The organism is Thioclava sp. F36-6, assembly GCF_002020305.1.
Taxonomy (GTDB): domain Bacteria; phylum Pseudomonadota; class Alphaproteobacteria; order Rhodobacterales; family Rhodobacteraceae; genus Thioclava; species Thioclava sediminum.
The window spans coordinates 1-54,022 of sequence record NZ_MPZX01000004.1 but is presented as its reverse complement, the minus strand read 5'-3'; the positions used below and the strand labels follow the sequence as shown (position 1 = coordinate 54,022).

At 63.6% G+C, this 54,022-nt stretch carries 58 protein-coding genes and 1 tRNA gene (1 of these 59 cut by a window edge); 26 read left to right on the top strand and 33 right to left on the bottom strand.

What is annotated here, in order from left to right; translation table 11 throughout:
- Positions 1-117: the final stretch of an LrgB family protein gene (locus tag BMI88_RS17420; RefSeq protein ID WP_078550829.1), read on the top strand. It extends 600 nt beyond the left edge of the window; only the last 117 of its 717 coding nucleotides appear in the window; the start codon falls outside the window, past its left edge; its stop codon occupies positions 115-117.
- Positions 118-127: 10 nt separating this feature from the next.
- Here BMI88_RS17420 and BMI88_RS17415 read toward each other — a convergent pair whose 3' ends face one another.
- The 7 genes from BMI88_RS17415 to BMI88_RS17385 all read right to left on the bottom strand — a co-directional run bounded on the left by BMI88_RS17415 (position 128) and on the right by BMI88_RS17385 (position 4,378).
- Positions 128-784, bottom strand: a complete 657-nt coding sequence (locus tag BMI88_RS17415) for a trimeric intracellular cation channel family protein (RefSeq protein ID WP_078522350.1) — start codon at positions 782-784, stop codon at positions 128-130.
- A complete protein-coding gene (gene rnhA, locus BMI88_RS17410) occupies positions 781-1,245 on the bottom strand; it encodes a ribonuclease HI (RefSeq protein WP_078551118.1) in 465 nt (154 codons plus the stop codon). The genes BMI88_RS17415 and rnhA overlap by 4 nt, the downstream gene beginning before the upstream one ends.
- Entirely contained in the window at positions 1,238-1,843 is a 606-nt protein-coding gene (locus BMI88_RS17405; protein ID WP_078550827.1) for a glutathione S-transferase family protein, read from the bottom strand. Before BMI88_RS17405 ends, rnhA begins: the two co-directional genes overlap by 8 nt.
- A gap of 4 nt (positions 1,844-1,847) precedes the next feature.
- Entirely contained in the window at positions 1,848-2,276 is a 429-nt protein-coding gene (locus tag BMI88_RS17400; protein WP_078541704.1) for a DUF3429 domain-containing protein, read from the bottom strand.
- A complete protein-coding gene (gene ispH, locus BMI88_RS17395) occupies positions 2,276-3,223 on the bottom strand; it encodes a 4-hydroxy-3-methylbut-2-enyl diphosphate reductase (RefSeq protein ID WP_078550825.1) in 948 nt (315 codons plus the stop codon). The genes BMI88_RS17400 and ispH overlap by 1 nt, the downstream gene beginning before the upstream one ends.
- A gap of 60 nt (positions 3,224-3,283) precedes the next feature.
- A complete protein-coding gene (locus BMI88_RS17390) occupies positions 3,284-3,730 on the bottom strand; it encodes a YqaA family protein (RefSeq protein WP_078550823.1) in 447 nt (148 codons plus the stop codon).
- Positions 3,731-3,814: 84 nt separating this feature from the next.
- Positions 3,815-4,378, bottom strand: a complete 564-nt coding sequence (locus BMI88_RS17385; RefSeq protein WP_078522355.1) for an NYN domain-containing protein — start codon at positions 4,376-4,378, stop codon at positions 3,815-3,817.
- A 150-nt stretch (positions 4,379-4,528) separates the two neighbouring features.
- Between BMI88_RS17385 and folK the strand changes: the two genes are divergently transcribed.
- From folK to BMI88_RS17365, 4 genes are all read left to right on the top strand, one after another.
- Entirely contained in the window at positions 4,529-5,089 is a 561-nt protein-coding gene (gene folK, locus BMI88_RS17380; RefSeq protein WP_078550821.1) for a 2-amino-4-hydroxy-6-hydroxymethyldihydropteridine diphosphokinase, read from the top strand.
- 98 nt (positions 5,090-5,187) lie between these two features.
- On the top strand, positions 5,188-5,544 hold the full coding sequence (gene rpoZ, locus BMI88_RS17375; protein ID WP_078522357.1) for a DNA-directed RNA polymerase subunit omega: 357 nt from the start codon (positions 5,188-5,190) through the stop codon (positions 5,542-5,544).
- A gap of 27 nt (positions 5,545-5,571) precedes the next feature.
- A complete protein-coding gene (locus BMI88_RS17370) occupies positions 5,572-7,704 on the top strand; it encodes a bifunctional (p)ppGpp synthetase/guanosine-3',5'-bis(diphosphate) 3'-pyrophosphohydrolase (RefSeq protein ID WP_078550819.1) in 2,133 nt (710 codons plus the stop codon).
- 34 nt (positions 7,705-7,738) lie between these two features.
- Positions 7,739-8,413, top strand: coding sequence for a DUF2062 domain-containing protein (locus BMI88_RS17365; RefSeq protein ID WP_078550817.1), 675 nt, complete (start codon positions 7,739-7,741; stop codon positions 8,411-8,413).
- A gap of 7 nt (positions 8,414-8,420) precedes the next feature.
- Here BMI88_RS17365 and BMI88_RS17360 read toward each other — a convergent pair whose 3' ends face one another.
- The 3 genes from BMI88_RS17360 to BMI88_RS17350 all read right to left on the bottom strand — a co-directional run bounded on the left by BMI88_RS17360 (position 8,421) and on the right by BMI88_RS17350 (position 11,382).
- Complete coding sequence (locus BMI88_RS17360; protein WP_078550816.1) at positions 8,421-8,666, bottom strand: WGR domain-containing protein; 246 nt, start codon at positions 8,664-8,666, stop codon at positions 8,421-8,423.
- A gap of 104 nt (positions 8,667-8,770) precedes the next feature.
- Entirely contained in the window at positions 8,771-9,481 is a 711-nt protein-coding gene (locus BMI88_RS17355) for a response regulator transcription factor (protein WP_078541712.1), read from the bottom strand.
- Positions 9,478-11,382: a PAS-domain containing protein gene (locus BMI88_RS17350; protein WP_078550814.1), complete on the bottom strand. Its 1,905-nt coding sequence runs from the start codon at positions 11,380-11,382 to the stop codon at positions 9,478-9,480. Before BMI88_RS17350 ends, BMI88_RS17355 begins: the two co-directional genes overlap by 4 nt.
- A 211-nt stretch (positions 11,383-11,593) precedes the next feature.
- Between BMI88_RS17350 and BMI88_RS17345 the strand changes: the two genes are divergently transcribed.
- The 9 genes from BMI88_RS17345 (at position 11,594) to BMI88_RS17305 (ending at position 22,119) form a co-directional block, all read left to right on the top strand.
- Positions 11,594-13,570, top strand: coding sequence for a long-chain fatty acid--CoA ligase (locus BMI88_RS17345; protein ID WP_078550812.1), 1,977 nt, complete (start codon positions 11,594-11,596; stop codon positions 13,568-13,570).
- Positions 13,567-14,388: an ABC transporter ATP-binding protein gene (locus BMI88_RS17340; RefSeq protein WP_078522363.1), complete on the top strand. Its 822-nt coding sequence runs from the start codon at positions 13,567-13,569 to the stop codon at positions 14,386-14,388. The genes BMI88_RS17345 and BMI88_RS17340 overlap by 4 nt, the downstream gene beginning before the upstream one ends.
- A gap of 38 nt (positions 14,389-14,426) precedes the next feature.
- On the top strand, positions 14,427-15,416 hold the full coding sequence (locus BMI88_RS17335; RefSeq protein WP_078550810.1) for a branched-chain amino acid ABC transporter permease: 990 nt from the start codon (positions 14,427-14,429) through the stop codon (positions 15,414-15,416).
- 148 nt (positions 15,417-15,564) lie between these two features.
- On the top strand, positions 15,565-15,747 hold the full coding sequence (locus BMI88_RS17330; RefSeq protein WP_078541717.1) for a hypothetical protein: 183 nt from the start codon (positions 15,565-15,567) through the stop codon (positions 15,745-15,747).
- 40 nt (positions 15,748-15,787) lie between these two features.
- Positions 15,788-16,864 (top strand): branched-chain amino acid ABC transporter permease, encoded by a 1,077-nt coding sequence (locus tag BMI88_RS17325; RefSeq protein ID WP_078550808.1) that lies wholly within the window; start codon positions 15,788-15,790, stop codon positions 16,862-16,864.
- 73 nt (positions 16,865-16,937) lie between these two features.
- A complete protein-coding gene (locus BMI88_RS17320) occupies positions 16,938-18,224 on the top strand; it encodes an ABC transporter substrate-binding protein (RefSeq protein ID WP_078522367.1) in 1,287 nt (428 codons plus the stop codon).
- 58 nt (positions 18,225-18,282) lie between these two features.
- A complete protein-coding gene (locus BMI88_RS17315) occupies positions 18,283-19,107 on the top strand; it encodes an ABC transporter ATP-binding protein (RefSeq protein WP_078550806.1) in 825 nt (274 codons plus the stop codon).
- 89 nt (positions 19,108-19,196) lie between these two features.
- Positions 19,197-20,417 (top strand): AMP-binding protein, encoded by a 1,221-nt coding sequence (locus tag BMI88_RS17310; protein WP_078550803.1) that lies wholly within the window; start codon positions 19,197-19,199, stop codon positions 20,415-20,417.
- 52 nt (positions 20,418-20,469) lie between these two features.
- On the top strand, positions 20,470-22,119 hold the full coding sequence (locus BMI88_RS17305) for a peptidoglycan-binding protein (RefSeq protein WP_168174015.1): 1,650 nt from the start codon (positions 20,470-20,472) through the stop codon (positions 22,117-22,119).
- 95 nt (positions 22,120-22,214) lie between these two features.
- On the opposite strand, the gene ykgO is transcribed toward BMI88_RS17305, so the two are convergent.
- Positions 22,215-22,340, bottom strand: a complete 126-nt coding sequence (gene ykgO / locus BMI88_RS17300; protein ID WP_038074920.1) for a type B 50S ribosomal protein L36 — start codon at positions 22,338-22,340, stop codon at positions 22,215-22,217.
- 81 nt (positions 22,341-22,421) lie between these two features.
- Positions 22,422-22,496, bottom strand: a tRNA-Val gene (locus tag BMI88_RS17295).
- A gap of 180 nt (positions 22,497-22,676) precedes the next feature.
- Between BMI88_RS17295 and BMI88_RS17290 the strand changes: the two genes are divergently transcribed.
- Complete coding sequence (locus tag BMI88_RS17290; RefSeq protein ID WP_078550798.1) at positions 22,677-23,543, top strand: N-formylglutamate amidohydrolase; 867 nt, start codon at positions 22,677-22,679, stop codon at positions 23,541-23,543.
- Position 23,544: 1 nt separating this feature from the next.
- Here BMI88_RS17290 and BMI88_RS17285 read toward each other — a convergent pair whose 3' ends face one another.
- The gene (locus tag BMI88_RS17285; RefSeq protein WP_078550796.1) at positions 23,545-24,807 is read right to left on the bottom strand and encodes a DNA polymerase IV; all 1,263 of its coding nucleotides are present in this window, start codon (positions 24,805-24,807) and stop codon (positions 23,545-23,547) included.
- Positions 24,808-24,963: 156 nt separating this feature from the next.
- Positions 24,964-27,585, bottom strand: a complete 2,622-nt coding sequence (gene clpB, locus BMI88_RS17280) for an ATP-dependent chaperone ClpB (RefSeq protein ID WP_078550794.1) — start codon at positions 27,583-27,585, stop codon at positions 24,964-24,966.
- Positions 27,586-27,782: 197 nt separating this feature from the next.
- Here clpB and BMI88_RS17275 point away from each other — a divergent pair, with 197 nt between their 5' ends.
- Together BMI88_RS17275 and pyrF are read left to right on the top strand one after the other, a co-directional pair.
- Positions 27,783-27,992 carry a hypothetical protein gene (locus BMI88_RS17275; RefSeq protein WP_078541724.1) on the top strand — a complete coding sequence of 70 codons (210 nt, stop codon included), beginning with the start codon at positions 27,783-27,785 and terminating at the stop codon, positions 27,990-27,992.
- An 81-nt stretch (positions 27,993-28,073) separates the two neighbouring features.
- Positions 28,074-28,775, top strand: coding sequence for an orotidine-5'-phosphate decarboxylase (gene pyrF / locus BMI88_RS17270; RefSeq protein ID WP_078541769.1), 702 nt, complete (start codon positions 28,074-28,076; stop codon positions 28,773-28,775).
- A gap of 10 nt (positions 28,776-28,785) precedes the next feature.
- Here the strand turns inward: pyrF and BMI88_RS17265 are convergent, their stop codons facing one another.
- From BMI88_RS17265 to def (BMI88_RS17235), 8 genes are all read right to left on the bottom strand, one after another.
- Positions 28,786-29,025 carry a hypothetical protein gene (locus BMI88_RS17265; protein ID WP_078550791.1) on the bottom strand — a complete coding sequence of 80 codons (240 nt, stop codon included), beginning with the start codon at positions 29,023-29,025 and terminating at the stop codon, positions 28,786-28,788.
- Between the two features lie 156 nt (positions 29,026-29,181).
- A complete protein-coding gene (locus BMI88_RS17260) occupies positions 29,182-29,490 on the bottom strand; it encodes a hypothetical protein (RefSeq protein WP_078522375.1) in 309 nt (102 codons plus the stop codon).
- Between the two features lie 112 nt (positions 29,491-29,602).
- Complete coding sequence (locus BMI88_RS17255; protein WP_078550788.1) at positions 29,603-29,878, bottom strand: hypothetical protein; 276 nt, start codon at positions 29,876-29,878, stop codon at positions 29,603-29,605.
- Positions 29,878-30,759, bottom strand: coding sequence for an SPFH domain-containing protein (locus BMI88_RS17250; protein ID WP_078550785.1), 882 nt, complete (start codon positions 30,757-30,759; stop codon positions 29,878-29,880). The genes BMI88_RS17255 and BMI88_RS17250 overlap by 1 nt, the downstream gene beginning before the upstream one ends.
- A 21-nt stretch (positions 30,760-30,780) precedes the next feature.
- The gene (locus BMI88_RS19800; protein ID WP_165756939.1) at positions 30,781-30,939 is read right to left on the bottom strand and encodes a hypothetical protein; all 159 of its coding nucleotides are present in this window, start codon (positions 30,937-30,939) and stop codon (positions 30,781-30,783) included.
- Positions 30,940-31,034: 95 nt separating this feature from the next.
- Complete coding sequence (fmt, locus tag BMI88_RS17245; protein ID WP_078550783.1) at positions 31,035-31,931, bottom strand: methionyl-tRNA formyltransferase; 897 nt, start codon at positions 31,929-31,931, stop codon at positions 31,035-31,037.
- Between the two features lie 3 nt (positions 31,932-31,934).
- Positions 31,935-32,435: a peptide deformylase gene (gene def, locus BMI88_RS17240; protein ID WP_078550780.1), complete on the bottom strand. Its 501-nt coding sequence runs from the start codon at positions 32,433-32,435 to the stop codon at positions 31,935-31,937.
- Positions 32,435-32,980: a peptide deformylase gene (def, locus tag BMI88_RS17235; RefSeq protein ID WP_075775430.1), complete on the bottom strand. Its 546-nt coding sequence runs from the start codon at positions 32,978-32,980 to the stop codon at positions 32,435-32,437. The genes def (BMI88_RS17240) and def (BMI88_RS17235) overlap by 1 nt, the downstream gene beginning before the upstream one ends.
- A 129-nt stretch (positions 32,981-33,109) precedes the next feature.
- Between def (BMI88_RS17235) and BMI88_RS17230 the strand changes: the two genes are divergently transcribed.
- Complete coding sequence (locus BMI88_RS17230) at positions 33,110-34,285, top strand: MalY/PatB family protein (protein ID WP_078550778.1); 1,176 nt, start codon at positions 33,110-33,112, stop codon at positions 34,283-34,285.
- A 46-nt stretch (positions 34,286-34,331) separates the two neighbouring features.
- Here BMI88_RS17230 and BMI88_RS17225 read toward each other — a convergent pair whose 3' ends face one another.
- The gene (locus BMI88_RS17225; protein ID WP_078550776.1) at positions 34,332-34,679 is read right to left on the bottom strand and encodes a hypothetical protein; all 348 of its coding nucleotides are present in this window, start codon (positions 34,677-34,679) and stop codon (positions 34,332-34,334) included.
- A 195-nt stretch (positions 34,680-34,874) separates the two neighbouring features.
- Here BMI88_RS17225 and BMI88_RS17220 point away from each other — a divergent pair, with 195 nt between their 5' ends.
- A complete protein-coding gene (locus BMI88_RS17220; RefSeq protein WP_078550774.1) occupies positions 34,875-36,053 on the top strand; it encodes a lytic murein transglycosylase in 1,179 nt (392 codons plus the stop codon).
- A gap of 18 nt (positions 36,054-36,071) precedes the next feature.
- On the opposite strand, the gene BMI88_RS17215 is transcribed toward BMI88_RS17220, so the two are convergent.
- Positions 36,072-37,406: an HlyD family type I secretion periplasmic adaptor subunit gene (locus tag BMI88_RS17215; protein WP_078550772.1), complete on the bottom strand. Its 1,335-nt coding sequence runs from the start codon at positions 37,404-37,406 to the stop codon at positions 36,072-36,074.
- A complete protein-coding gene (locus BMI88_RS17210; RefSeq protein WP_078550770.1) occupies positions 37,403-39,166 on the bottom strand; it encodes a type I secretion system permease/ATPase in 1,764 nt (587 codons plus the stop codon). The genes BMI88_RS17215 and BMI88_RS17210 overlap by 4 nt, the downstream gene beginning before the upstream one ends.
- Before the next feature lie 283 nt (positions 39,167-39,449).
- Between BMI88_RS17210 and BMI88_RS17205 the strand changes: the two genes are divergently transcribed.
- Together BMI88_RS17205 and BMI88_RS17200 are read left to right on the top strand one after the other, a co-directional pair.
- Positions 39,450-40,160 (top strand): VacJ family lipoprotein, encoded by a 711-nt coding sequence (locus BMI88_RS17205; protein WP_078551117.1) that lies wholly within the window; start codon positions 39,450-39,452, stop codon positions 40,158-40,160.
- Positions 40,123-40,746, top strand: coding sequence for an ABC transporter substrate-binding protein (locus tag BMI88_RS17200; RefSeq protein WP_078541733.1), 624 nt, complete (start codon positions 40,123-40,125; stop codon positions 40,744-40,746). Before BMI88_RS17205 ends, BMI88_RS17200 begins: the two co-directional genes overlap by 38 nt.
- A gap of 91 nt (positions 40,747-40,837) precedes the next feature.
- Here the strand turns inward: BMI88_RS17200 and BMI88_RS17195 are convergent, their stop codons facing one another.
- On the bottom strand, positions 40,838-43,057 hold the full coding sequence (locus tag BMI88_RS17195; protein WP_078550768.1) for a transglycosylase domain-containing protein: 2,220 nt from the start codon (positions 43,055-43,057) through the stop codon (positions 40,838-40,840).
- 270 nt (positions 43,058-43,327) lie between these two features.
- On the opposite strand from BMI88_RS17195, the gene BMI88_RS17190 reads away from it, so the two are divergent.
- Positions 43,328-43,666, top strand: a complete 339-nt coding sequence (locus BMI88_RS17190; protein ID WP_078522388.1) for a P-II family nitrogen regulator — start codon at positions 43,328-43,330, stop codon at positions 43,664-43,666.
- Positions 43,667-43,691: 25 nt separating this feature from the next.
- Positions 43,692-45,029 (top strand): ammonium transporter, encoded by a 1,338-nt coding sequence (locus tag BMI88_RS17185; RefSeq protein WP_088719786.1) that lies wholly within the window; start codon positions 43,692-43,694, stop codon positions 45,027-45,029.
- 72 nt (positions 45,030-45,101) lie between these two features.
- Here the strand turns inward: BMI88_RS17185 and BMI88_RS17180 are convergent, their stop codons facing one another.
- The 6 genes from BMI88_RS17180 to smpB all read right to left on the bottom strand — a co-directional run bounded on the left by BMI88_RS17180 (position 45,102) and on the right by smpB (position 50,980).
- Positions 45,102-46,664 carry a DHA2 family efflux MFS transporter permease subunit gene (locus tag BMI88_RS17180; RefSeq protein WP_078550764.1) on the bottom strand — a complete coding sequence of 521 codons (1,563 nt, stop codon included), beginning with the start codon at positions 46,662-46,664 and terminating at the stop codon, positions 45,102-45,104.
- 3 nt (positions 46,665-46,667) lie between these two features.
- Positions 46,668-47,798 carry an HlyD family secretion protein gene (locus BMI88_RS17175; protein WP_078550762.1) on the bottom strand — a complete coding sequence of 377 codons (1,131 nt, stop codon included), beginning with the start codon at positions 47,796-47,798 and terminating at the stop codon, positions 46,668-46,670.
- Positions 47,791-48,243 carry a MarR family transcriptional regulator gene (locus BMI88_RS17170; RefSeq protein ID WP_078550760.1) on the bottom strand — a complete coding sequence of 151 codons (453 nt, stop codon included), beginning with the start codon at positions 48,241-48,243 and terminating at the stop codon, positions 47,791-47,793. The genes BMI88_RS17175 and BMI88_RS17170 overlap by 8 nt, the downstream gene beginning before the upstream one ends.
- Before the next feature lie 141 nt (positions 48,244-48,384).
- Positions 48,385-49,566, bottom strand: a complete 1,182-nt coding sequence (locus BMI88_RS17165; protein WP_078550758.1) for an amino acid aminotransferase — start codon at positions 49,564-49,566, stop codon at positions 48,385-48,387.
- The gene (sseA, locus tag BMI88_RS17160) at positions 49,566-50,423 is read right to left on the bottom strand and encodes a 3-mercaptopyruvate sulfurtransferase (protein ID WP_146673620.1); all 858 of its coding nucleotides are present in this window, start codon (positions 50,421-50,423) and stop codon (positions 49,566-49,568) included. The genes BMI88_RS17165 and sseA overlap by 1 nt, the downstream gene beginning before the upstream one ends.
- Before the next feature lie 83 nt (positions 50,424-50,506).
- Entirely contained in the window at positions 50,507-50,980 is a 474-nt protein-coding gene (smpB, locus tag BMI88_RS17155; RefSeq protein ID WP_078550756.1) for an SsrA-binding protein SmpB, read from the bottom strand.
- A gap of 104 nt (positions 50,981-51,084) precedes the next feature.
- Here smpB and BMI88_RS17150 point away from each other — a divergent pair, with 104 nt between their 5' ends.
- Positions 51,085-51,534 carry an ion channel gene (locus BMI88_RS17150; protein WP_078541739.1) on the top strand — a complete coding sequence of 150 codons (450 nt, stop codon included), beginning with the start codon at positions 51,085-51,087 and terminating at the stop codon, positions 51,532-51,534.
- A gap of 48 nt (positions 51,535-51,582) precedes the next feature.
- Here BMI88_RS17150 and BMI88_RS17145 read toward each other — a convergent pair whose 3' ends face one another.
- Complete coding sequence (locus BMI88_RS17145) at positions 51,583-52,035, bottom strand: DUF302 domain-containing protein (protein WP_078550754.1); 453 nt, start codon at positions 52,033-52,035, stop codon at positions 51,583-51,585.
- Between the two features lie 166 nt (positions 52,036-52,201).
- On the opposite strand from BMI88_RS17145, the gene msrP reads away from it, so the two are divergent.
- Both msrP and msrQ read left to right on the top strand, forming a co-directional pair.
- On the top strand, positions 52,202-53,131 hold the full coding sequence (gene msrP / locus BMI88_RS17140) for a protein-methionine-sulfoxide reductase catalytic subunit MsrP (RefSeq protein ID WP_078550752.1): 930 nt from the start codon (positions 52,202-52,204) through the stop codon (positions 53,129-53,131).
- On the top strand, positions 53,131-53,736 hold the full coding sequence (gene msrQ / locus BMI88_RS17135) for a protein-methionine-sulfoxide reductase heme-binding subunit MsrQ (protein WP_078550750.1): 606 nt from the start codon (positions 53,131-53,133) through the stop codon (positions 53,734-53,736). Before msrP ends, msrQ begins: the two co-directional genes overlap by 1 nt.
- Positions 53,737-54,022 lie beyond the last annotated feature (286 nt).

Below are 54,022 nucleotides of genomic sequence, written 5' to 3'. Positions count from 1 at the left end.
ACGGCGCGCGCCTTTCAGGTGCATGAAACCGCGGGCGCCTTTGCGTCCATCGGGATGGGGCTGAACGCGGTGCTGACCGCCTTCCTCGCGCCGGTGGTGCTGAGCTACTTCGGTTAATCGACTTCCGTCAGTATTGGCGCGGCGGGCGCGCCTTGTAGACCGGAAGCTTCCAGCCGAAGCGCAGCGATCCGGCCCGCAGCGCAAAGGTCACGCCGCCGCAGATCAACAGCGCGATCAGCGTATCCGCCCCGAGGGCCGTCGCGATTACCGCGCTCATGGCCCCGGCAAACGCGCAGGACAGATACAGCTCGCCCTGTTTCAGAACCAGCGGCACCTCGTTGCAGACCACGTCACGCATAAGGCCGCCGAATGTGCCGGTGGCGATGCCCATGATCAGCACGATCACCGGCCCATGCTCCAGCCGCATCGTGATCGCGACGCCTGCAGGCACCGCGACCGCCAAGGCACAGGCATCGAGCCACAGCAGCGCGCGGTAGCGGCTTTCCAAGAGATGCGCGGTGAAGAACACGACCACCGCCGCCCCTGCCGCGATCAGCACATAGGTCGGATCGCCGACCCAGAAGACCGGGTCGCGCCCCAGAAGCAGATCACGCAGCGTGCCGCCGCCGATAGCGGTCAGCGCGGCAATGAAGATGAAGCCCACGAGATCGAGCTGCTGGCGCGAGGCGACCAGCGCCCCGGTCAGCGCGAAGACCAGCACCGAGGCATAATCCAGCGCCGCGCCCAAGGGAAACTCCCCCAGCCAGTCGGGCAGGGCGGTCATTTTTGCTTGGCCGGTTTGAACGGCTCCATCCCGGCGCGGGCCAGCTCGTCGGCGCGCTCGTTCTCGGGGTGGCCCGCATGGCCCTTGATCCATTCCCACGTCACACGATGGCGGCGCTGCGCCTCGTCCAGCCGCTGCCAGAGATCGACATTCTTCACCGGCTTCTTCGCCGCGGTCTTCCAGCCGTTGCGCTTCCAACCGTGGATCCAGCCGGTCACGCCGTTCTTCACGTAAGCGGAGTCGGTGGTGATCGTGATCGCGGTGTCGCGGGTCAGGGTCTCCAGCGCGTTGATCGCGGCCAGAAGCTCCATCCGGTTATTCGTGGTCTCGGCTTCGCCGCCCTTCAGCTCGCGCTCCTTGACGACGCTTTCACCGTCCATCGCGCGCATCAAGACGCCCCAGCCGCCGGGGCCGGGATTGCCGCTGCAGGCGCCATCCGTCCATGCGTAAAGCTCAGGCATCGAGACCCACATAGCCGTCGAGCGCTGCGATCCGGTCGAGCCAGCGGCGCAGCGCCGGGAAGGGCTCGAGATCATAGCCGCCGCGGGTCTCGGCGGTATGGGTGTAGGCGTAAAGGCAGATATCGGCGAGGCTCATCGTGTCGCCCGCGAGCCAATCCGCCTGCTCCAGCCGCTGCTCCATGATGCCCAAGAGGACGTGGCCGCGCACTTCCAGCGCGTCGAGCGTCTCCTGCGTGCGCTCATGCGCGCGATGCGGATAGCACAGGATCGCGGCGCGCACGGCGATGACGCCCTCGTGCTGGTTCTGCTCCCAGAACATCCAGGACAGCATTTGCGCGCGGGCGAACCGGTCCTCTGGGATGAAGCGCGAGCCCTCGCCGAGATAGGTCAGGATCGCGTTGGACTCCGCGAGTACCCGCCCGTCGTCGAGATGCAGCGCCGGCGCCCGACCGAAGGGCAGCGCGCCGCTTTCATGAGCTTCGGCCAAGGCGTCGGTGTCATACTCGACATCGATCTTGTCGTAGCTCTGGCCCAGCAGCGCCATCAGCAGACGCACCTTGTAGCTGTTGCCCGAGGAGGGCATCGAATAAAGCTTCATCTCGTTACGTCCTCACAAGCGCGATCAGGCAGGCGACGACGACGACGGTCAGGCCGATGCGCAGTTTGAGCCACCAGCGCGGTGTGTGGCCGAATTTCTGGAACAGCCAGTCGAGCGGCAAGAGCGCGAGGAAGCCCAGGATCAGCACGAAATTCACCGGCATCCCGAGCGCCACGAAGGCGATGAAGAAGATGACCGGAGCGACGGCGAGGAAATAGCCGGTCTCCCATTCCGCGCTCGCGGCGAAGCCCCAGAGGCTGCCCGCCATGAAGCAGAAGATCATCAGGCCATAGGCGAGCACCGCCACACGCGGGTCCGCGATGAAGGCGAATTGACCGGTCTGCACGACCAGCACGCCCCAGAGGAACGGGATCAGCCCGGCAAGGCCAAGAATCAGCGCGCCGCCGGGGATTTTCGGGCCGATTTCGCGCATCACGACGCCTCTCTCAGAACGCGGGGCACCTTGAATTCGATATCCTCGCGGGCGGTTTCGATCTGATCGACGGTCAGGTCATAGCGCTGGCGGAAGGCGTCGATCACCTCGTCGATCAGCACTTCCGGCGCGCTCGCGCCCGCGGTCACGCCGACCGTCTGAACACCGTCGAGCGCGCGCCAGTCGATATCCGCGGCGCGCTGCACCAGCTGCGAATAGGCGCAGCCCGAGGCTTTGCCGACCTCGACCAGACGGCGCGAGTTGGACGAGTTCGGCGCGCCGATCACGAGCAGCGCGTCGATCTGATCGGCCATCGCCTTCACCGATGCCTGACGGTTGGTGGTGGCGTAGCAGATGTCTTCTTTCGCGGGGCCGACGATCTTCGGAAAACGGTCCTGCAGCGCGGCCACGATCGCCGCCGTGTCATCGACCGACAGCGTCGTCTGGGTGATGAAGGCCAGCCGATCGGGATCGCGCGGCGTGATCTTGGCCACGTCCTCGACCGTCTCGACCAGCAGCACCTCGCCATCGGGCAGCTGCCCCATCGTGCCCAGCACTTCCGGGTGGCCCGCATGGCCGATCATGACCATCTGCAGCCCCTCGTTCGAGTGCCGCTCGGCTTCCTTGTGGACCTTGCTCACCAGCGGGCAGGTCGCGTCGACATAGATCATCTCGCGCCGCGACGCCTCGGCGGGCACCGATTTCGGCACGCCATGGGCCGAGAAGATCACCGGCCGGTCATCAGGGCATTCGTCGAGCTCTTCCACGAAGACCGCGCCTTGATCGCGCAGGCTGTCGACGACGTATTTGTTATGGACGATCTCGTGGCGCACATAGACCGGTGCGCCCCATTTCTCGATCGCCATCTCGACGATCTTGATCGCCCGGTCGACGCCCGCGCAAAAGCCGCGCGGGGCTGCCAGATAAAGGGTCAGGGAGGGTTTCATCGCGCGCTCCTTTGTTCGGGTTCAGACCTAAAGCCCCGTCCGCCTCGCGTCCAGAGGCGATCAGCTTGCGAGTTTGATCGCTTCCGCCGTCAGCCAGGCCAGCACCGCGTAGCGCCCTGCCTTGGCCACGAAGACCAGCGGAATGAAGAGCCAGAGCGACATGCGCAGGATGCCGGAGATCAGGCAGATCAGATCGCCGCCGGGCGCCCAGCTCAGCAACAGCAGCCCGATCCCCCAGCGCTCGAACCAGCGATGGCCGCGCGCGAGCTGCGCTTCGGAGGCGGGAAACCATTTGCGGTCTTTCCAGTGGGTGACGCCCAGTCCGATCACGTAGGTGACGAGCGAGCCGATCGTGTTTCCCACGGCGGCGATGAGGATCATCAGCCAGATATTTTGGGTGCCAAGCGTCTGCAGCGCGACGAATACGAGCTCCGACTGGAACGGGATCGGCGTCGCCGCCAGAAGCGCCGAGACGAAGAGGCCGAAGAGGGAGACGTTTTCGAGCATAAAGCTTTCCGCGAAAGACAAAGGGCGCGCAGGTGATCTGCACGCCCCTTCAATCACGAATTACGGGTCGCGTCAGGCCCCGGATCAGCTGTCGTCGCCGTTCTCGTCCTCGCGCGGCTCACGCGGCGGGCGACCGATCACTTCGCGCAGCGCGTCGAGTTCGATGAAATTGTCGGCCTGACGGCGCAGCTCGTCGGCGATCATCGGCGGCTGCGAGCGGATCGTCGAGACGACCGAGACGCGGCAGCCCTGACGCTGAAGGCTTTCGATCAGCGGACGGAAATCACCATCGCCGGAGAACAGCACGATATGATCGAGGCGCGGTGCGAGTTCCATCGCATCGACGGCTAGCTCGATATCCATGTTGCCCTTCACCTTCCGGCGACCCATGGAATCCGTGTATTCCTTGGCCGGTTTGGTGACCATCGCGAAGCCGTTGTAATTCAGCCAATCCACGAGCGGTCGGATCGGCGAATATTCTTCACTCTCCAGAAGAGCGGTGTAATAGAAGGCGCGGACGAGTTTGCCGCGACGTTCAAATTCTTGTCTCAACAGCTTGTAATCAATATCAAAGCCAAGCGCCTTGGCGGCCGCATAGAGATTAGATCCGTCAATGAACAGGGCGAGCCGTTCGTCCTTGTAGAACATACAGTCCTCTTGCACAGGTAGGGTGGACCAGTTCGCGCAGGTGCCGATACGGAAAGTATAGCCGCATCAATTGTGTTGCACAGGCGGGGAGGGCCGACCAGATTTATCTAGGACATATCGCATTTCGCGAGGGAAACGGAATCTGTCTTTATGGACACTAACTATTTGGTCGCTTTCGGGGCGAATCTACCAAGCCAATTCGGGTCTCCTCGCACTACGCTCTGCGCCGCGATCGAGCGGCTCGAGCAATTGGGGTTTTCCTTGGTTGCCGCCAGTCGGTTCTGGTCGACGCCTGCCGTTCCCGAAGGGTCCGGTCCCGATTTCGTGAACGCTTGTTGCAAAATGCGAAGCAGTTTGCAACCGCGCGATGCGCTCGCGCAACTTCATGGAGTCGAAGAAGAATTTGGCCGTGTGCGGGAAGGTCGTTGGAGCGCGCGTGTTGTCGATATCGACCTGATCGCCTCGGAGGATCGGGTTCTGCCAGATCGCGAGAGCTTTCTGCGCTGGAAAAACCTTCCGCCGGAGGCGCAGCAGCGCGAAGCTCCGACCGACCTGATCCTGCCGCATCCGCGCTTGCAGGACAGGGCTTTCGTGCTGATTCCCTTGGCCGAAATCGCACCGCTCTGGCGCCACCCGATCACGGGCGACAGCGTGATGGAAATGCTCGCCGCCCTTCCCGAGGCGGAAAAATCCCCGATTTCCCCTCTGTAACGTGGTCAAAACCCTGCGGACGGGCCGGATGGGCGCTTGTGTTTCTGCACTGCAAAGCCTAAGTAGGGCCCTCAATCCGAGTTCTTCTGGAGAGATTCATGGCCCGCGTGACGGTTGAAGATTGCGTTGACAAGGTTCCGAACCGCTTCGAGCTGGTAATGCTCGCTTCGCATCGTGCCCGCGAAATCGCTGCTGGCGCTCCCCTCACGGTCGAGCGTGACAACGATAAAAACCCCGTCGTCGCTCTGCGCGAAATCGCCGAGGAGACCCAATCGGCCGAGGATCTGCGTGAGCGTCTCATCGAGAGCAACCAGACCCAGATCGAGGTCGACGAGCCCGAAGAGGACTCGATGGCGATGCTCATGGGTGGCGAGAGCCCCGATCGTGCCGTCGAAGACGACATGAGCGAAGAGCGTATGCTGCGCGCGCTGATGGACGCGCAGGGGCGCGAATAATCCACTGATTGGCTGGAACGAGCGCGAATGATCGACGTCGAAGACCTGATCGCGCTCGTCCGCAATTATAATCCCAAGACCGATGCGGATCTGATCCGGAAGGCCTATGCCTACGGAAAAGACATGCATGAAGGGCAGTTCCGGCATTCGGGCGAGCCCTATTTTTCGCATCCCGTCGCGGTGGCGGCGATCCTGACCGAGCAGCGTCTAGACGATGCGACCATCATCACCGCCCTTCTGCACGACACGATCGAAGACACGCGCTCGACCTATGGCGAAGTGTCCGAGATGTTCGGCGAGCAGATCGCCGAGCTGGTCGATGGCGTCACCAAGCTGACAAATCTGCAACTTTCGAACGCGGCCTCGAAGCAGGCGGAGAACTTCCGCAAGCTGTTCATGGCGATGTCGAAAGACCTGCGGGTGATCCTCGTGAAGCTCGCCGACCGTCTGCACAACATGCGCACGATCCGCTCGATGCGGGCCGAGAAGCAGGCGCAGAAAGCGCGCGAGACGATGGAGATCTACGCGCCGCTCGCAGGCCGGATGGGTATGCAGTGGATGCGCGAGGAGCTTGAAGACCTCGCCTTCAAGGTGCTCAACCCCGAGGCACGCACCTCGATCATTCGGCGCTTCGTCAGCCTGCAGAAGGAAACCGGCGATGTGATCCCGAAGATCACCGCCGACATCCGCGCGCTGCTCGAAGACGAGGACATCGACGCCGACGTCTTCGGTCGCGCGAAGCGGCCCTATTCGATCTGGCGCAAGATGGAGGAGAAGCAGCTCACCTTCTCGCGCCTGTCGGATATCTACGGTTTCCGCGTCATTACCCGCACCGAGATGGATTGCTACCGGGTGCTGGGCCTGATCCACCACCGCTGGCGCGCGGTGCCGACCCGGTTCAAGGATTACATCAGTCAGCCGAAGACCAACGGCTACCGCTCGATTCACACCACCGTTTCGGGGCGTGACGGCAAGCGCGTCGAGGTGCAGATCCGCACCCGGCAGATGCACGAAGTGGCCGAGGCGGGCGTCGCGGCGCACTGGTCCTATCGCGATGGCGAGCGGGCGCAGAACCCCTTCGCGGTCGATCCAGCGAAATGGCTCGCCTCGCTCAGCGAGCGGTTCTCGGACCCCGATGGCGACGGCGATCACGACGAGTTTCTCGAGAATGTCAAACTCGAGATGTATTCCGATCAGGTCTTCTGCTTCACCCCGAAAGGCGATGTGGTGAAGCTGCCCAAGGGCGCGACCCCGATCGATTTCGCCTATGCGATCCACACGCGGATCGGCAATAGCTGCGTCGGTGCCAAGGTCGACGGCATCCGCGTGCCGCTCTGGACCCGGCTGAAGAACGGCCAGTCGGTCGAGGTGATCACCGCTTCGGGCCAGCGTCCGCAGCTGACCTGGCTCGATATAGTGGCGACCGGGCGCGCCAAGGCCGCGATCCGCAAATCGCTGCGCGAGGAAGATCGCGACCGCTTCATCAAGCTGGGGCAGGAACTGGCGCGTGTGGCCTTCGAACATGTCGGCCGCCGCGTGACCGACAAGGCGCTGCGCACGGCCGGCAAGGCGCTGGGGATCGGCGATCAGGACGAGGTTCTCGCCCGGCTCGGCTCTGCGGAACTGGCGGCCTCGGATGTGCTCGACGCGCTGTATCCCGAGCTCGCCCAACGCCGCGAAGGCACCGAGATCGAACCGACTCGCGCGGTTCTGGGCCTCGGCGCCGATCAGAGCTTCCGCCGCGCCGATTGCTGCCAGCCGCTGCCGGGCGAGCGCATCGTCGGCATCACCTATCGCGGCAAGGGCGTGGTGATCCATGCCATCGATTGCCCCGCGCTCGAAGAGTTCGAGGATCAGCCCGAACGCTGGGTCGATCTGCATTGGAAGACCGGGCAACACCCGCCCGCCTACACCGCGACCCTGAAGGTCACGATCTCGAACGATGCGGGCGTGCTGGGACATATCTGCACATTGATCGGCCAGCAGAAGGCAAATATCTCGGACCTCGACTTTGTGGAGCGCAAGCCGGACTTCTATTCGGTTCTCGTCGAGGTCGAACTGTGCGATGCAGAACATATGCATCGCCTGCTTACCGCCTTGGAGGCGGAGAGCGACGTGGCGCAGGTGGAGCGGATCAGAAACCTGTCGCGCAAACCCTGACGCACACGGCGCAGGGGGGAGAAAGGACGGCAGCGTGGTCTTCAGACGGCGCGAAAAACGGGGGGTTTGGGCCAACCTGCGCGAGGCGATCTGGCCGCGTTCGGGCTGGTCCCGGGCTTTCCAATACGTCAAGCACCGGGTCAACCGGCTTCCCGACCGACCGCACCGGATCGCGCGTGGCGTCTGGGCCGGGGTCCTGGTCTCCTTCACGCCGCTTTTCGGATTTCACTTCGTCAGCGCCGCGGCCGTGGCGTGGATCATGCGCGGCAATATCCTCGCCGCGATCCTCGCCACGTTCTTCGGCAACCCGGTCACCTTCCCGATCATCGCGGTCTTCTCGACCAAACTGGGTCACAAGATCCTGGGCGACCGGCTCGATCATGGTGGAGAGCCCGAAAGCCTGCTGCAGACCTTTCAGGCGGCGAGCCACGATCTGCTGCATAACTTCTGGGCGATGTTCACGCCCGAGCGCGCGGAATGGAGCGGGCTGGAGCGGTTCTTCACCGATGTCTGGTTGCCCTATCTGATCGGCGGGATCGGTCCCGGCGTGATCGCGGCGACCATCTGCTACTACGTGTCCCTGCCGATCATCACGGCCTATCAGAACCGCCGCCGCAGCAAGCTGAAGTCGCGGCTGGAGAAGATTCGGGCGAAGATCAAGCGCGAGGAACGCGCGGCGGCGGGGAAAGCAGAGAACTCCGAAGACTGAGTAGGGCTCAGGCCTGCGCTTCGCCCGCGCCCGCCTCGCTCAGCGCATAGCCGCGCCGTTGCGCCCGTCGACGAAACCGCTCCGCCGCATGGACCGCTTCGCGCAGGTTGGAAAACCACCGCAGACAGGACGCGCCGGTCTGGCCCTGCAGGCCCCATTCGCGCAGCACGGTATATTCCCCGAACAGGTTGTCGGAGACTTCCACGCGATAGAACCGTCGCGACGTCGGCGTGTGAAGAAGGAGATTGAGCATGGCAGTGCCCCTGTATCCCGATTTCGTGAAGTGAATCAGAGCGGGGCGGTTTTGGCCAGCGAAAAGAGGTTAACGCCTTGCTGTCCGCGCTAGAGGCGGTGTCGTCAGCTCCAGCGGACCTCGCCCAGGAAGATATAGCCTGCGCCGTAGATTGTCTTGATAAGGCGCGGGTTTTTCGGATCTTCGCCAAGCTTCGTGCGCAGCCGCGAGATCCGCACATCCATCGCCCGGTCGAAGCTTTCGCCTGCCGCACCGCCCAGGCTTTCCTGCATCTGCGCGCGGGTAATCAGCCGGTTCGGGCTTTCCAGAAACAGCCGCAGCACCTCCCCTTCGGCATGGGAGAACGAAGTCTCGGCCCCGTCCTCCGCCACCAGCAGGTAGCGGTCGAAATGGGCGGTCCAGCCTGCGAAATGGGCGGTCTGCGCCTGCGCCGGGCCTTCGCTGCGTCCCTTGCGCAGGCGCGCACGGATGCGGGCCACGACCTCAGCCGGATCGAAGGGTTTGATGATGTAATCATCCGCGCCAAGCTCCAGACCCGTCACCCGGTCCTGCACCTGCGCGCGGCCCGAGATGATGATGATCGCAGCGCCCGATTCCAGCGCCAGCCGATGCACCAGCGCCAGCCCGTCACGGTCGGGCAGGCCCAGATCGACGAGGCAGACATCGGGCGAGGAGCGCTTCAGCCCGGCTTCGAACTCGGTCGCGCGGCCATAGCAGGTCGTACGGAACCCGGCCTCTTCGAGCGCGTCGGAAAGCATCCGGCGGATTTCGGGCTCGTCGTCGAGGATCGCGACAAGGGGATGGTCGGCACTCATCGAGGCACTCCCGCAAGCAGCGCCGCAAGCTGCGCGGCGGTAAAGGGTTTCTGAAGGACCGGGCAGGGGGCCTGCGCGCGCAGCGCATCGCCCGGCGGCAGCGAGGTCATCAGGATCATCGGAACCTGATTGCGGATTTTGCGGGCGAGATCCACCCCGCTGCGCGGTCCGGGCAGCTGGATATCCGACAGGACCAGCGCGATGTCGGGCAGGTTCAGCAGGGCTTCGGCCTCGGCGATCGTGCCCGCCTCGACGACCGTGTGATCCATCGCGCGCAGCATGTCTCGGGTGCTGGCGCGAATGTCCTCGTCATCCTCGACCAAGAGCACCATCATCGGCTCGGCTTGGCGGGCGGCGGGTTTCAGCGGCAGGCGCATCGTGACGCGCGCGCCGTCCTCGGTATTGGCCAGCCGCAGCGTGCCGCCCGCGAGCTTGGTCTGGTCATAGACCATCGACAGGCCGAGCCCGGAGCCCTCATTGCCCTTGGTCGTGAAGAACGGATCGAGCGCATGTTCGAGCGCCTCATCCGAGAACCCGCCGCCCTGATCGGTCACTGCGATTTCGACCCATGTATCGCGCACCGCGCGGGCCTCGATCCGGATCGTGCCGCCCTCGGCGCGCATCGCGTGATTTGCGTTCAGGATCAGGTTCAGCAGGCTGTCCTGCAACGGGCCGGGATCGAGCAGGATCGGGTCTTTCAGATCGCTATTGTCGAAATCGAGCGTCACCGGATCATGGAGCGTAGGCCCCGCCATCGCGGCGAGATCGTCGAAGAGATCGTCGAGCACCACCGCCTGCGGGCGCAGCTCGCGCGGGCCCGAGATCGCGGCGATCCGGTCGAGAAGCGTGCCGCCGCGCCGGGCCGCGCCAAGGGTCGCCCGGATCGCGTCCTGCGCGTCGGCGGGCAGCCCCTCCATCCGTTCGAGCCGCCCCTGCAGTCCGAGGATGATCGTCAGCAGATTGGCGAAGTCATGCGCGAGCCCCGAGGAAAGCTGTGCTGCCAATTCGCGCTTCGCGGATTGCGCGAGTGCTGCGCGGGCTTGCGCCTCATGCGTGACGTCGGTGGAGAGGATGTAGACCCCGCTCACCTCGTTCTTGCTGGCAAGATCGGGGGTCAGCGCGACGCGGATGCGCCGGCCCGACGGGTCATGGGTGATCTCGACGACGCTCGCCTCGCCCGCCAGCGCGCGCCGGAACCCGGGTGTGATCTTGCGATAGGTCTCGGGGCCGAGCGCCTCGCTCGCGTGGTGGCCGACCGCATTGGCGAGCGAGCCGGGCATAACGGTCGACAGGCGGCGGTTGGAAAAGGTGTAGATCAGGTTACGATCGACCCGCGCGATATGGGCGGGCATCATCTCGGTCACCTGCCGCGTGCGGGCTTCGGTGATCGCCAGCTGGCGCGAGGTTTCCTCCAGCGCCATGTTGGTCGCGGCCAGTTCCCGGTTCGCCGCCGCCAGCGCCTCGGCATGGTCGAGCAGCTGGTCTGACAATTCCTCGGACCGCGCGCGCAACAGCGCCTCTTGCCGCTTCACCGGCGTGATGTCGGTATAGACCGTGACCCAGCCGCCCTCGGGCAGCGGCGCGCCTTCGACCGAGATCGTGCGCCCGTTCGCCCGCTGGCGCTCCATGTAATGGGCCTCGAAGGCGCGCGCGGTCTCGACCCGCTCGCGGACGGCGGCCTCGATATCGTCGACCTCGCCATATTCGCCCCGCGTCACGAGGAAGCGAATCGTGTCCTCGAAGGTGGTGCCGGGCTGGGTCAGCGTGTCGGGCAGGTCGAACATCAGCTGATACTGGCGGTTCGACACGGCCAGCTGCAGATCGCTGTCGAAGATCGACAGCGCCTGTCCGATCAGGTTCAGCCCCGCCTGTGTCAGCCGCTCGCGGCTCGTTTCGCTCACCTCGCCCCTCCCGCTCCTTGGCTTTTGCTACCACCGGCGGGCGGCGCGGCAAAGCGTGTTTCGCTGCGCAGCGAAGTCGTAAGAATTCGTTACAATCACGAAAAGATCACGAAAACTTTGACATGGACTGTCGAGCCATGCCGAACTGTGCGCGGAGGAGCGCCCGGGGCGGTCGAGGGACGCCGGACATACCGGCGCGAGGGAGGAAAATTTGGCTGACGCAGTCGCGAAGGGGCAGGAATCTGCCCAATCGATTCCTGCGCTTTTGGCGCGGAACGTGGCCCGATATGGTGGCTACCCCGCCTATCGCGAAAAGGAATTCGGGATCTGGCAGAGCTGGAGCTGGGCCGAAGCGGCCGAGGAAATCCGCGCGATGGCGCTGGGCTTCCTGAGCCTCGGCGTGGAACGGGGCGATTATATCGCCATCATCGGGCGCAACCGCCCCATGCATTACTGGTCGATGGTCGCGGCGCAGATGTGCGGCGCGATTCCGGTGCCGCTCTATCAGGACGCGGCGGCCGACGAGATGGCCTATGTGATGGAGCATTGCGGGGCGCGCTTCGTCGTCTGCGGCGATCAGGAGCAGGTCGACAAGATCGTCGAGATCGAGGACCGCATCCACGCGATCACCCATGTCACCTACACCGACAAGCGCGGCATGCGGAAATACGACCACTCGCGCATGAACGCGCTGGAGGACGTGCAGGCCGAGGGCCGCGCGGGTCATTCGCGCTACGAGGCCGAGCTGGACAAGCGCATCGCCGAGCTGACCTATGACAGCACCTGCGTGATGCTCTACACCTCGGGCACGACGGGCAAGCCGAAGGGCGTGGTCCTGTCGAACCGCAACATCATCGAAACCGCCAAGGCGTCTTCGGAATTCGATCACCTGAACCATAACGACGAGGTTCTGGCCTACCTGCCGATGGCATGGGTGGGCGATTTCATCTTCTCGATCGGGCAGGCCTATTGGTCGGGCTTCACCGTGAACTGCCCGGAAAGCCCCGAGACGATGATGATCGACCTGCGCGAGATCGGGCCGACCTATTTCTTCGCGCCGCCGCGGGTCTTCGAGAACCAGCTGACCTCGGTGATGATCCGCATGGAAGACGCGGGCAAGCTGAAGAAGAAGCTGTTCGATCACTACATGAAGGTCGCGCGCGAAGTCGGTCCCGACATTCTCGACGGCAAGCCCGTCAGCTTCGGCAAGCGGATGTCCTATGCGCTGGGCAATTTCTTCGTCTATGGCCCACTCAAGAACACTCTGGGCTTCTCGCGCATCCGCGTCGGCTACACGGCGGGCGAGGCGATCGGGCCGGAGATCTTCTCTTTCTATCGTTCGCTCGGGATCAACCTGAAGCAGCTCTACGGTCAGACCGAGGCGTCGGTCTTCATCACCCAGCAGCCCGATGGCGAAGTGCGTGCCGACACGGTGGGCGTGCCGTCTCCGGGCGTCGAGGTGAAGATCGCCGACAATGGCGAGGTGTTCTATCGCAGCCCCGGCACCTTCGTGGAGTATTACAAGAACGCTGAGAGCACGGCGTCGACCAAGGACCCGGAAGGCTGGGTCGCGACGGGCGATGCGGGCTTCTTCGAGGAAGACACCGGGCATCTGCGGATCATCGACCGCGCCAAGGATGTAGGCAAGATGGCCGACGGTCGCCTGTTCGCGCCGAAATATGTCGAGAACAAGCTGAAATTCTACCCCTCGATCCTCGAGGCGGTGGTGTTCGGCGCAGGCAAGGACCGTTGCACGGCCTTCATCAATATCGACCTCACTGCGGTCGGCAACTGGGCCGAGCGCAACAACATCTCCTACGCCTCCTACCAGGAGCTTGCGGGCCATCCGCGCGTCTATGAGATGATCCGCGAGCATGTCGAAGAGGTGAACGAAAGCATCGCCGAAGACCCGATGCTCTCGGGCTGTCAGGTCCATCGCTTCCTGATCCTGCACAAGGAACTCGACGCCGATGACGGCGAGATGACCCGCACCCGCAAGGTCCGCCGCAACGTGATCGGCGAGAAATTCGCCGACCTCATCGCGGCGCTCTATGACGGGCGCGACGAAATCTACACCGAAACGGAAGTGACCTACGAGGACGGGCGCAAAGGCTCGATCAAGGCGACGCTGAAAATCGCCGACGCGAAGGTCGTGGCCCCGAAACAGATGGCGGAGGCGGCGGAATGAAAGACATGAACGAAGGTTACGTCACCGCCGACGGCCGCCAGATCGGCGGGGTCATCATGGAGATGAAGAACATCACGCTGCGCTTTGGCGGTGTGGTGGCGATCAAGGATATCTCCTTCGACATCCGCGAGGGCGAGATCCGCGCGATCATCGGGCCGAACGGCGCGGGGAAATCCTCGATGCTGAACGTCATCTCGGGCTTCTATATCCCGACCGAGGGCGAGGTGTTCTACAAGGGCATCAAGCGCGGGCCGATGAAGCCTTATCAGGTCGCGCGTCTCGGCATCGCGCGCACCTTCCAGAACATCGCGTTGTTCGACGGCATGTCGGTGCTCGACAACATCATGACCGGACGGCTGACCCATATGAAGAAGGGTCTCATGTCGCAGGCGGGCTGGTGGTGGACGGGTGCCGCCGCCGAGGAGCACGAGAACCGCGAGAAGGTCGAGAAGATCATCGACTTTCTCGAGATCCAGAATATCCGCAAAACGCCGGTGGGGCGTCTGCCCTACGGTCTGAAGAAGCGGGTGGAGCTGGCGCGTGCGCTGGCCGCCGAGCCGAAGATCCTTCTGCTCGACGAGCCGATGGCCGGGATGAACGTCGAAGAGAAAGAGGACATGAGCCGCTTCATCCTCGACGTGAACGACGAATTCGGCACCACCATCGTCCTGATCGAACACGATATGGGCGTCGTGATGGACCTCTCCGACCGGGTCGTCGTGATGGATTACGGCAAGAAGATCGGTGACGGCACGCCCGACGAGGTGCGCAGCAATCAAGACGTGATCGACGCCTATCTGGGGGTGGCCCATGACTGAGACCATCCGCATCGCAACTCAGACATCGGAGGCGCGTCATGCCTGATATCGTTCTCTATGCCGCCGAGGTGACGCTGAACGGCCTTATGGCAGGGGTGCTCTATGCGCTCGTGGCGCTGGGCTTCGTGCTGATCTTCAAAGCCTCTGGCATCTTCAACTACGCGCAGGGCGTGCTCGCGCTCTTTGCCGCGCTGACGCTGGTCGGCATCCAGAAGGGGCAAGTGCCCTTCGCCCATCTCATCAACGCGATGACGGGCAATCACTACACGAATTTCCCGTGGGAGGTTCCGGCAATCGTCGCGATCCTGTTGGCGGCGGCCGTGATGGTTGTGCTCGCGATCATCATCGAGAAAGTAGTGCTCAAGCATCTGGTGAACCAGGCGCCGATCATCCTCTTCATGGCGACGATCGGGATGGCCTATTTCCTCGAAGGTTTCGGGGACGTGATGTGGGGCTCTGACATCAAGACGCTCGATGTGGGGCTGCCGCAGGGCATCAACGAGACCATCGACACCGTCACCTTCAACATGTTCGGCTACGGCTTCTTCATCGACAATCTCGATATCGTGGCGGCGATCGTCGCGGTGCTGCTGGTGTCGGCGCTGACCGTGTTCTCGCAATACTCCAAGCAGGGCCGGGCGCTGCGTGCGGTGGCCGACGATCACCAGGCCGCGCTGTCGGTCGGGATCTCGCTGCGCTTCATCTGGATCCTCGTCTGGTCGATCGCGGGCTTCGTGGCGCTGGTCGCGGGCATCATGTGGGGCTCGAAATCGGGCGTGCAGTTCTCGCTGTCGCTGATCGCGCTCAAGGCGCTGCCGGTGCTGATGCTGGGCGGCTTCACCTCGATCCCGGGCGCCATTGTCGGCGGTCTGATCATCGGTGTGGGCGAGAAACTGTTTGAACTGCTGATCGGGGCCCCCTTCCTGGGTGGCGCGACCGAGAACTGGTTCGCCTATGTCCTCGCGCTCGTTTTCCTCGTCTTCCGGCCGCAGGGCCTGTTCGGCGAGAAGATCATCGAGAGGGTCTGAGCGATGATCACGACGCTTTCACGTCACGGTGAAAAATTCCTTGATCGAGCCGCGGGGGTGCGACAAGCTGCCACATGTCGTGGCGTCAAGGGGAGGGGAGCCCAGTGTCGTCGCGCTGATGTGACGATCATTGGGAGGACCGTTACCGATGAAGACCTGTGCAACCGTGTTCACGATTGGCTGGGGAGCCGCGCTCGCATTCGGATGGATCGCGCTGGCCGCGCCGCCGGAAGAACCGACCACCTTGCAAACACTGAATATCGTGCTGGCCGCCTTGGGGGCGGGAGCCGGGCTCTGGGCCTGGGTGAGGATCCGGCGCGGCAACTGCTGACGGGGGACGACGCGCTCTCCCTGACGAAAGGGAGAGGCTGATGTTTTACCGCGAAGCAGGTGATTTCAAGACATCCTACCGGGAGGACAGTCAGACCTTTCCGATCAAGTTCGACCGGCTGCGCTATTATGCAGTGCTGGTGGTCGCCTTCGGGATCGTTCCGCTGTTCATCAACGACTACTGGGCGAACGCGGTCGCGGTACCCTTCCTGATCTACGCCATCGCGGCGATCGGGCTGAATATCCTCGTGGGCTATGCCGGGCAGGTGAGCCTTGGCACCGGGGGCTTCATGGCAGTGGGCGCCTATGCCGTCTACAAGCTGATGACGGCCTTCCCGGACGTCAACATCTTCTTCCACGTCATCATCGCGGGGTTCATCACCGCCGCCGTAGGCGTGATCTTCGGCCTGCCGAGCCTGCGCATCAAAGGTTTCTACCTCGCGGTGGCGACGCTGGCGGCGCAGTTCTTCCTCGTCTGGCTCTTCAACAAGGTGCCGTGGTTCTACAACTACTCGGCCTCGGGTCAGATCAACGCGCCCGAGCGCACCGTGTTCGGCGTCTTCGTGACCGGCGCGCAGACCTCGGCCATGGCGAAATACATGTTCTGCCTCGTGATGCTGACGCTGGTGGCGCTGGTCGCGCGCAATCTGACGCGTGGCACGGTGGGGCGTAAATGGATGGCGATCCGCGACATGGATATCGCCGCCGAGATCATCGGGGTGAACCCGCTGACGACGAAGCTGTCGGCCTTTGCGGTCAGCTCGTTCTTCATCGGCATCGCCGGCGCGCTGTTCTTCGCGGTCTATCTGGGTGCGGCAGAAGTGGGCGAAGCCTTCGGCATCCAGAAGTCCTTCCTGATCCTCTTCATGGTGATCATCGGCGGTCTGGGCTCGATCTTCGGCTCGTTTGCGGGCGCTGCCTTCCTCGTGCTGCTGCCGGTCTTCCTCAAGAACGTGCTCGTCGGCACGCTCGGTTGGCCGACGGACCTCGCCGCGCATATCGAACTGATGATCGTGGGTGGGCTGATCGTGGCCTTCCTGATCGCGGAACCGCATGGCCTCGCGCAGCTCTGGCGCGTCGCGAAAGAAAAACTCCGGCTTTGGCCCTTCCCGCACTGACGGCCGGGCCGCCCAACACAAAGAACCGGGACACGCCCGGCGCAACACTCGAACATTCTGGGAGGAGAACCGAATGAAGAAGACCCTAACCGCACTGGTCGCGGCGGCGATGACGCTGACCACGGCCCCGGCTTTCGCCGAACTGGTGGTGCCGAACCTCAGCTATCGCACCGGGCCCTATGCCGCGAACGGCATTCCCTATGCCGATGGCTTCAACGACTATTTCACCCTGCTCAACGAGCGTGACGGCGGCATCGGCGGCGAGATGGTTGCCACTCCCGAATGCGAAACCGCCTACAACACCGAGAAGGGCGTGGAATGCTACGAGTCGACCAAGGGCGAAGGCGCGCTGGCCTATAACCCGCTCTCGACCGGCATCACCTATCAGCTGATCCCGAAGGTCACCGCTGACGGCATCACGCTCTACACCCCGGGCTACGGCCGCACCTCGGCTGCGAACGGCAAGGTGTTCAAGTGGGTCTTCAACTTCCCGGCCAACTACTGGGACGGCGCCTCGGTCGCGATCAAACACATCATTGATCAGGAAGGCGGCGACATCAGCGGTAAGAAAATCGCGCTGGTCTATCACAACTCCGCCTATGGCAAGGAGCCGATCCGCACGCTCGAAGAGCTGGCCAAGAAGCACGGTTTCGAGCTTTCGACCCTGCCCGTCGACCACCCCGGTCAGGAGCAGAAGTCGCAATGGCTGCAGATCCGTCGTGACAAGCCCGACTATGTCCTGATGTGGGGCTGGGGCGTCATGAACCAGGTCGCCATCCAGGAAGCCGTGAACATCCGCTTCCCGATGGATCACTTCATCGGCGTCTGGTGGTCGGGTTCGGAGAACGACGTGGCTCCGGCAGGCGACAAGGCCTCGGGCTACAAGGCGCTCTCGTTCCACGGCACCGGCATGGACTACCCGGTCTATGCGGACCTCAAGCAATATGTCGTCGATGCCGGCAAGGCGTCGGGCGCAGGCGATCAGGTCGGCACGATGCTCTATTCGCGCGGCATGTACGCGGCGATGATCATCTCGGAAGCGATCCGCAAGGCGCAGGAGATGGCTGGCAAGTCGAACGTCAACGCCGCTGAAGTGCGCGACGGTTTCGAGAACCTCGACCTCACGGAAGCCCGTCTGGAAGAGCTCGGCCTGCCGAACTTCGCCCAGCCGATCAAGGCGAGCTGCGAGAACCACGGGGGCCCCGGCTCCGCCAAGGTCTTCCAGTGGGATGCCGGTGCGAAGAAGTGGAACGAAGCCTCTGACTGGATCGAATCCGACAAGGACGTGCTGAACCCGCTGATCGAAGAAGATTCCGCAGCCTTCGCTTCGGAAAACAATATCACCGACCAGTGTAACTGATCGAAAACGGCCTCCGGCGCGCGCCGCCGGGGGCCACCCCAACGTCCCGGAGAGAACCATGCTCGACGCTTCGAAAACCGATAACACCCTTCTCGAGGTCAACAATATCGAGGTGATCTACAATCACGTCATCCTCGTGCTGAAAGGGGTGAGCCTGAGCGTGCCCAAGGGCGGGATCACCGCGCTTCTGGGCGGCAACGGCGCGGGCAAGACGACGACGCTGAAGGCGATCTCCAACCTGCTCAAATCCGAGCGCGGCGAGGTGACAAAAGGCTCGATCACCTATCGCGGCGAACGGGTGCAGGACGGCTCCCCCGCCGATCTGGTCCGCAAGGGCGTGATCCAGGTGATGGAGGGACGCCATTGCTTCGAACACCTGACCGTCGAGGAAAACCTGCTGACCGGCGCCTATACCCGCAAGGACGGGCGCGCCGCGATCCAGGCCGATCTCGAGATGGTCTACGACTACTTCCCGCGCCTCAAGGAGCGCCGCAAATCGCAGGCGGGCTATACCTCGGGCGGGGAGCAGCAGATGGTCGCGATGGGCCGCGCGCTGATGAGCCGCCCCGAGACGATCCTGCTGGACGAGCCTTCGATGGGTCTCGCGCCGCAGCTGGTGGAGCAGATCTTCGAGATCGTGAAATCGGTCAACGAGAACGAGGGCGTGACCTTCCTTCTGGCCGAGCAGAACACCAATGTCGCGCTGCGCTACGCCCATTACGGCTACATCCTCGAGAGCGGCCGCATCGTGATGGACGGTCCCGCAGCCGAGCTGCGCGAGAACCCGGACGTGAAGGAATTCTACCTCGGCATGTCCGACGAAGGCCGCAAGAGCTTCCGCGACGTGCGCAGCTATCGCCGCCGCAAGCGCTGGCTGGCGTAACGGTAACTTACTGATTCAATTGAATTGCTGCGCAGCATTTTGGGCGCGGAATAGGAGCGGTTTGTCCGCTGAATGGAAAGGGTCGAGAGATGCGCGAACATTTCGACGAATTGGAAACCCGCAGCGCCGACGCGCGTGAGGCCTCTCTGGCGGAGTGCCTGCCGGCGCTGATTGACGCGGCGATGAAGGCTCCCGGGATCGCGGCGCATCTGCAAGGCGTAGACCCGAGCGCGATCACCTCGCGGGAGGCGCTCGCGAAGCTGCCGGTGCTGCGCAAGTCCGACCTCGGGGCCGCGCAGAAAGGCGCGCCGCCCTTCGGGGGGCTGGTCACGAAACCCGCCCATGCCTTCGCGCATATCTTCCAGTCGCCCGGCCCGATCTACGAGCCCGGCGATACCAGCCACAACTGGTGGCGGTTGGGGCGTTTCGTCCATGCCGCAGGCGTCGGTCCCGGCGATATCGTGCAGAACTGCTTTGGCTATCACCTCACCCCCGCGGGCATGATGTTCGAGAATGCCGCGCGCACGGTCGGTGCCGCCGTTCTGCCTGCGGGCACCGGCCAGACCGAATTGCAGGTCCGCGCCGCCGTCGATATCGGCACCACCACTTACGCGGGCACGCCCGATTACCTGCGCATCATCCTCGAGAAGGCCGAGGAGATGGGCGAGGCCCTGAAAATCACGAAGGCGACCGTGTCGGGCGGCGCGCTCTTCCCGAGCCTGCGTCAGGATTATGCGGATCGCGGCATCGCCTGCCTGCAATGCTACGCCACCGCCGATCTGGGCAATATCGCCTATGAGAGCGCCGCGATGGAGGGGATGATCGTGGACGAGGGCGTGATCGTCGAGATCGTTCGCCCCGGCACCGGCGATCCGGTGGCCCCGGGCGAGGTCGGCGAAGTCGTCGTGACCACGCTCAATCCCGACTACCCGCTGATCCGTTTCGCCACCGGCGATCTCTCGGCAGTGATGGAAGGCGTCAGCCCCTGCGGGCGCACCAATATGCGCATCAAGGGCTGGATGGGGCGCGCCGATCAAACCACCAAGATCAAGGGCATGTTCGTGCGCCCCGAGCAGGTCGCCAGCTTCGTCTCGGCCCATGCAGAGGTGCAAAAAGCCCGCGTCATCGCCACCCGAGACGGCGAGATGGACGTAATGACCGTGCAGATCGAAACCGAGGCAGACGATCCCGCCCGCTTCGATGGCGGCATCCGCGAAGCGCTGAAGATGAAGGGCGTGATCGAACTGGTGTCGCCCGGCTCTTTGCCCAATGATGGGAAGGTCATCGACGACCAGCGGAAATACGACTGAGGAACCGCGCGCGCACTCAAGGGGTTTCTCCGGAAAGAGAGTGGAGGAACCCATGCGTAAACTTCTTCTGACAGGTGCCGCGATCGCGGCGCTTGGCCTTCCCGCCCATGCCGCCGATCTGGCGCTGGTGCTGGGCAATTCCGATTATCAGCGGATCGACGATCTTCGCTCGGGCACCGCGCTGACCGATAGCGAAGCAAAGCTGCAGACGGCGGGCTTCTCGGTGCTGATCGAGGATGATGCCGACGCCGCCGAAATCCGTTCCCGCTTCCGCGACTTCGTGACCCGTGCGCCCGAGGCCGAGCGGCTGGTTGTGGCGCTCTCGGGTCGTTTTGTCCATTCCGACGGCGAGACGTGGTATCTGCCGGTCGACGCCCGCGACACCTCGCTGCCCGAAGCGGTGAGCGAGGCGCTGCCGTTGTCGGCCGTGATGACCGTGCTCGCAGCCCATCCGGGGCGTGCCGTGCTGCTGCTTGGGTCGGCGGACGATGAGGGCAACGGCCAGGGCCTGACCCAGCCTGGGATCGGGACGCTCGACATTCCGCAGGGCGTGACCGTGCTGCGCGGCAGCCCTAAGGATGTGGCCAGCCTCATGTCGGGCAACCTGACCGAGCCCGGCGCTTCGCTGATGCAGTCGGCGCAGTCCGAAGACCTGCGCGCGAGTGGCTACATGCCGCGGGATTTCGTACTTGTCACCGAGCCGACGGGCAAGAAGCCCACCCCGGTGAAAACCCCCGAGGCTGACCCGTCGGCCCCGTATTGGGACATGGCGCGATCCGAGGACACGATCACCGCCTATCAGCTCTATCTCGACCGCTATCCGAATGGCACCAATGCCGCTCAGGCGAAGCAGCGTATCCAGCAACTGCGCGACGAGCCTCAGCGGCAAGCGAAGGCTACCGAAGAGGCGCTGAACCTCAGCCGCGATCAGCGTCGCGAGGTGCAGCAGAACCTGACGATCCTGAAATTCGACCCGAAAGGCGTCGATGGTATCTTCGGGCCGGGCTCGCGCGGGGCGATCGCGCGCTGGCAGAAGGCCAACGGCTTCGACGATACGAGCTACCTGACCCGCGCCCAGCTGACTGCGCTCTCGGCGCAGGGTGAGAAACGCGCCGCCGAGCTGAAGGCCGAGGCCGAGGCACGCCAGGCCAAGATCGACCAGCAGGACCGCGCTTATTGGGAGCAGACCGGCAAGGCGGGTGATGAGGCCGGGCTGCGCGCCTATCTCAAGAAATATCCCGACGGGCTGTTTGCGGAACTCGCGCAGGAGCGGCTCGACAAGATCGAAGCGGATCGCCGCGATGAAGCGCAATCGGCCGATCGCGCAGACTGGGACGCCGCGCGCAAGGCCGACACCATCGCAAGCTACCGCGACTATCTGGCAAGCCGCTCCGACCCGGCCTTCAAAGCCGAGGCCGAGGCGCGCATCGCCGAGCTGCAGCAACAGAATCAGCAAAGCGACGCGATGGACGCGGCTGCCGCGAAAGAGGCCGCCCTCAACCTGCCCGGCGTCGCGAAATCGCTGGTGGAGCAACGCCTTGCCCAGATGGGTCTCAAGCCCGGCAAGGTCGACGGTGTGTTCGACAAGGATACGCGCCGCGCGATTCGCCGCTATCAGACCGCGGGCGGGCTGGAAGCCACCGGCTATCTCGATCAGGCCACCGTGGCGCAGCTTCTGGCCGGGGCGATCGGCGCGCGCTAAGCGCCGATCCCTCTCAGCCTCAGATCGCTGAACAAAGGAAAAGGCCGCGCCGGGAAATCCCTGGCGCGGCCTTTATTCGTTTCGGCTCGGCTGCCTCAGCCCTGGCGGGCTTTGAAGCGCTTCTGCGTCTTGTTGATCACGTAGACGCGGCCTTTGCGGCGCACGACCTGGCAATCGCGATGACGCTGCTTGAGCGAGCGGAGCGAGTTGCGGACCTTCATCGGCCTTCTCCTGTATCGCGGCGCGCGGTGCGCCTTGAAAAACGAATGCCCCGGGCTTGCAAGCCGGGGGCGGTGAATAGATGGTGGGCGGTACTGGGATCGAACCAGTGGCCACTACGATGTCAACGTAGTGCTCTACCGCTGAGCTAACCGCCCACACCCGTGCGATCCCGTTTGATGCCTTTGATTCGCGCTTGCGGCTAGGCCGCGAAGGGAACCGAAAGGCGCGGTGTCGCGTCGGTCTGGGGGTCTATATAAAGAGTCGAAACGGCTTTCAAGAGGGTTTTGGCGTGAAAGCGTTCCAGTGTAAGATATTAGGCGATCATAAGAGGTTTCATGTCCGACAGCCCAGCCCTTTTCCCGCCGTTCCGGCTGGTTCGCCCCAAGGCGTTGCGGACGGCTGCGGTCTTCGCCTCGCCCCATTCCGGTGCGCAATACCCGCATAGCCTGCAGGAACGGGCCGTTCTGGACATGCTGCGCCTGCGGTCTTCCGAAGATGCTTTCGTCGATGAGCTGCTGGCGGATGTGCCGCGATTCGGCGCCCCACTTCTCTGCGCGCAGTATCCCAGAGCCTGGGTCGATCTCAACCGGGCGGAGGACGAACTTGATTCGGCGCTGATCGCCGGGCTGGACCGGGCGCATCCGGGGCCGCGTGTCGCTGCCGGACTCGGGGTGATTCCCCGCGTGGTGTCCGGTGCGCGGGCGATCTATCGCGGCAAGATCCCGATGATCGAGGCCGAGGCGCGGATCAACCATGTCTGGCGGCCCTATCACGCGCAGCTCGAGGCGCTGATGACCGAGGCGCATGGGGCTTTCGGGCAGGCGATTCTGCTCGATATGCATTCGATGCCCTCCGAGGCGCTGGCCACGACCGGCCCGCGCCGCGCGGAGATCGTGCTTGGCGATCGCTACGGCACCAGTGCCGACCGCGAGATCGTGCGCGAGATCGAACTGATCTTCGAAGGCGAGGGGCTGAACGTGGCGCGCAACAGCCCCTTTGCCGGGGCCTATATCACCCAGCGCTACGGGCATCCGCGCGAGGGCTATCACGCGATCCAGATCGAGATCGACCGCGCCCTCTACATGGATCAGCACCGCATCGCGCCGAACGAGAATTTCAATGCGTTCGCGGCGCTGATGAGCCGGGCGGCGCGTCAGATCGCCGATCTCGGGGCGCATCCGCTTCGCCACGCGGCGGAGTAAGTCACTCCCCGTCCCAGCCGCGCCCGTTGCGGATCGCATCCGTCCCGAATCGCGCCCGGATCGCATCTTTGGCCCGCTCCGCCCCCGCGCGCTTGCCCGCGTAAGGGTCGAGCAGGTCGCCCGCCGGATCGCGCCCATCGGCCGCCGTGAGGTCCGAAAACCCGATGCCGATCAAACGGTAGGCCTGGCCCTTCGGCAGCTTGTCGAACAGCGTCTCGCCCGCACGATAGAGCGTGTCGGCCAATTGGCTCGGCTCCTCCAGCCGGGTCTGCCGGGTCACGGTCGCGAAATCGGCCTTTTTTAGCTTTAGCGTCACGGTCCGCCCCGCCAGATCGCGCGCCTTCATCCGGGCCGAGACCTTCTCGGCCAGATGCCAGAGCTTGCCCATCAGCGCCTCGCGATCGGCGATGTCGGTGTTGAAGGTTGTCTCGTTCGACACCGATTTCATCGGCGAGTCTGGAGAGACGCGCCGCGCATCTTGCCCGCTGGCCAACTCAAAGAGCCGCCGCCCCGACGCGCCGAAACGGTCCTCCATCCGCGACAGCCCCGCGCGGCGGATATCGGCGAGCGTGCGGATGCCCGCGCGCCCCAGGGCCGAGCGCGTCGCCGCCCCCACGCCCCAGAGGATCGACACCGGCTTGTCGCGAAGAAACTCTTCCGTATCGCCGCGCCCGATCACCGAAAACCCGCGCGGCTTGTCGAGATCGGAGGCGATCTTGGCGAGGAACTTGTTATGCGAAAGACCGACCGAGGCTGTGACCCCGATCTCCGTCTCGATCTCCCGCGCAAGCCGCGCCATCAGGAGCGCGGGCGGCGCATGATGTAGCCGCTCCGTCCCGCCCAAATCGAGAAACGCTTCGTCGAGCGAGAGCGGCTCGATCAGCGGCGTCAGTTCCACCATCTTCGCCCGAATCTCGCGAGAGACATTCGCGTAATGCTCCATCCGCGGTTTGATGATCACCGCATCGGGGCAAAGCTTGCGCGCCTGATACATCGGCATGGCCGAGCGCACGCCGGAGATTCGCGCGATGTAGCAGCAGGTCGTCACCACCCCGCGCGTGCCGCCCCCCACGATCACCGACTGCGAAGACAGCTCGGGATTGTCGCGCTTCTCGACCGAAGCGTAGAAACTGTCGCAGTCGATATGTGCGATGGGCAGGTCGAACAGCTCCGGATGCGCCACGATCCGCGCCTTGCCGCAGGCGGGGCAACGCTTCGGCGCCTCGTCAAAACTCTTCAGGCAATCGCGGCAAAGGGCGGGCATGGGGACTCGATCCGGGGAATATCCCCTAGATACTCCTTCTTCCTCTTGGCGGAAATATCCCTGGGTGAATTGGCGTAGCCAAGAGGGGCAGCGCCCCTGACGCTGACGAAAAAGGGGCGGATCGCTCCGCCCCTCTCAATCGATTTTCAGGTGGTTTTAGTGCAGCGGCACGCCATCGGCAGGCTTCGTGCCCCCCAGAGGCGCCGCATGGCCGCCGACGATCAGGCCGTTCGGGCCAGCCGTGACTTCGACCGTCGCACCGTCCATGATCTCGCCGCCAAGGATCGCCTCGGCCAGCGGGTCCTGCAGCGAACGCTGGATCACCCGCTTCAGCGGACGTGCGCCATAGACCGGGTCGTAGCCCGCATCGGCGAGCCACTTGTGGGCCGACTCGTCCAGCTCCAGCGTGATCTTGCGCTGTGCCAGACGTTTCTCCAGCCGCTTGAGCTGGATCTCCACGATCCCGTCCATGTTCTCGCGGTTCAGGCGATCGAAGATCACCATCTCGTCGAGACGGTTCAGGAATTCGGGGCGGAAATGCGCCCGCACCGCATCCATCACCTGACGCTTGGCCTCGCTCGCATCCGTGCCTTCCGGCAGCTGGCTGAGCGCCTGAGAGCCGAGGTTCGAGGTCAGTACGATCAGGGTCTGCTTGAAGTCGACCGTGCGGCCCTGACCATCGGTCAGCACACCGTCGTCAAGCACTTGCAGCAGCACGTTGAACACGTCCGGATGCGCCTTCTCGACCTCGTCGAACAGCACGACCTGATAGGGACGCCGCCGGACCGCTTCGGTCAGAACGCCACCCTCGTCATAGCCGACATAGCCCGGAGGGGCACCGATCAGCCGCGCCACGGAGTGTTTCTCCATGAACTCGGACATGTCGATCCGCACCATCGCCTGATCGTCGTCGAACAGGTAATTCGCGACGGCCTTGGTCAGCTCGGTCTTACCCACACCGGTCGGGCCGAGGAAGAGGAACGAACCCAGCGGGCGGTTCTCATCGTTCAGCCCCGCACGCGCCCGGCGCACGGCGTTCGACACGGCGGTGATCGCTGCATCCTGACCGACGACGCGCTTGTGCAGCTCGTCTTCCATCTTCAGCAGCTTCTCGCGCTCGCCCTCCAGCATCTTCGAGGTCGGAATGCCAGTCCAGCGTTCGACCACTTCGGCGATCTGCTCGGGGCGCACCGATTCCTCGACCATCAGCTCCTCGCCTTCGGCCTCGTCGGCTGCCGCGAGTTGCTTCTCGAGGCTCGGGATGATGCCGTAGCTCAGCTCGCCCGCGCGGGCGAGGTTGCCTTCGCGCTTGGCTTGATCGAGCTCGGCCCGGGCCTTGTCGAGCTGCTCTTTGAGGTTGCGACCCGATTCCAGCTTGTCCCGCTCGGCCTGCCATTTGGCAGTCATTTCCGAAGCGCGATCCTGCAGATCGGCCAGTTCCTTCTCGAGCTTCTCGAGACGGTCCTTCGACGCGGTGTCGTCCTCTTTCTTCAGCGCTTCCGCTTCGATCTGCATCTGCAGGATCTGACGGTCGAGCGCGTCGAGTTCCTCAGGCTTGCTGTCCACTTCCATGCGCAGACGCGAGGCGGCCTCGTCCACGAGGTCGATTGCCTTGTCGGGCAGGAAGCGGTCGGTGATGTAGCGATGCGAGAGCGTCGCAGCCGAGACCAGCGCCGAGTCGGAGATCTTCACCCCGTGGTGGAGTTCGTATTTCTCCTTGATACCGCGCAGGATCGAGATCGTGTCCTCGACCGTCGGCTCTTCCACCATCACGGGCTGGAAGCGCCGGGCCAAAGCCGCGTCCTTCTCGACATATTTGCGGTATTCATCGAGCGTCGTGGCGCCCACGCAGTGCAGCTCACCACGGGCCAGCGCCGGCTTGATCAGGTTCGCCGCATCCATCGCGCCATCGGATTTCCCAGCACCCACGAGCGTGTGCATCTCGTCGATGAAGAGGATGATCTCGCCCGCAGCAGCCTCGATTTCCTTGAGGATAGCTTTCAGACGCTCTTCGAACTCACCGCGATATTTCGCACCGGCGATCAGCGCGCCCATGTCGAGCGCGAGCAGCCGCTTGTCGCGCAGCGATTCCGGCACGTCCCCGTCGATGATGCGCAGCGCAAGGCCTTCCGCGATCGCGGTCTTACCCACGCCGGGTTCACCGATCAGAACCGGGTTGTTCTTGGTCCGACGGCTCAGCACCTGCATGGTGCGCCGAATCTCGTCATCACGACCGATAATCGGGTCGATCTTGCCTTGCTCTGCGGCTTCGGTCAGATCGCGCGCGTATTTCTTGAGCGCCTCATAGCCCTCTTCGGCCGAGGCCGAATCCGCCGTGCGGCCCTTGCGCAGATCGTTGATCGCAGCGTTGAGCTTCTGCGCCGTCACCGCGCCCGCATCGAGCGCATCCTTGGCGCGCGTGTTCACCATGGCCAGAGCCATCAGCACACGCTCCACCGGCACGAAGCTGTCGCCCGCTTTCTTGGCGATCTTCTCGGCCTCGTCGAGCACGCGCACGAGGCTCTGCTCGACATAGACCTGCCCGTCGCCGCCCGACACTTTCGGCAGTTTCGACACCGCCAGATCGACGGCTTCGAGCACGCGGGCAGGCTCGCCGCCGGCGCGCTTGATCAGATTGGCCGACAGCCCCTGATCGTCATCCATCAAAGCCTTCAGAAGATGCTCGGGCACCACACGTTGATGACCCTCGCGCATCGCGATCGTCTGCGCGGCCTGAAGGAAACCGCGAGACCGCTCCGTGAACTTCTCCATGTTCATCGGCATTCTCCTTTTTTAAAGCCCCCGGGATGTGTCTGGCCCTATATTAGGCGCCGTCCTGACCGGGTCTCGATATGAAAAATGGGATGTGGCGCATCCCGCTTCAAGAGCTTTATGGCGACCATTTCGCCGCAGGTGGAAACCAAAACGCAAGGTTTAGCGTTTACGCAGGGACACCCACACAGGAGGCTCCGAGGATGCATCATGCCAGCGCCACGCGCATCGCGCGCCTGATTTACAACGCCGCGCAGCGCCGTTTCGAGGCGGTCGTCGAATTCTTCACCCCCGGGATCGCGCAGCCGCTGCGGGTGCCCGTTCGGGTCGAAGCCAGCCCCAACATTTCGCATCGCCAGCTCGCCCGCGCGCTGACCCGCGAAGCGCAACGTCGTGGCATCGGCGGGCTGTGATCCCGCGAACGGCTTGACGTAGCGGTGATTGATCCGCATCAGGGGGCGATCTTGAAAAGGAGCGCCCCAGCGATGACCGACATGACCCTGCCCGCCGACGACCGTCTCATCGTCGCCCTCGACGTGCCGAGCGCCTATGAAGGCCTCGTGCTGGCGAACCAGCTGGGCGACTCGGTGTCCTTCTACAAAATCGGTCTTGGAATGCTCACGGGCGGCGGCCTCGCGCTGGCCAGCGAGCTGAAGCAGGATCAGGGCAAGCGCATCTTCCTCGACATGAAGCTGTTCGATATCGGCGCGACGGTCGAGAACGCCGTACGCGGGTTGGCGCAGTTCGACCTCGATTTCCTGACCGTGCATGGCGACCCCTATGTGGTGAAGGCCGCCAAGGAAGGCGCGGCGGGTACCGATCTGAAAATCCTCGCCGTGACGATCCTGACCTCGCTCGACCGCGAGGACCTGAACGGGGCGCTGATCAAGGACGGCGCGATCAGCGACCTCGTGGCGGAGCGTGCAGGGCGCGCGTTCGAGGCTGGTGCGGATGGCGTGATCGCCTCGCCGCAGGAAGCCGCGATGATCCGGGCGCTGCCCGAAGCGGCTGGCAAGCTCATCGTGACGCCGGGTGTGCGCCCGACGGGGGCCGATCTTGGCGATCAGAAGCGGATCGCGACCCCGGCGGCGGCGGTGGGCGCAGGTGCCGACCATATCGTCGTCGGTCGCCCGATCCACCGCGCGCCCGATCCGCGGGCTGCGGCGGAAGCGATCCTCAAAGAACTGCAGGGCTGATTAGCGTCTCTTACTGACCGTCGCCGCCTGTCGCCGGGCCGCTCGTCTTCGAGTCGGGCGCCACGTCGACCTTCGCGGTGTTTGGGTCGGATATCTGCTGCTCGCTCGGCGGATCGGTGGCGGCGTCGTCACCCCCGTCGATTGGCGTATCGGCAACGAGCCAGACCACGACACCCAGTGCCGCAACCAGTGCAACCAGGGTGAGTATCAGGCCGCCGATACTGCTCTGTCGGTTCGAATCCTTGGCCATTCTTGCTCGCCTCTTCGCTTTGATCCCTCGGTAAAGGAAACGCGAGGCTCTGACCTGCGTTCCTCCTCCCGTCATCAGATAGGCGGAGCATGGCGCAAAATGAAACGGCGCCCCGCAGGACGCCGCTTCACTTGCACGTGATCTGCGAAAGCGGGATCAGTTCGAGCCGCCGCTTTGCGTGGTGGCCTCAGCCGACGCGCCACTCGTGTCGGTGCTGCCGCTGTCGCTGGCCGCCGCATCGCCCGAGGCGTCGGCGCTCGACGAATCCGCCGGGGCTGCGTTGTCGTTGTTCTCGATCGTGACCGAGGTTGCGCTCGCATCGCTCTCGGTGGGCGCAGTGCTGGCGCTTTCGTCCCCGGGCGACATCATGAGCCAAAGGACGATACCGAGGGCGACGACGACCGCGCCCAGAACGAAGTAGATGCCGCCCAGACCCGAGCGTTCGTGATTATGCGTGTCAGACATGATGATCTCCTGTCGATTTTCATCTCTCTGTATTGGCGAGAGAACATCGATAGGCCGCTTCCAGTTCCCGCGATGCGCGGGAAGTCGCCGGCAGCGGTTTCGTCACATGTCTTCAGTTCTCGTTAATGTCGTCATGCCATTGCTTCACCTGACCGCGCCGCACGCCCATCAGTTTGCGCAGCGCGAGCCATGCGATGATCGACAGAACCGCGAAGGTGATCAGCGTGATCGGCACCGAGTTTCCGACGATACCGATCCAGATCAGCCCGCCGGTGATCACCGCCCCGATCGAGAAGCCGAGGAAGATGAAGCCGGGAATGATCATCTCGGCTCCGCCCAGAACCAGACCGGCCAGAACCCAGACCCACGGAAGTTGCCAGAGGTCCATCACGCTTTCCTCAGAAGCTGGAAGGCGTCGGTGAAGGCCTCGAGGGCTGCGGCAGGCAGGATCACGGTCTGCTTGCCTTCGCCCTTGGCAACTTGAGCCAACGCGTCGACCTGTTTCAGCGCGACCTGATATTGCGCGGCTTCCAGGCCGTTCTTCGCAATCGCCAGCGCGACGACTTCCGTGGCATAGGCTTCGGCATCGGCAGAGATGCGGCGGGCTTCGGCCTCTTTCTGTGCCTGGAACAGCTGCGCTTCGGCGGCGAGTTCGACCGCGCGCTTCTTGCCCTCGGCCTCGGTCACCTGCGCCCGGCGCGCGCGCTCGGCATTGAGCTGTTGCAGCATCGCGGCGCGGGTCGCCTCGTCGAGATTGACGTCGAGAATCTCGGCGCGCGTCACCTCGATCCCCCAATCGTCGACCATCACGGCGACCTGTTCGCGGACCTTCTCTATCAGGCGGGCGCGGTTCGATTGCACCTCGTCGAGTTCGATCACCCCGATTTCGGAGCGCACGATCCCCGCAACGGTCGTCGCGATCGCGGCGTCGACATCTCGGATGCGGTAGACGGTCTTTTCCGGCTCGGTGATCCGGTAGAAGACCGAGGTTTCGACCTTCACCAGCACGTTGTCGGCGGTGATCGCGTCCTGCATCGCGTTGGGCAACTGACGCTCGAGGATCGAGATCTTGTGTGGCACCCGGTCGAGGAACGGCACGATGAAGTTGATGCCGGGGCCGAGTACCGCGCGCAGCCGCCCGAAGCGCTCCACGACGTGCTTCTCGGATTGCGGCACGATCCGCACGCCGAGGAATACCGACAGGATCAACAGAACCGCGAAGGCGATCATCACGATATCGCTGCCGGTTAGGGAATTAAGGAAATACATCTGGGCCTCGACCTTCTGAACTCACACTTGATTACCGGGAAAGACGCGCAAGGCGAGCAGCGTCAGCACCACGAGCACGGCCCAGCCCCCGGGCCGTGAGATGAGCCAGACCGCGAGCGCGAAGCCTATCCCGAGGATACGACTGCTCGCGGTCGCGAGAAAGCCGAACAGCACGCCCATCAGGCGAATTCCATCAAATTGGGGGTCATCGACTGCTCCTTGTGGTTTTTCCACAAGTTTGCCGCAACTTCCGCGATTTGGGAAGGCTGTTGCGTTCAGCCTAGGCGTGCAGGCAGGCGCAGGCCACGCAAGACGTCGGCGCCAGACATCGGGCGCTTGCCCGGGCGTTGCGCTGTCAGGATCTCCAGCGCGCCCGTGCCGCAGGCGATGGTAAACCCGTCGAGGATCTCGCCCGGTGCGCCGCTTCCCTCCGCCGGGGCGGCGCGCAGCAGCTTGATCCGTTCACCCGCGATTTCGGTCCAGGCACCCGGGAAGGGCGAGAGCCCGTTGATATGCCGGATCACTTCATCGGAGGGACGCGTCCAATCGACCTGCGCCTCCGCCTTGTCGATCTTCGCGGCATAGGTGACGCCATCCTCGGGCTGCGGCTGCAGGATCAGCGAGTCGATCTCGGACAGCGCGTCGAGGATCAGCCGCGCGCCCATCGCGCTCAGCCGGTCATGCAGCTCGCCGGTGGTCTCGGTCGCGCCGATCTCGGTCGCTTCGCGCAGCAGAACCGGCCCGGTATCGAGCCCGGCCTCCATCTGCATGATGCAGATGCCCGTCTGGCTGTCGCCGGCCATGATCGCCCGGTGGATCGGGGCCGCCCCGCGCCAGCGCGGCAAAAGCGAGGCGTGGATATTCAGGCAGCCCTTCGCGGGCGCGTCCAGAATGGCCTGCGGCAGGATCAGCCCGTAGGCCACCACGACCGCAATATCGGCATTCAGCGCGGCGAAGGCCTCGCGATCCTCGGGGGCTTTGAAATTCCGCGGGGTGCGCACCTCGATCCCCAGTTCCTCAGCCTTGGCATGAACCGGAGAGGGGCGCTCTTTCTTGCCGCGTCCGGCGGGGCGGGGCGGCTGGCTATAGACGGCGACAACCTCATGCGCGCCGGCCAGCGCCTCCAGAACGGGGACGGAGAACTCCGGCGTTCCCATGAAGATGACGCGCATCGCTTAGCCTTTCGCGAGTTTCTTCGATTTCTGCACCAGCATCTTGCGGCGCAAGGGCGAGAGATGATCGACATACATCTTGCCGTTGAGATGGTCGATCTGGTGCTGGACGCTCGTCGCCCAGAGGCCCACGAAATCGCGGTCCTCCATCTCGCCGTCCTCGTTGAGGAAGCGCACCGTCACGGCGCGGGGCCGTTCTATCGGGGCGGAAATACCCGGCAGGTTCGGCGAGGCCTCTTCATGCTTGCGCATCTGCACCGACGCATGAAGCACTTCCGGATTCGCCATCCGCACGGCCTGACCGCGCTTCTCGGATGCGTCGACCACGGCGAGGCGCATCATGATGCCGATCTGGGGGGCTGCAAGCCCGACGCCCGGCATCGCGTCCATCGTCTCGACCATGTCGTCCCAGATCATCCGAACGGTCTCGGTGATCGTCTCGACCGGCTCGGCGGGGCGATGCAGGCGGCGGTCGTCATAGGGGATGAAGGCGCGCGAAGCCATCAGAGGATCGGATCCTTGGCCGCGCCCGCACGGGCGCGCTCGCGCTTGAGCTTCTCCATCTTGCGGGTGATCATCTTGCGCTTCATCGGACCGAGATAGTCGATGAACAGCTTGCCGTTGAGGTGGTCGAACTCGTGCTGCGCGCAGGTCGCCCAGAGCGCGTCGAACTGCTCCTCATGGCTTTGCCCGTCGAGGCCGAGCCACTTCATCCGCACCTCGGAGGGGCGCGTCACCTCGGCATATTGATCCGGGATCGACAGGCAGCCTTCCTCGTAGACATTGGTCTCTTCCGAGGTCCAGCTGATCTCGGGATTGATCAGGACCATCGGCTCGGGGGCCGCTTCCTTGTCCTTCACGCAATCCATCACGAAGATCCGCTTCATCACGCCGACCTGAGGCCCGGCCAAGCCGATGCCGGGCGCGTCATACATGGTCGCGAGCATGTCATCGGCGAGCTTGCGGATCTCGTCGTTAACTTCGGGCACCGGCTCGCAAACCTTTTTCAGGCGCGGATCGGGATGGATCAGGATCGGTCGTAGCGTCATGGGCAGGGATTTAGGCGAAGCAATGCGTCTGTGCAATGGCAGCGGTGATTGTGCCAGTGACAAAACGCCGTTTGTAACCCGGCTTTGCTTTTGCTCAGATGCGCCCAATTCGACCAATAAGAGGCCCAGATGAGCAAACCCGACTTCGACGAAATCATCGACCGCGTAGGCACCCATTCGCAGAAATGGGACGGGATGGAAAAGTATTACGGGGTTTCGCCGGAAGACGGGATCGCGATGTGGGTCGCGGACATGGATTTCCGCCCGCCCACCTGCGTGCAGCGCGCGCTCGAGGATATGGTCGCGCAGGGTATCTACGGGTACTGGGGCGGCGATGACGAGTATCGCGCCGCGATCCAGTGGTGGATGCGCGAGCGCCACGGCTGGGAGATCGAGCCGGACTGGATCTTCACGACCCACGGTCTGGTCAACGGCACGGCGCTCTGCGTCGATGCCTATACCGACCCGGGCGATGCGGTCGTTCTGATGACGCCGGTCTATCACGCCTTCGCCCGTGTTATCCGCGCGGCCGGGCGCGAGGTGCGCGAATGCCCGCTGAAACTGGTCGGTGGCCGCTACGAGATGGATTTCGACGCCTGGGACGGGCTGATGACGGGGGCCGAGAAGATGCTCGTCCTCTGCTCGCCGCATAATCCCGGCGGGCGCGTCTGGACCCGCGCGGAGCTGGAAGCCACGGCGGCTTTCGCGAAGCGCCACGGGCTGGTGCTGGTCTCGGACGAGATTCACCATGACATCGTGATGCCGGGCGAGACCCATATCCCGATGGCGAATGCCGCGCCCGATCTGCCGCTGGTGATGATGACGGCCACCACGAAGACCTTCAACATCGCGGGCACGCATACGGGCAACGTGATCATCTCGGACCCGGATCTGCGCGCCCGATTCGCAACCCGGATGTCGGCCTTGGGTATTTCGCCCAACAGTTTCGGCATCGCGATGGCGACGGCGGCCTATAGCCCCGAGGGGGCGGCGTGGGTCGATGAGTTGAACGAATATCTCGACGAGAACCGCCGGATTTTCGATCAGGGGATCGCCAAGATCCCGGGGCTGCATTCGATGCCGCTCGAAGCGACCTATCTCGCTTGGGTCGATTTCTCCGGCACCGGAATGGAGCCCGAGGAATACAAGTCGCGTGTTTTGAAGGACGCGAAGATCGCGGTGAATTTCGGGGCGACTTTCGGCGCGGGGGGAGAGAAATTCCTGCGCTTCAACCTCGCCACGCCGCGGGCGCGGGTGCGCGAGGCGGTCGATCGCCTGCAGGCCGCCTTCTCCGATCTGCAATGAAAAAGGGCCGGTTTTCCGGCCCTTTCCTTTGAAATCTCAGTCTCGCTCAGATCTTCGTCAGGTAGCCCGATAGCGTCGGCCCTTCCTGCGCAAAATCGAGCGCCGCGCGATCACTGACGGGCGTTTCGCGTTTGACCGTGCAGATCAGCTCGTGTCCCTGAATTTCCGAGGCCACGATCAGGCAGGTCGCGACGTGCTTGGGTCCGTCATAGAGATCGACATGGCCGCGTAGATGCGAGACCTCGTCGGCATCCAACGCGAAGCCACCCGGCACCCGGCGCAGCACCGGCCAGATCTGACCGCCTGCGAGAACACGCAGGCGTGCCTTTTTCGCCGCATCGCGTTTCTGCGCGGCGCGCAGTCCTTCAAGGACCTCCTTAGGCAGGAATTCCATGACATCCTCCAACAGCTTCCCCGTGATCCATGCTGATCACCTCAATGTAAAAAGCAAGTTAACCATTCAGACGATCCGATTCTGCGGCTGCAAAGAGTGCTGAAATTGCAACGGCTTGCATGGCCGCCGCATCGGGTTGTCGCGCTGGGCCGCGCGAGATAGCGTCGAGGGTGACCGCGCAACCCGGAGGCTCTCATGCGTAAAGCTCTGCTCACCCTGACCCTCGCTCTCTCGCCCGTACTCTCCCCCGGTTTGGCACAAGCCGAGTGCGGCGGTAGCTGGTCCGGTTTCCTGTCCGGGATTCGCAGCGATCTGCAGGCGGCTGGATTGAACGCGCAGCAGGCCGACGCGTTCCTCGCCGGTGCGCGGCAGAATCAGGCCGTGTTGCGGGCGGACCGGGCGCAGGGGGTGTTTCGCAAGACCTTTCTCGAATTCGCGAGCGCGGTGATCAGCAAGAACCGGATGGTCAACGGGGTGAAGAACGCCAAGCGCTATGCGAAAACCTTCGATCGGATGGAGCAGACCTACGGCGTCTCGCGCGGGGTTCTGCTGGCCTTCTGGGCGCTCGAGACCGATTACGGCGCGGTGCAGGGCGATTTCAACACGCGCGATGCGCTGCTGACGCTGGCCCATGATTGCCGCCGACCCGAGCTGTTCCGCCCGCAGGTGATTGCCGCGGGCGAGCTGTTCCGGCGCGGCGATTTCGATCCCAAGCGAACCACCGGTGCCTGGGCCGGGGAAATCGGGCAGGTGCAGATGCTGCCCGAGGACATCCTGCACAACGGGGTCGATGGCGATGGCGACGGGCATGTGCGCCTGAAGACCTCGGCGCCCGATGCGCTGATGTCGGGGGCGAAGATGCTGCGCGATCTGGGGTGGCGCCCGAACGAGCCGTGGATGCAGGAAGTGAGCGTCCCCGATGACCTCGATTGGTCCCAGACCGGGCTCACCACCGAATTGCCGGTCTCCGAATGGGCGGCGCGCGGGGTCCGTGCGCGGCAGGGGCAGCTTGCGAGCAAACTGCGCGGATCGATCCTTTTGCCGATGGGGCGCAAGGGGCCCGCCTTTATCGTCTATCCGAATTTCCGTGTGCTGTTCGAATGGAACAAGAGCTTCGTCTACGTCACCAGCGCGGCCTATTTCGCCACGCGCCTCGAAGGGGCGCCGCGCCTCGATCCCGGCGCGCCCGAACCGGGGCTGAGCGTGTCGCAGATGAAGCGGTTGCAGGATAAGCTGGTCGCGAAGGGCTATGACGTGGGTGCGGTCGATGGCATCCTCGGCGCCAACACACGCAACGCTGTCCAGAGCGCGCAAGAGAGGTTCGGACTGCCCGCGGATGGTTGGCCGACGCGCGCCTTGCTCGATCGGTTGTGACCGCGTCGGGGCGGGAGGTCACCCCGCTGCGCCGCCAAGTGCGAAGAAATCGAGGAACGGGCTTAGCAGGTAGCGGATCGGAGAGACCGGCGCGGTCTGCAGGAAAACCTCGGCGGGCATACCGGGCACGAGCAGCCTGCGTTCTTCCGCGTCGAGTTCGCCCATATCGAAGGTGATCCGCACTTCGTAATAGCTTGCCCCGGTCGCCGGATCGGTCAGCGTGTCCGGGGAGATGCGCGTGATCGTGCCTGTCACGTCGCTCGAGATTCGCCGCGACAGTCCCGGAAAGCGGAGGATCGCAGTCTGGCCTGCCGCCAGGCCGTCGATATTGGTCGGATCGACTTGCGCATTGACGATGAGCGGCCGCCCGGTCTCTACGATTGCCATCGCCATCTCTGCCGGGCGCAGCACCGCATGCGCGCCGCGCAGGCGCACATCGTGCACCGTGCCGCTAACTGGCGCGCGTAGGGTGCGCCGCGTCAATTCGCGGCGCAGATGGGTGGTGCGCGCCGAGAGTTCGATGGCGCGGGCGTTGCTGGATTCGAGTTGCGACTCGATTCCCTCCCGGCGTTGCCATTGCAGCCGCGATGCGGTGAGCACCACGCCGCCGCTTTGCACAGTGAGTTGCGTTTTCTGGGCGCTCAACGCGCCGAGTTGTCGCTCCAGCGAGACCTGCTCGCGGGTGAGGGCGAGGATTTGCGCCGATGTGGCGAGGCCGCGATCCTTTAGCCGTTCGCGGAGGGCGAGTTCTTTTCCGATCAACCGCTCTTCGCGTTCCAGCGCCGTGACCTGCGCATCGAGCCCGTCGCGCTGCGCGCGGATTTGTTGCAGCTGCCGCGCCATTTCGGCGCGTTGCTGAGCGAAGGACTGTTTGCGGGCTTCGAACAGGGAATTCTGCCCCTCGACCAGATCGGTGACATCCGCGCGGAGCTTGGCCGCCTCCAAAAGCTGCCTCGGGTAAGGGACCGTGTTCGCGCCGTCCCGTTCGGCTTGCAGCCGCGCGCGCTGGGCCTGCAGGGCGAAATCCGAGGCTTCGACGATGGCCAGCTCGGTCCGGATGTCGTCAGAGGCAAGCCGCATCAGCACTTGGCCGCGGGTGACGTGATCGCCGCTTTTGACATAGATCTGTTCGATGGTCCCGCCGGTCGGATGCTCGATCACATGGCGCGAGCTGTCGACTTCGATCCGTCCTGAGGCCTGGATCGATCCGGCGAGCCGCGTGACGGTGAGCCAAAGGGCGGATCCGATGAAGAGGGCGACGATCGCCGCGAGGCCGAAGCCGATCGGGACGCCATGTTGCGAAGGGGTGCAGCAGGTGCCCCCTTGCCCAGAATGGATGCAGGCGTCGCTCACGCGGCGCTGTCCGCGCGTGGAACCACGCGGGCCTTCGTGGCCGAGGCGATCATGCGCTTGAGAACGTCGTCACGCGCGCCGAGGGCGCGCTGCGCCCCGTGATCGAGTACGAGGATGCGTTCGCATTCGGCGAGCGCGCCGGGGCTGTTGGTCATCACGATCGCCGCGCCGCCGCGCGCCTTCAGATCGCTCAGCATCGTGTGCAGACAGGCGCCGCCATCTCCACTGAGCAGAAGGTTCGGCTCATCGAGAATGAGGAGGATCGGGTCGTGATAGAGCGCCCGCGAAAGCGCGACGAGCTGGCGCTGGCGATCGGAAAGCGAAGCCCCCTCGAATTCGATCGGAGTGTCGTAGCCCGCGGGCATTTTGAGAATCATCTGATGCGCGCCGGCGCGTTTGGCGGCGGCGATGACCCGGTCCATGTCGGGCGCGAGGTCGAGCCGGGCGATATTCTCGGCCACTGTGCCGGGGAAGAAGGTGACCGATTGCGGCAGGTAGCCGATCAGCCGCCCCAAATTGTCGCGGTCGTATTGATCCAGCGGCACCTCGTCGAGGCGGATCGTGCCCGAGCTTGGCTGGGAGAAGTTGCACAGGCTACGCGCGAGAACGGATTTACCTGCGCCGAGCGGGCCGATCACCCCGAGTGCCTCCCCGGGTTCGAGCGAGAAGCTGATCATCTCGAGCGTCGCTCGGTTGGAGTTGGCCGGCCGGACGGTGATGTCTTCGACGGCGAGGCGCGCCTTCGGGCTCACCCACTCAGTGCCCTTTTGCGCGGCCGGGTGAGCGCCGAGCAGGGCCGCCAGCCGGTCGCGGGCGACGATGGCGCGCTGCCATTGCGTCCACCCACCCACGGCAAGCTCGACCGGCGCGAGCGATCGACCCATCAGGATCGAGGCGGCGATCATCGCCCCCGCGCTCAACTCGCCTTGCAGGACGAGATAGGCGCCAAGCGCCAGCATCGAGGTTTGCAGCAGCATCCGCAGCGCACGCATCGAGGCATGGAAGCTGCCGCTGAGATCGGTGGCCCGAATCGCGTTGTTCATCGATTCATGTCGTGCCGCCTGCCAGCGTTTGAAGCCGCTTTCGCGCATTCCGAGCGAAACGACCGTTTCGATCTGGCGGAGAAAATCGTTTCCGAGATACCGCGCTTTGTTCTCGAGCTGTGTCGTCTCTTCCATTCGCCCGCGCGTGACGAACTGTGTGGCGAGAGACAGCAGGATCAACGTGGCCCCGCCGGCGAAGGCCAGAGCGCCGAGCCACGGATGGAATACGAACAGCACTCCGAGATAGAGCGGTGTCCAAGGCAGATCGAACACCGCTGCCGCGACCGGGGAGGCATAATAGCGCTGGACGATTTCCAGATCGCGCAGGGCGTTGTTGGAGGACCGCTCCTGCGTGTTGATGGTGGCGTCGATGATGGCGGCGTCGAACACGCGCCGTTCGAGACCGCGCTGATGATCCGCTCCGATTCGCGCGAGCAGGCGACCTCGCGCCCAATCGATGACGCCCATCATCGTGAAGAGAAATGCCACCAGCAGGAACAGGTTGATCAGCGTCGGCAAGGACCGCGCGGGCAGCACGCGGTCATAGACCTGCAGCATGAACAGCGGCCCCGCGAGAACGAGCAGATTGATGAAGGCCGCGAATATTGCGACCAGCACGAATTGCCTTCGTACCCGGCCCAGCAGCCGGGCCATCTCCCGTCGTCCTTTGACGATGTTGCGTTTGATGATGGCTTGATCGGTGTTGGAATATGGCATCGTGCTCTCCCCGCGATGACGGGCGCTGATCGGAGCGCCGCGCTAGGCAAGGGTGGTGCGAGGGCGCTGAACGGGGCGTTAATTTCCCCGCGCCTTTTCCCGTCAATTCGATCCATTTCTTCCGGAACTCCGGAGTTCTGAGCGACTCGCGTTGCGGCAAGACCGGATGCGCCCTATCTATTTCAGGACCTAAGCCGCAACGCAGGGGGGAGCGACTTTGGCGCAGGAATTAGAAAAGAGGGCCTCGGCGCGCATCGGTATGCGGTGGTCTGCGGTGGCTACGATGACGGCGCTTGCGCTGGGGTTGGCCGCCTGCGCACCTGCGCCGCCCGCGACCGGCATTCAGGACCCTTATGAGGCGGCCAATCGCAAGACGCATGAGTTCAACAAGAAGCTCGACTCGGCCTTCTTCCGCTCCGATTCGACCGATGGCAGCGGCCCCGGGCCGGTGACGAAAACGCTCTATAATGTCGGCAGCAATCTCAGCCTGCCGGGCAAAGTGCTCAACTCTCTGCTGCAAGGACGGCCCGAACCGGCGGTGAAGAACACTTTCCGATTCTTCATCAACTCGACGATCGGGCTGGGGGGTATCTTCGATCCGGCGGGGACGGATTTCTCGTTGCCCGAGACGGATACCGATTTCGGCGAGACCCTGCATGTCTGGGGCGTGGGCGAGGGCAATTATCAGGAATTGCCGGTCTTCGGGCCGTCCACGACGCGTGATACAGTCGGGATGGTCGTCGATTTTGTGATCGACCCGCTGGGCGCGCTGCCCGACAAGGAGCGCATCGCCGCAGGGGCGCTACGCTTCGGCGGCAATGTCGCCAAGCGCAACATGTATGGCACCACTGTCGATTCGATCCTGTATGACAGTGCCGACAGCTATGCCCAAAGCCGGCTTCTGTATCTGCAGAACCGACGCTACGAACTCAATGGCGAGGAGGCCACCGATGCGAATGCCTACGATCCCTACGAAGACCTTCTGCCGCAATAGGCGGCAGGTTCTGGGCCTCGGCGCGGCGGGTCTGGCGGCGGCGATGGTGCCGGGGTCGGCATATGCGCTGACCGATGCGCAGGCGCGCGCGCTGATCCAGAAAGCGGTGAACGAGGTCAACGCAGCCATCGCCTCGGGGCGCACCGGGCCCGCGCTCTATGCGATGTTTGAACGGATTTTCGCGCGATATGCGGATGTGAACGTCATCGCGCGTTCGGCGCTGGGCGTGGCGGCGCGGCAAGCGAGCCCGGCGCAGCTTGCGGCCTTCACCAAGGCGTTCCAGGGCTACCTCTCGCGCAAATACGGCAAGCGGTTCCGCGAGTTCCAGGGCGCGAAGTTCCAGATTCAGGGCGCCCGCCCGATCAAAACCTTCTACGAGGTGAAGACGCTCGCGACCCTGCCGGGGCAGGCTCCGTTCGAGGTGCTGTGGCAGGTTTCGGATCGCTCTGGCAGCGACAAGTTCTTCAACCTGATCGTCGAGGGGGTGAACATGCTCGCCTCCGAACGGGCCGAGATCGGCGCGATGCTCGATCGGCGTCGCGGCAATATCAATGCGATGATCGAGGATCTGAAACGGGCGGGGTAATCGGCGCGGGCTTCGGCCCGGCAAGACACCGCCGCAAATGAAAGCGCCCGGGCCAGTGGTCCGGGCGTTTCTTTCGTTTCGGCTCGGTCGCTCAGTTGCTGCCGAAGATGTTGAGCAACTCGTTGAGGATCGACTGCGACGGATCGCGCCGCTGCCGCTGGGGCTGGGCGGGGGCTTGACCCGCGCTCTGGCTTTGCCCCTGAGATTGCTGAGCCGGCACCTGCCAGTCGCCCGGATGAGCCATGGGCAGCGGCTTGGGATCTTCACCGTTGAGCACCCGCTTCATCGTCTCGTGGAAGATCTCGGCGGGGAGGCCGCCCCCGGTCGTCCCTTTCAGCGGCGAGTTGTCGTCATTGCCCATCCAGACGCCGACGACGTAATCCGAGGTGAAGCCCACGAACCAGGCATCGCGCGCGCTCTGCGTGGTGCCGGTCTTGCCTGCGATCTCGTAGCCGTCGATGTTGGCGCGGCGGCCGGTCCCGTGCAGCACGACCTGACGCATCATGTAGGTGAGCTCCTGCGCCGCTTTCTTCGAGATCACGCGCTCGCCGATCCCGCCGGGCTTACCGAAGAGCGGCTGGTCGTCGCCTTTCAGCGTCAGCGAGGTCAGGCCATAGGGCTGCACCGAAGAGCCGCCATTAAGGATGCCCGCATAGGCCCCCGTCATGTCGAGCAGGTCCGATTCCCCCACGCCGAGCGCTACCGAGGGCAGGTTCGGAAGGTCCTGCGCGAAGCCGAAGCCTTCCGCGACCTTGATGACATTCTCGCGCCCCACCGCTTCGGAGACGCGCACGGTGGCGACGTTCACCGAATGCTCCAGCGCCGTGGTCAGTGTGATCGGCCCCATGTAGCTGCGCTCGTAGTTGCGCGGGCTCCAATCGGGTGAGCCGGGCATCTTCACCGTGACCGGCGCGTCATCCACCATCGAATCCGGGGTGTAGCCCAGATCGAGCGCAGTCGCATAGACGAAGGGCTTGAAGGTCGAGCCGGTCTGCCGCTGCGCCATGGTGGCGTGGTTGAACGCACCCGAGACCTTCGTGGCCCGACCGCCAACCATGCCGCGCACGGCGCCATCTGCGCTCATCACGACGATTGCGGATTCGGCCTTCGAGCCTTTGGAGACCTTGTTGTCGTAGACCGACTTCATCGCGTCTTCGGCCGCCGACTGGATGCGCTGATCGAGCGTGGTGTTGATGACGACATCCTCGGTCGTGTCGCGCGACAGGAAGTCCGGGATCGTATCCATCACCCAATCCGCGAAATAGCCGCCCGCGCGTTTCTGCGCTGCCTGGCTCAGAGTGGCGGGGTTGTTCTTCGCGTCGAGATATTGCCGATCCGTCAAGTAGCCCTGCCCATGCATGAGGTTGAGCACGGTCGCTGCCCGCTCCTGCGAGCGTTCGAGGCTGGAGGTCGGGGCGTAGTAGCTCGGGGCTTTCAGAAGGCCCGCCAGCATCGCCGCCTGCTGCGGATCTACATTGGCCGCCGAGATGCCGAAATAGCGCTCCGACGCGGCCTCGAAGCCGCGCGCACCCGCGCCGAGATAGGCGCGGTTGAGGTAGATCGAAAGGATTTCATCTTTCGAGTATTTCAGTTCCAGCGCGAAGGCGTAGGGCACTTCCTTGATCTTGCGGCGCAGACCGCCCGAACGGCAGTCATTCTCATAGGCGGCTTCGTTCTTCCATTTCTTCGGGTCGAACTTCACGCCGAGGCACAGGAGCTTCGCGGTCTGCTGTGTGATGGTCGAACCACCGTTGCCGTCGAACGGTCCGCGCCCCTCGCGCATGTTGATCGCCATTGCCGAGGCGATGCCGCGCGGCGAAATGCCGAAGTGATGGTAGAAGCGGCGGTCCTCGGTCGCGACCACGGCGTCGCGCAGATAGGGCGAGACGTTCTTCGCATCGATCTGGCCGCCGAAGGTCTCGCCACGCCAGGCGAAGACCTTGCCCTGATCGTCGAGCATCGTGACCGAGCCGCGGGTGCGGCCGTCGAGCAGCTTCGTGTAGTCGGGCAGGGTCGAGTAGAAATACAGCGTCGCTGCGCCCACCACGAGGGCGACGATCATCGCGAGGCGCCAGCCGACGCCCCAGACGACCCGCCAGATCAACCGAGCGAGGCCGATGATCAGACCGGTGATCGGCCCGTTGCGCCGCGGCGGCTTGCCTCGGCCGCCACCGCCACCTCCGCCGTTACCTCCACCCCGGCGCGCATTCTTGCGCGGCTTGGTGGGTTTCGATGCCTTGGGAGGCTGCTTCGACGAGGAATAGCGCTTGTCGGCCACGAGGCGCCCGCGCCCTCCGCCTTTCTGAGTCATCTGCCTGTTCCGCTGCCTGCGTTTTAATTGCGCGCAATCTACACGGGCCGACCCGAGATGTGCACCCGCGAAAAATCACGTTTCAGATTTGCAATGTGATTAAAAAAGCGGCAAAGCGCACAAATTGTGCAAATTTGAGCCAGAATCCGCTGAGGCTGCTACTCGGACGGAACCTCGTTTCCTTGTGTGAAAGGGGCACAGCGGGCCTTTTAACACCGTGCGATGTCACCAAGCGGGCATCGAAAGGGCTGAACAAGGAAGGGATGTCAGGTGAAACTCATCATTGCAGCAATCAAGCCGTTCAAGCTGGAGGAGGTGCGCGAGGCGCTCACCACCATCGGCGTGCGCGGAATGATGGTGACCGAGATCAAAGGCTTCGGTGCCCAGTCGGGTCACACGGAAATCTATCGTGGTGCCGAATACGCCGTGAATTTCGTGCCGAAGGTCAAGCTGGAGATCGTCGTCGCGGACGGCCTCGCCGACGAGGTTGTCGACACGATCATGAAAGCCGCGAAGACCGACAAGATCGGCGACGGCAAAATCTTCGTTCTCGATGTCGGGCAGGCGGTTCGCGTGCGCACCGGCGAATCCAATGACGACGCGCTTTAAGGCGCGACAGGGGGAAAGTAGGAAAATGAATAAGCTTTCGAAAATCACCGGCCTTGCGGTCGCTCTGACCGCGGTGGCTCTGCCGGCGCTGGCGCAGGATGCCGCCGCGCCCGCGGCGATGGATCCGCCGGCCAATGAGATCGGCTTCATCCTGAACACCTTCATGTTCCTCGTCACCGGCTTCCTGGTGATGTGGATGGGCGCGGGCTTCTCGATGCTCGAGGCTGGCCTCGTGCGTTCGAAGAACGTGACCATGCAGTCGCTCAAGAACATCGCGCTCTTCGCGATCGCGGCGATCATGTACTACCTGATCGGCTATAACCTGATGTATCCGGGCGACGGCTGGTCGATCAACGGCGTGCTCGGTGCCTTCTCGACCACCTCGCTCGAGCCCGTTGGCGTCGGCGCGGATTCGGTCGACCTGACCTATGCTTCGGTCGGTTCGGACTTCTTCTTCCAGCTGATGTTCTGCGCCACCACCGCGTCGATCGTTTCGGGCACCCTGGCCGAGCGCATCAAGCTGTGGCCGTTCCTGATCTTCACCGTGATCCTGACGGGCTTCATCTACCCGATCCAGGCTTCGTGGAAATGGGGCGGTGGCTTCCTGGACGCCGATTTCGGCTTCCTCGACTTCGCTGGCTCGACCGTCGTGCACTCGGTCGGTGGCTGGGCAGCTCTCGCAGGCGCTCTGATCCTCGGTCCGCGTATCGGCAAGTATAAGGACGGCAAGGTCCAGGCTATGCCCGGTTCGAACCTGACGCTCGCTACGCTCGGTACCTTCATCCTGTGGCTCGGCTGGTTCGGCTTCAACGGCGGTTCGCAGCTCTACATGAACACCGTGGGCAACGTCGCCGATATCTCGCGCATCTTCGCCAACACCAACACGGCAGCTGCCGGTGGCGCGATCGCAGCGCTGATCCTGACCCAGATCCTCTACAAGAAGCCGGATCTGACCATGGTTCTCAACGGCGCTCTGGCTGGCCTCGTGTCGATCACGGCTGAGCCGCTGACCCCGAGCCTCGGTGCAGCGACCATCATCGGCGCGATCGGCGGTATCATCGTGGTCCTGCTGGTTCCGATGCTCGACAAGCTGAAGATCGACGACGTCGTGGGCGCTATCCCGGTCCACCTCGGCGCTGGTATCTGGGGCACGCTGGCTGTTCCGATCACCAACCCGGACGGCACCTTCTACGGCCAGATCGTCTCGATCATCATCGTCGGCATCTTCGTCTTCGTGGTCTCGGCAATCATCTGGTTCATCCTCAAAGCCGTCATGGGCATCCGCGCCCCGGCCGAGGACGAGATGATGGGCCTCGACAAGGCGGAACTGGGCATGGAAGCCTATCCGGAGTTCGTCAACTAAGACGCTTCATCCAAGACAAAGCGAAAGGCCCGGGAGCGATCCCGGGCCTTTTTTATTGCGTCTGATGTCGGCTTACTCGGTGACCGGAGCGCCTTGCGGCTTCTGGCCTCCGCCGCTGTTCTGGTAATCCGGCTTACGCAGGAAGAAGACGAGCGGGGTGGCCGCCAGCGTGACCCACATCATGAACTTGAAATCGTCCACGTAAGAGATCATCGCCGCCTGCTGCGTCGCGAGGTTGTTGAGCACCGTCAGGGCCGCTTCCCGCGACATGCCGCTCGCGCCGTTCATCACGCCCGACAGGTTCTGCGGATTGATCGCAGAGACGATCTCGGAATGGTTCACCGCGATATTGTGGGTGAGCAGCGCGGTCACGATCGAGATCCCGATGGACGAGCCGATATTACGCAGAAGCGAGAACAGCGCCGTGCCGTCGCCGCGATATTCCGGGGCGAGCGTTGCGAAGGCCAGCGTCGAGATCGGCACGAAGACCGAACCCAGTCCGAAGCCCTGAATCACGCCCGAGATGATGATCCATTTCGGCCCCATCTGCGGCGAGAAGGTCGACATGATGTGCAGGGAATAGGCGGTTAAGGACAAGCCGACCACCACGAGGATGCGCAGGTCGATGACCTTCACGAGTCGCCCGATCAGCAGCATCATGATCATCGCCCCCACACCGCGTGGTGACATCACCAAGCCCGTCGTCAGCGTCGGGTAGCTGAAGATGTTCGACAGCATCGGCGGCAGCAGTGCCAGCGAGGCGAGCAGGATGATCCCGATCACGAAGATGAACAGCAGCCCCATCGAGAGGTTGCGGTCGAGGAACATCTTCGGCTCAAGGAAGGGTTTCTTCGCACTGAGAATCCACACCAGGAACACCCAGAACCCGCTAATCGCGAGCGCGGCTTCGATCCAAATCTCGCGCGAGGCGAACCAGTCGAGATCGGACCCACGGTCGAGCATCATCTGCAGCGACCCGATCGCCACGGCCAATGCCGCGAAGCCGAAGAAGTCGAAACCGATCTTCTTCTTGGGGGTCTCGGGCAGGAAGAAGGCGGAGCCCGCGATGGCGATCATCCCGAGCGGCACGTTGATGTAGAACACCCAGCGCCAGTTGATCACCTCGGTCAGATAGCCGCCCAGCGTCGGGCCGATGATCGGGCCGAGCATGATGCCTGCACCGAACATCGCCATAGCCTGCCCGTGCTTCTCGCGCGGGTTGATGTCGAGCATGAAGTTCTGCGCGAGCGGCACGATGGCCGCGCCGAACACGCCCTGCATGAGGCGGAAGATCACCATCACGTCGAGCGACCACGCGATCCCGCAGAGCATCGAGAAGACCACGAAGCCGATCACCGCGACCATGAAGATCTCGCGCCGCCCGAAGCGGTTGGCAAGCCAGCCCGACAGCGGGGTCACGATGGCTGCGGCCACGATATAGGAGGTCAGCACCCAGTTGATCGTATCGCGCGACGCGCCGAGGTCGGCGCGCATGTCGGGCAGGGCCACGTTCGCGATGGTAGTATCGAGCACCTGCATGATCACGGCCAGCATCAGCGACGCCATGATCAGCGCGCGATGCGGCACGTTATGCGGGTCGATCCCCTTGGGTTGTTTCTCTGCGGCCTCGGCCATGACTTACTGCCCCTGATCGGTCGTGCCAGCAACGGCGGCCGAGCTGTTCGCCTTGTCGAGGATGCGCTTGTAGCGCGGCTGCGAGGCGGTATCGACGGTTACGCTGGCCGAGAGACCTGCGCGCAGGCCTTGGAGGTTCGCGCCTTCGTCGAGACGCAGGCGCACCGGAACACGCTGGGTTACTTTCACCCAGTTGCCGGTCGCGTTCTGCGCCGGAAGGATCGAGAACTCGGCCCCCGTTCCCGCGCCGACCGCGTCGACCGTCGCGTGATATTCGCGATCCGGGAAGGCGTCGAACTCGACGGTGGCCGACTGGCCCTCTTGCATATGGGTCAGCGCGGTTTCCTTGAAGTTCGCGATCACCCAGACGTCGCTGGTATCGACCAGCGTGAAGAGGCTGGCGCCGGCACCGACCATCTCGCCCGGTTTGAACGAGGAGGCCTGATAGATGATGCCATCGGTGGGCGCATCGACCTCGGTCTGCGAGAGATTGTACTTGGCGTCGTTGACCGCCACGATCGCCGATTTCACCGAGGGGTGTTCATCGACTTGAATCTCGGGATTGCCGTCGAGGGCGACTTTCGCCGACGCCACTTTCTGCTTCGCGGCGGCCAGCGTGTTCTGCGCGGCTTGCGTCGCCGTGCGCTGCTGGTCGAGCGCCTGCTGCGTCGTGGTGCCGGATTTGATCAGCTTTTCCTGACGGTTCAGCTGTTTCTCCTGATAAGCCGCATTATCCGCCGCCTGTTTCTCGTCGGCGAGCGCGGCCTTGTAGGAGGCGCGAAGCTGTTCGACCTGAAGGCGGGCCTGCGACAGTGCGGCCTCTGCCTTGGCCAGCGCCAGCTCATATGGCTTCTTGTCGAGTTCGAAAAGCGGCGTGCCTTTTTTCACATGCTCGTTGTCATGCACGAACACTTCGGTCACACGGCCCGAGATTTGCGAGGCGACGGGGATTCTCGCCATCTGGAAATTGGCGTTCTCGGTGCTTTGCGAGCCACCGGCGCTCAGCCAGTACCACGCGCCGCCCAGCACGATGAGGGCAGGCACGAGAATAAGGAGCCAGAATTTCGGCCCCTTCTTCTGTTTCTGTTTCGGTTGGTTTGCCGCGCTGTCCGCGGTCGGGTTCTGGTCACTCATGATGTGTCTCTGACGTGGAGGAGGTGTCTTCGGAGAGGTTACGGATGATCGCCCGAAGGGTGTTCAATGCAGTCGCGACTTCGTCATCGCTCAGCCCGGCCAGTGCCTGCTCGTAGATGTCATCCGCGATGGAGCGAGCATCCTCGAAGGCGTTGCGCGCCTTGGCCGAGGGATGCACGAGCTTGACGCGGCGATCATTCGGATCAGCTTTGCGGCAGACCCAATCGGCCTCTTCCATGCGGTCGACGAGTCGCGAGACCGAAATCGGTTCGATTTCGAGCAGCTCGGCCAGCCGGGCCTGCGGCAGCGCGCCTTCCTTTTTGAGGTAGACGAGAAGCCGCCATTGCGCGGTCGTCAGGCCGAACTCGTTGGCGCGTGCCTCGAAGCGACGGCGGATCAACCGCGTCGCGTCGTGCAGGAGAAAACCTAGGCTCTGATCGGGCATCCGTGGCTCCGTTGAAATTAAAGTAAGCCTCTATATTATGAGCCTGCTTATTATTTCAAGGGCGCAATGCGGAAAAATCCACCACGAAAAACGGCGGCCCAAATGGACCGCCGTTTCGAATTTTCGTGTTGTCGGAAGCGTTTAGACGCCAGCGTCGATCAGCGCGCGGGCCAGAAGCGGCACGCTGTTTTTGTTGAGGCCCGCGATGTTGATACGCGAGTCGCCGACCATGTAGATCGCGTTGCCTTCCTTCATCGCAGCGACCTGCTCGGGCGTGGCGCCAAGGCGCGAGAACATGCCGCGGTGCTCTGCCACGAAGTCGAAGCGGTCGGAATTGGACAGCTTGCGCAGCTCGTCGGCGAGTTGCTGGCGCAGTTCCAGCATCCCGGTGCGAACCTCTTCCAGCTCGGCTTCCCAATCGGCGCGCAGCTCGGGATCGGTGAGCACGCGGGTGACCAGCGCCTGCCCGTGATAGGGCGGGAAGGAATAGGTCTGACGGTTGAGATAGGCGAGGTTGCCCTGAACGGTCTTCTTGGTCTCTTCCGAACCCAGAACCATCAGGCAGCCGGTGCGCTCGCGATAGATACCGAAGTTCTTCGAGCAGGACGCCGCGATCAGGACTTCCGGCAGACGCTCGGCGATCAGGCGGGTGCCTGCGGCATCGGCTTCAAGTCCGTCCCCGAAGCCCTGATAGGCGAGGTCGATCATCGGAACCGCGCCGGTCTCTTTCAGCAGATCGGCGACCTTGCCCCACTGCTCGAGCGTCAGGTTCGCGCCGGTCGGGTTATGGCAGCAGCCGTGCAGCAGCACGACGTCGCCTTCCTTGGCGCCCTTCAGGTCTTCCATCATCGCGTCGAAATCGACCGAGCGGGTCTCGGCATCGAAATAGCGATAGGTGGTGAAGTCCTGATCCATGAATTTCAGGATCGAGAGGTGGTTCGGCCAGGTCGGATCGGAGACCCAGATCTTGGTGCCGGGGTTCGCCATGCGGGCAAGCTCGAAGCCCATGCGGCAAGCGCCGGTGCCGCCCACGGTCGAGAGGCACGCCAGACGATCGGCCGGGTAGCCCTTGCCCAGAACCATCTCGGCCATCGCCGCGTGGAATTCCGGCTGGCCGGCGAGGCCCGCGTATTTCTTCGTGGTCTCATTGTCCCAGACCTGCTTTTCCGCCTTGTGGATGGCGCGCATGATCGGGGTTTCGCCTTCGGCGTTCTTGTAGACGCCGACGCCGAGATCGACCTTCTGGTCGCGCTCATCGGCGCGGTATTCTTCCATCAGCGCAAGGATTTTGTCTGGCGCTTGCGGCTTGAGATTGTTCAGCATCATGCTTCTCCCGTTGCGACCTTGAGGTCGTTATACATGCCCCATTCCGACCAAGACCCGTCATAGAGCGACCAGTCGGACTTGCCGATCAGCTCGAGCGCGAGCGACAGGATCGCGGCGCTGACACCGGAGCCGCAGGTCGTGATCGCGGGCTTCGACAGGTCGACGCCGGCGGCTTCGAACAGGGCCTTGATCTCTTCTGGGGATTTGAAGGTGCCCTCGGGGGTCAGCAGCTCGCCGAAGGGCAGGTTGCGCGAGCCGGGGATATGACCCGAACGCAGCCCCGGGCGCGGCTCCGTGCCGTTGCCGAGGAAGCGCTCGTTCGGGCGCGCGTCGATGATTTCGTGATCGCCGAGCTTGCTGGCATGGGCGACCTGCGTGACGTCTTTCACTAGACCGGGGTGGCGCTGCACCGTCATGTGACGGTCGCGCACCATCGGCGGCATGTCTTCGAGCGGGCGGCCCTCGGCCTCCCATTTCGGCAGACCGCCATCGAGCACCGCCACATCCGTCTTGCCCATGAGGCGGAAGGTCCACCAGACGCGCGGCGCGGAGAAGACGGAATGCTGGTCGTAGATCACGACCTGATGGCCGTCGCCCACGCCCATCGCGCGCATCCGCGAGATGAACTTCTCGGGCGGCGGCGCCATATGCGGCAGATCCGAGCGATTGTCGGCGATATCGTCGATGTCGAAGAAGCGCGCACCGGGGATGTGCTTGGCGTCATAGGTCGCCTTCGCATCCCGCTCCATCTGCGGCAGGAACCACGAAGCGTCCAGAATGCGCAGGTCGGGGTCCTTCAGATGGGCAGCAAGCCAATCCGTCGATACGAGCGTTTTCGGGTCATCCATCGTCATGCGCCTCTTTTGCCGGTCGGGATTGCTTAGACTCAGCGGCGCGCAAGACGCAAGGGCAGGGCGGGTAAATCCGCCCCGTGCCCCTAGTAATTCTGCTTCAGAAGGCGCTGTTTCTGGCGGTTCCAGTCGCGTTTCGCCTCAGTTTCGCGCTTATCGGCCTGCTTCTTGCCCTTCGCGATCCCGATCAGGACCTTCGCGATGCCTTTCTGGTTGAAGTACATCTTCAGCGGCACGATGGTCATGCCCTCGCGCTGGGTCGCGTTCCACAGACGCGCCAATTCGCGCTTGGAGACGAGCAGCTTGCGCTTGCGCCTCTCCTCGTGGCCGAAATGCGTGGCTTGGTTCAGGCTCGCGATATAGGAGTTGATCAGCCACAATTCGGCATCCTCGACCGAGGCGTAGCTCTCGGCGATGTTCGTCTGACCGACGCGCATCGATTTCACCTCGGAGCCTTGCAGCACGATGCCCGCCTCGAGTGTGTCCTCGACGGCGTAGTGATAACGTGCCTGCCGGTTCTCGGCGATCAGCTTGGAATTGGGGTCTGAATGCTTTGCCATAGTCGCATCGAGATAGGGCAGGCAAGCGGCTCTGTCCAGTGCGGCACCGCTACGCTTGACGCCCGTGCGGTGGCGCGAAATAGCTAGGGCAGGAGGAAACGCCCATGATCATCCAGATCGCCATCGGTTCGGTGATGATGCTTCTGACCGTTTGCATCGCCGCGCTCAGCGCCTGGGCGATCGAGGCGACATTCTCGCGGCTGCACTGGTGGATGCTGCGTGAGCCGCACCGCCCGAAGCTGATGCTGATGGTTGTCGTCGCCGCGCTCTGGGCGCTGGCGATGGTCACGGCGGGCGTCTGGCTCTGGGCGTTCTGCTTCCGCATCCTGGGCGTGTTCAACACGATGGAGCAGTCGGTCTACTTCTCGCTCGTGAGCTTCACCACGCTGGGATACGGAGACATCCTGCTTTCGCATCAATGGCGCATCCTTGGCGGGATGGCGGCGGCGAACGGGCTTCTGAATGTGGGGCTTCTGACCGCGCTGCTGGTCGAGGTGATCCGGCATGTGCGCAAGAGCCAGCTGGAGGCCCGGGCCGAGCGCGGCGCGAGCTAAACTGTGATGCTCGCGCGCGCGGGTGCGCGCGCGCGAGCTATATATCCGTCAGTCGAGCATCAGCGCGTCTTTGACGATCCCGGTCAGCATATCGGTCACCGGCTGCATCGACTCTTCGTCATAGGAGCGGAAACCCACCGTCACATGATCCGTGTCCTCGGGCGTCTGGTAGACGAAGATCGTGTAGGGGCAGTACTGGAAGTTGGTGATATCCGCCTCCATCACCTCGCGCGACGTCTGCGCCGAGCAGAAGGAGAATACGTCCGCGCCGGTGAAAAGCGTCTTGGTGCTGCCCACGGCGTCTTTCGTGCGCTCCAGCATGTCGCCGGTATGGCTGACGTGATCCACCACGAGCCCCGCGCCGATGATTGCGTTCTGCACTGCGAATGTGACGTTGTCGAAGGTGTCTTCGGTGGTCCAGGTATGGGCGTCCTCAGCCGTTGCTGCGCTCGCTCCCACAGTGATGACCGCCGCAAGTGCGGCGCCGATGAAGCGTTTCATCTCTCTCTCCCTTGTCTCCCAAACGGAGGACTTTGCGCCGTCCGTTGATCCAGTCTCGATAGTGGCGCGTATTTTTATACGTGCCTAGAGGTAACAATGTCGCTGTAAGCTTCGAAGTGTAAGCGACGGGCACCGCCCCATATGTAGGGGCAGAGAGGAGACTTCCATGCGCAAGATAAGACCGAACGATCCGAGCTGGGCCGATGTGACGCCGAAGGCCGACTTCCTGAACCGCCGCCAAATCATGGCAGGCGCGGGGGCGATGGCGCTTGGCTCGATTGCCGGGCCCAGCTTTGCCAGCATCGACGCCAAGCCCTCGAAATTCTCGACCGACGCCAAGCCGAACACCCTCAAGGAGATCACCTCCTACAACAACTTCTACGAATTCGGCTGGGACAAGTCGGACCCCGCGCAATATGCGGGCCAACTGGTCACCGACCCGTGGTCGATCGAGATCGACGGGATGGTCGACAAGCCCGGCTCCTATCCGCTCGACGATATCCTCAAGCCCGTGACGCTCGAGCAGCGCATCTATCGCTTCCGCTGTGTGGAAGCGTGGTCGATGGTCGTGCCGTGGATCGGCTTCGAGCTGTCCAGCCTTCTGAACCGCGTGGGCGTGCAGCCGTCCGCGAAATACGTGGCCTTCCAGACCCTCTACCGTCCCGAGCAGATGCCGGGGCAGAAACAGGGCGGTATCGACTGGCCTTATGTCGAGGGGCTGCGCATCGACGAGGCGATGAACCCGCTGACCATTCTGGCGACCGGTCTCTATGACGAAGAGATGCCGAACCAGAACGGCGCACCGATCCGTCTGATCGTGCCGTGGAAATACGGCTTCAAGTCTATCAAGAGCATCGTGAAAATCTCGCTGACCGACAAACAGCCGCCGACGACGTGGAACCAACTGCAGCCGCGTGAATACGGCTTCTATGCCAATGTGAACCCGAAAGTGGATCACCCGCGCTGGTCGCAGGCCACCGAACGCCGCGTGGGTGCGGGCCTCTTTGCCGGCCGTCAGGAGACGTTGATGTTCAACGGCTACGGCGACGAGGTCGCGCAGCTCTACAAGGGCATGGACCTCGCGAAGTATTACTGATGATCAGCGCAACCCTCTCCGCCCCGATCAACACAGCACTGCGTCGTGTGCCCAGCTGGGCCGTCTATCTGGCGGGGCTGATCCCGCTGGCATGGGTGGTCTGGCTGACCCTGTCCGGCGGCATCGGCGTCGATCCCGTGAAAGCGATCGAGCACCGGCTGGGCAAGATCGCCCTGTGGTTCCTGATCGGCGGGCTGGCCATCACACCGGCGCGCCGATTCCTCGGCATTAACCTGATCAAGTATCGCCGCGCGATTGGCTTGCTGGCCTTCTTCTATGTGGCGCTGCACCTGATCGCCTGGGTAGTGCTGGATATGGGGATGCTCTGGGCACAAGCCGCGGCGGATCTCATCAAGCGCCCCTACCTCCTCTTTGGCATCACGGCTTTCGTGCTGCTGATCCCCTTGGCGGTCACGTCGAACAACGCCTCGATCCGCAAGCTGGGGAAGAACTGGCGGCGGGTTCACATGCTGGTCTACCCGGCCGTGGCGCTCGGCGTGATTCACTACCTTTGGCAGATGAAGGTGATTTCGAGTGAAGGTTGGCTCTGGCTCGGCGTCTTTGTCGCGCTGATGGCGGTTCGATTCCGTACGTTTCGCTGGTGACTCGGGTGGTTTGGCTTGCTGCCCTTGGGGCATGGCGCTCAGGAGGTTTCGCGGGGGTGGGTGATTTGCGCAAGATTCTTCCCTGCGGTGGTTCGGGGTGAATTGGGTGCATTTGCGGTGGTGTTGAAAGTGTATTGATTTCAGTGTGTTGTGTTGTTCTTTCGAGAAAAGTGACAGTTTTTCGAAAAAGGCACTTGCGACTCCCGGGAGTGATCCGTAAATACCGCCTCACCGAAGCGGCACACACCGCAACGGGGCGCCGGAAGGGCCAGCAACGCTGACACGA

Bases quoted from the DNA above. Each gene is read 5' to 3' on its own strand.
- BMI88_RS17415 (WP_078522350.1), bottom strand. From the start codon at position 784: ATGACCGCCCTGCCCGACTGGCTGGGGGAGTTTCCCTTGGGCGCGGCG.
- rnhA (WP_078551118.1), bottom strand. From the start codon at position 1,245: ATGCCTGAGCTTTACGCATGGACGGATGGCGCCTGCAGCGGCAATCCC.
- BMI88_RS17405 (WP_078550827.1), bottom strand. From the start codon at position 1,843: ATGAAGCTTTATTCGATGCCCTCCTCGGGCAACAGCTACAAGGTGCGT.
- BMI88_RS17400 (WP_078541704.1), bottom strand. From the start codon at position 2,276: ATGCGCGAAATCGGCCCGAAAATCCCCGGCGGCGCGCTGATTCTTGGC.
- ispH (WP_078550825.1), bottom strand. From the start codon at position 3,223: ATGAAACCCTCCCTGACCCTTTATCTGGCAGCCCCGCGCGGCTTTTGC.
- BMI88_RS17390 (WP_078550823.1), bottom strand. From the start codon at position 3,730: ATGCTCGAAAACGTCTCCCTCTTCGGCCTCTTCGTCTCGGCGCTTCTG.
- BMI88_RS17385 (WP_078522355.1), bottom strand. From the start codon at position 4,378: ATGTTCTACAAGGACGAACGGCTCGCCCTGTTCATTGACGGATCTAAT.
- folK (WP_078550821.1), top strand. From the start codon at position 4,529: ATGGACACTAACTATTTGGTCGCTTTCGGGGCGAATCTACCAAGCCAA.
- rpoZ (WP_078522357.1), top strand. From the start codon at position 5,188: ATGGCCCGCGTGACGGTTGAAGATTGCGTTGACAAGGTTCCGAACCGC.
- BMI88_RS17370 (WP_078550819.1), top strand. From the start codon at position 5,572: ATGATCGACGTCGAAGACCTGATCGCGCTCGTCCGCAATTATAATCCC.
- BMI88_RS17360 (WP_078550816.1), bottom strand. From the start codon at position 8,666: ATGCTCAATCTCCTTCTTCACACGCCGACGTCGCGACGGTTCTATCGC.
- BMI88_RS17355 (WP_078541712.1), bottom strand. From the start codon at position 9,481: ATGAGTGCCGACCATCCCCTTGTCGCGATCCTCGACGACGAGCCCGAA.
- BMI88_RS17340 (WP_078522363.1), top strand. From the start codon at position 13,567: ATGAAAGACATGAACGAAGGTTACGTCACCGCCGACGGCCGCCAGATC.
- BMI88_RS17335 (WP_078550810.1), top strand. From the start codon at position 14,427: ATGCCTGATATCGTTCTCTATGCCGCCGAGGTGACGCTGAACGGCCTT.
- BMI88_RS17330 (WP_078541717.1), top strand. From the start codon at position 15,565: ATGAAGACCTGTGCAACCGTGTTCACGATTGGCTGGGGAGCCGCGCTC.
- BMI88_RS17325 (WP_078550808.1), top strand. From the start codon at position 15,788: ATGTTTTACCGCGAAGCAGGTGATTTCAAGACATCCTACCGGGAGGAC.
- BMI88_RS17320 (WP_078522367.1), top strand. From the start codon at position 16,938: ATGAAGAAGACCCTAACCGCACTGGTCGCGGCGGCGATGACGCTGACC.
- BMI88_RS17315 (WP_078550806.1), top strand. From the start codon at position 18,283: ATGCTCGACGCTTCGAAAACCGATAACACCCTTCTCGAGGTCAACAAT.
- BMI88_RS17310 (WP_078550803.1), top strand. From the start codon at position 19,197: ATGCGCGAACATTTCGACGAATTGGAAACCCGCAGCGCCGACGCGCGT.
- BMI88_RS17305 (WP_168174015.1), top strand. From the start codon at position 20,470: ATGCGTAAACTTCTTCTGACAGGTGCCGCGATCGCGGCGCTTGGCCTT.
- ykgO (WP_038074920.1), bottom strand. From the start codon at position 22,340: ATGAAGGTCCGCAACTCGCTCCGCTCGCTCAAGCAGCGTCATCGCGAT.
- BMI88_RS17290 (WP_078550798.1), top strand. From the start codon at position 22,677: ATGTCCGACAGCCCAGCCCTTTTCCCGCCGTTCCGGCTGGTTCGCCCC.
- BMI88_RS17285 (WP_078550796.1), bottom strand. From the start codon at position 24,807: ATGCCCGCCCTTTGCCGCGATTGCCTGAAGAGTTTTGACGAGGCGCCG.
- clpB (WP_078550794.1), bottom strand. From the start codon at position 27,585: ATGAACATGGAGAAGTTCACGGAGCGGTCTCGCGGTTTCCTTCAGGCC.
- BMI88_RS17275 (WP_078541724.1), top strand. From the start codon at position 27,783: ATGCATCATGCCAGCGCCACGCGCATCGCGCGCCTGATTTACAACGCC.
- pyrF (WP_078541769.1), top strand. From the start codon at position 28,074: ATGACCCTGCCCGCCGACGACCGTCTCATCGTCGCCCTCGACGTGCCG.
- BMI88_RS17265 (WP_078550791.1), bottom strand. From the start codon at position 29,025: ATGGCCAAGGATTCGAACCGACAGAGCAGTATCGGCGGCCTGATACTC.
- BMI88_RS17260 (WP_078522375.1), bottom strand. From the start codon at position 29,490: ATGTCTGACACGCATAATCACGAACGCTCGGGTCTGGGCGGCATCTAC.
- BMI88_RS17255 (WP_078550788.1), bottom strand. From the start codon at position 29,878: ATGGACCTCTGGCAACTTCCGTGGGTCTGGGTTCTGGCCGGTCTGGTT.
- BMI88_RS17250 (WP_078550785.1), bottom strand. From the start codon at position 30,759: ATGTATTTCCTTAATTCCCTAACCGGCAGCGATATCGTGATGATCGCC.
- BMI88_RS19800 (WP_165756939.1), bottom strand. From the start codon at position 30,939: ATGGGCGTGCTGTTCGGCTTTCTCGCGACCGCGAGCAGTCGTATCCTC.
- fmt (WP_078550783.1), bottom strand. From the start codon at position 31,931: ATGCGCGTCATCTTCATGGGAACGCCGGAGTTCTCCGTCCCCGTTCTG.
- def (WP_078550780.1), bottom strand. From the start codon at position 32,435: ATGGCTTCGCGCGCCTTCATCCCCTATGACGACCGCCGCCTGCATCGC.
- def (WP_075775430.1), bottom strand. From the start codon at position 32,980: ATGACGCTACGACCGATCCTGATCCATCCCGATCCGCGCCTGAAAAAG.
- BMI88_RS17230 (WP_078550778.1), top strand. From the start codon at position 33,110: ATGAGCAAACCCGACTTCGACGAAATCATCGACCGCGTAGGCACCCAT.
- BMI88_RS17225 (WP_078550776.1), bottom strand. From the start codon at position 34,679: ATGGAATTCCTGCCTAAGGAGGTCCTTGAAGGACTGCGCGCCGCGCAG.
- BMI88_RS17220 (WP_078550774.1), top strand. From the start codon at position 34,875: ATGCGTAAAGCTCTGCTCACCCTGACCCTCGCTCTCTCGCCCGTACTC.
- BMI88_RS17210 (WP_078550770.1), bottom strand. From the start codon at position 39,166: ATGCCATATTCCAACACCGATCAAGCCATCATCAAACGCAACATCGTC.
- BMI88_RS17205 (WP_078551117.1), top strand. From the start codon at position 39,450: ATGACGGCGCTTGCGCTGGGGTTGGCCGCCTGCGCACCTGCGCCGCCC.
- BMI88_RS17200 (WP_078541733.1), top strand. From the start codon at position 40,123: ATGCCTACGATCCCTACGAAGACCTTCTGCCGCAATAGGCGGCAGGTT.
- BMI88_RS17195 (WP_078550768.1), bottom strand. From the start codon at position 43,057: ATGACTCAGAAAGGCGGAGGGCGCGGGCGCCTCGTGGCCGACAAGCGC.
- BMI88_RS17185 (WP_088719786.1), top strand. From the start codon at position 43,692: ATGAATAAGCTTTCGAAAATCACCGGCCTTGCGGTCGCTCTGACCGCG.
- BMI88_RS17180 (WP_078550764.1), bottom strand. From the start codon at position 46,664: ATGGCCGAGGCCGCAGAGAAACAACCCAAGGGGATCGACCCGCATAAC.
- BMI88_RS17175 (WP_078550762.1), bottom strand. From the start codon at position 47,798: ATGAGTGACCAGAACCCGACCGCGGACAGCGCGGCAAACCAACCGAAA.
- BMI88_RS17170 (WP_078550760.1), bottom strand. From the start codon at position 48,243: ATGCCCGATCAGAGCCTAGGTTTTCTCCTGCACGACGCGACGCGGTTG.
- BMI88_RS17165 (WP_078550758.1), bottom strand. From the start codon at position 49,566: ATGCTGAACAATCTCAAGCCGCAAGCGCCAGACAAAATCCTTGCGCTG.
- sseA (WP_146673620.1), bottom strand. From the start codon at position 50,423: ATGACGATGGATGACCCGAAAACGCTCGTATCGACGGATTGGCTTGCT.
- smpB (WP_078550756.1), bottom strand. From the start codon at position 50,980: ATGGCAAAGCATTCAGACCCCAATTCCAAGCTGATCGCCGAGAACCGG.
- BMI88_RS17150 (WP_078541739.1), top strand. From the start codon at position 51,085: ATGATCATCCAGATCGCCATCGGTTCGGTGATGATGCTTCTGACCGTT.
- BMI88_RS17145 (WP_078550754.1), bottom strand. From the start codon at position 52,035: ATGAAACGCTTCATCGGCGCCGCACTTGCGGCGGTCATCACTGTGGGA.
- msrP (WP_078550752.1), top strand. From the start codon at position 52,202: ATGCGCAAGATAAGACCGAACGATCCGAGCTGGGCCGATGTGACGCCG.
- msrQ (WP_078550750.1), top strand. From the start codon at position 53,131: ATGATCAGCGCAACCCTCTCCGCCCCGATCAACACAGCACTGCGTCGT.